The sequence below is a fragment of the Salinisphaera sp. Q1T1-3 genome (assembly GCF_003602005.1).
Taxonomy (GTDB): domain Bacteria; phylum Pseudomonadota; class Gammaproteobacteria; order Nevskiales; family Salinisphaeraceae; genus Salinisphaera.
The window spans coordinates 1-57,671 of the sequence record NZ_QZWD01000002.1 but is presented as its reverse complement, the minus strand read 5'-3'; the positions used below and the strand labels follow the sequence as shown (position 1 = coordinate 57,671).

The following is a 57,671-nucleotide window of genomic DNA, read 5'->3' as shown; positions in this document are numbered from 1 at the left end:
GGCCGAGCACTCTCCGGACACGGGTTGCCGGAGACTCAGGTAGCCGTCGATCTGAATACGACAGTCGAGGACACGTCACGCGACGCCCCCGGCCGCCAGTCTTGCGGGCCACCTGCGGCCGGACACAGCGGGACAGCGCCCGACGCAACGCGCTCAGGTCGATTCGCCGGTCACCGCGAACTTGGCCCGCAGAAACTGCTCGTGCGACAGATACAGCAGGTCGGCGAGTTCGCGCAGCAGGACTTCTTCCTGAGCATCGAGCTCGTCATCGGCATAGGCAACACGCCAGAGCATCTCCAGAACTTCGCGTTTCTCGTGCTCGTCCAGCCCTTCGTTCAGCGTCTTCAGATACTGATAGAGCGAAACCGCCGACTCGGCCTCGGGCGCGGCAGCCACGATCAGCTCCTCGACCTCACCATCGGTAAGACCGAAATGGGTCTTGAGCTGACGCCGGATTTCATCGTATTCGGCGGCGTCGTGATTGTTGTCGGCGTGTGCCATCTCCAGCAAAAGCACGGCCGCCGCGATTCGCTGTGCCCGAACCGGGTCACGCTGGCCCCCGGCGGCCGGCTGGATGGCATCCTTGAGACGATCGAAAAGGCCCATGATCTCTAGTGTCCTGTGACGTCGGTTCGTGACATGAATGTCGAGTGATTCTTTGTACCACGCAAGGCGCAGACGCTCGCCGTATCCGGTAACACGGCGTGGTGCCGCCACGCCGCCTGGCACGAAACGACACCCGACCAAGGCAACGAATCCGGGCGCCAGGACACGAAATATGTCGTCCGGGCCTGGACAGCTGCGCCCGAGGCCTTGGGGCGCGTCGTCACGAGATGAGACGTCGCACCCGCGGCCAAGCGGCAGCAATAACGAGGTATCGAGAGCATGGCGTGGCCCAGCCATGTGAGCGCGCGATAACGCCGGATTGTCGTTGCCTGGCCGCTGGCTCTTCGGGTGGCCCCTGCCTATCCAGGGTCTGTTGAGGTTTCGTGCGCGTCCGCGCCCAGTGCGCCCGGAAATTGACGATGGGCGGCGGCAAAACGAAGCGTCGTACGCGCCGTGCAGCCACTCTGCGCCGGCGTGTCAGAACGCTGGATTGCCGTCGTGTTTTTGATTTTGGGACGCCTGTCCCTTCGGGTTGGGCCGCCCATTAAAAATCGACGATGGGCGCCCGGCGGGCGTTGCGAGCCTTGATCGTGGCACGCCCCGATCGGCAACTCGCGCCTTGCCGGACACACTGCGGCCTCTCGACGAAAAGGCGCTCGTACGAAACCTAACAGGCCCTAGCACTCGGCTTGCCAGAATGTCTGCGCGTGTCGGCGCAGCTCGCTCAGACGGCCGTGCAGGAAATGACCGGCGTCTTCGAGAATCACGAGCGCCGGCGCCGGGTCGAGCGCGCGCACCGTTTTGATCGCCGTCTCCACGTCAATCACATCGTCGGCGTCGCCGAAGACGGCCAGCCAGTGGCAATCCGGGCGTGGGAGCTCGTTGTCGAAATAGGCGCTTGGCAATCCGATGGTAAGCAGCGACGGCGCCCCGTCGGCCGCGGCCACGCGCAGGGCGACCGCCGAGCCAAAGGAAAACCCCGCCAGACCGGCCAGCGAGAGCCCGGACGCCGCGAGCGCCCAGTCCCGTACGGCCCGCAGGTCGTCCTGCTCACCCCGGCCCTCGTCGTAGCGGCCCTCGCTGGCACCCGTCGCACGAAAATTGAAACGCAGCGTCGCGAACCCGGACTCACGCGCCGCCCGTGCGGTCATGTAGACGACCTTGTTGTCTTTCGTACCGCCCTGCTGCGGATGCGGATGGCATACCACGACGACTCCACGCGGCGGGTCGCCGGGCAGCTCCACATCGACTTCCAGACGCCCGTCCGGGCCATCGATGAAACCGCTGGCGCGCTTGTCCGTGCCGGTCGGCCATGTCAGATCAGTCATTGGTTCTCGCTCGTCGGGTTCTCTGTACGCGCCGGGTCCGGCAGATCCGCCGGCAACTCGCCGTTGCCACGGGTACTGGCAGCCTCGGCCCGTTCGGCCCGGGCACGACGACGGTCCTCGTCGCTGCGGCGCGGCGCATAATAGATGATCGTGTCGCCCACTTCCGGCCGGCTGCCCCCCTTGGCCGGGGACAGCAGCAGTGTCTTGTCGTCGTGCAGCACCGCGATCGGAATCGACTCCTCGGCGCGGTCGCGCTTGAGATCATCGAAACCGTAGGCCTCGGTGAGCTTGGTCTTGTAGAACTGCCAGCCCTGGTGATGACGCCGCCAGAGCTCTTCGTACTGGGCGTTGTCATGGAACGCCGGCCGACCACGCAGCGGACGCGCCACGACCTTGGAGTCGTTGTTCTCGTCGGCATCGTACATCGGCAGCTGGAAGACGCGATCATGCTCCAGGCTGTTGACGAAGTGCGAACACACGAGCGCGTTGTAGGCATCATTGCTCGTGGCCGCGATCATGCAGGCGATTTCGTTGAGTTCCAGTGATTGCTGGATCGTCTCGGACAACACCTCGCCGTAGAGCACGCGCACGCCGGCCAGCCGCGCGGTGCGCAGGCGGTGCCACGACGAATCCACGAGCAGGACCTGCACGTGCAGTTCGTTGGCCAGCGCCCGAGCCAGTTCGGTCGACCAGGGTGAGGCACCGACGATGAGCACGCCGTTGGGCTCGGCCGACAGACGCAGCCAGCGCGACAGCCGGCCAAGCGAGAAGCCGTGCAGCACGACCGTGGTAAATACCACCGCGAAGATCAGCGGCAACAGCTGCTGGGCCCCGCCGTAACCGGCCTCGACCAGCGTGGGCGCGAACACACCCGCGACGGCCGCGGCCACGATCCCGCGCGGCGCGATCCAGCCCACGAGCAGCCGATCCCGCCAATTCATGTCGGTGAACATGGTCGCCAGAAACACCGCTGCCGGCCGGGCAACGAACAGCACCACGGCCACCAGTGCAGCCGCGTGCCAGTCCAGGTGCAGCAGCACCTTCGGATCGAGATCGGCGGTGAGCACGATGAAGACGATCGAGACCAGCAGGACGGTGACGTATTCCTTGAACCGTCTCAGCTCGGCCATGCCGGCGATGGACATGTTGCCCATCACCATACCCATGACCGTCACCGCGAGCAGGCCGGCCTCGGCAAAGATCTCGCTGGCCACGCCATAGATCACGAGCACGAAGGCGATCGTCAGCGGGGCCTTGAGATATTCCGGCACCCAGATGTGGTTGAACGCCCAGCCGAGCGCCAGGGCCACGCCACCACCGAGCACCAGGGCAATGATCACCGCCAGGCCGAGCTCCAGAAAGACCTGCGTGCCGCCGCCCGGATAGGCGCCGGACAGCACGAAGTACTGGAACACCAGCACGGCCAGCAGCGCGCCGATGGGATCGTTGATGATCCCTTCCCACTTCAGATAGGAGGCAGTACGCCGGTTCAGGCCGGCCTGTCGCAGCATCGGGATGATGACTGTCGGCCCCGTGACGACCAGGATCGCGCCGAACAGCAGCGAGACCGGCAGGCTCAGCCCGCCCACGTAATAGGCTGCGATCGAATAGAGCCCCCAGGAGAGGACCGAGCCGAGCGTGACCAGACGCCGCACCCCGGATGCGGCTTCCTTGAATTCGTGGAGTCGCAGGCTCAGCCCGCCCTCGAAAAGGATCACGGCGACGGCCAGGCCAACCATCGGCGAAAGCACTGGCCCGATGTCCTCGGTGGGGTTGACGTAGCCCAGCACCGGCCCGGCGATCACGCCGGAGACAAGGAAAAGCACGATCGCCGGAATGCGCAGCAGCCAGGCGATCCATTGCGAGAACACGCCCAGGGCGAGTATCGCGATCAGAAGTAGCGAAAGATGATGTCCCATCGATGCGAAGTACCGGTAACCGCCGTGTCGGCGTGTGACTGGTCGAGACTACAACGAGTCCCAGTTGCCCTTGCGACGCCGCCGCAGCATCGGCAGAAAGAGGCCGATGAGAATGCCGCCCGTGAGGATCAGCGCCCCGACCTGCATGCCCTCACGCCGCGACTGGAGCGACTCGTTCTCGTGCTTGAGCCGGTCGACGGTCGAGCGCAATTGCATGATCTGCTGGCGATATTTCTCGTTCTCGTTGCCGATGCGGATCGCATCGGCCGAGGTCTCGCGTATTTTCTGGAGCTGTGCCTTGAGCGACTTGTTCTCGGCGACGAGATTCTTCTTCAGCTCGCCGAGCTGGTCGGAACCATGCAACGCCTCGGACAACTCTTTCTTGAGATCCTGGTTCTCGGACGACAGGTTGTCGGCCTTGTTCTTCGCGTCGGCGAGCTGACTCTCGGCGGCCGGCGAATCGGCCAGGAATCGAGTCAGCACGAAACCGACCTTGCCGTCGCGCGTCCGGACCTTGGTCCAGCCGTTGTTGGAAGACAGTGTTTCGAGCTGATCGCCGGCATCCAGCAGCCGATCGATCCGATACTGGTTGCCCGGCCCGCTGCGCATGTTGATCGACAACTGATCACTGACATAGCGGGTCGCCGCGGATGCCGTGCCGACCGAGACCAGGCACAGCCCCATCAGACACATCGCCGCAAAGCGCGTCCGCGCTCTCGTCTTTCGCATGAAAGCCCTCGAAACGGAATATCCCAAACCCACAGGTCCCCTCGCGCACGCGCGCGCCGCAAGAGGCGGAGTGTAGCAAAGCAGGCCAAACGCCCGGGCCCTGCTTGTCGGGCACGCTACACTGTCGGGCGCGATTTCTCACTGACCCGCATCATGGCCCTGATCGATATCGGCGCGAATCTCGCCCACGACGGTTTCGACGACGACCGCGAAGCCGTCATGGCACGCGCCGAGGCCGCCGGCGTCACGCACTGCGTGGTCACCGGTAGCGACCGCGAGAGCAACGCCCGCGCCAGCGCGCTGGCCGAAGCCGACCCGCAGCATCTGTCGGCCACAGCCGGGCTGCATCCGCATCACGCCGAGGACTGGAATACCGAGATCGCTGCCGAGATGCGCGACCTCGCCGCTCGAAACCGCCTGGTCGCGATCGGCGAAACCGGGCTCGACTATTTCCGCGACATCAGCCCGCGCGATGTCCAGAAGCGGGTCTTTGCCGAGCAACTGGCCATGGCCGTCGACACCGGGTTGCCGATGTTCCTGCATCAGCGCGAAGCGCACGACGATTTCCATGCCATCCTGGCCGAGCACCTGCCCGATCTGTCGCGCGCCGTGGTCCACTGTTTCACCGACAGCGCGGCCGCACTCGACGATTATCTGGCGCTTGGCTGTCATATCGGCATTACAGGCTGGATCTGCGACGAGCGACGCGGCCGGGCGTTGTTCGACGCGGTCCCCGCCATTCCCGACGATCGCCTGCTGATCGAAACGGATTGTCCTTACCTGTTGCCCCGGACTATCCGGCCGAAGCCCAGAAGCCGACGCAACGAGCCGGCGTATCTGCCCTGGGTGCGTGATCGCGTCGCCGATGCCCGGAACCAGGCGCCCGAACACGTCGAACACGTCACTCAGGCCAACGCCGCCCGCTTTTTCGCACTACCGGATCGCCTTGTGTCCTGATCCGGATTCACCCGATGGCGGTGACGCGATGTAGCCGCTATGCTGAGTTGAAACAACGATCACAGGAGCGCTTCATGAGTCAGAACACCGATACCGACGCCATCAAACGCGACGTCGAATCCCTGCGAAAGGACCTGCGAGAACTGGCCGAAGGCTTTCGCCAGAGTGGCGAGAACCAGGCACGTCGGGTCGGCAAACAGGCCCAGGACACCTACGAAACCTATGCCAAGGAAGCGCGCAAGCGCGGTAAGGAAGTTGGCGCGGAGATCGAGGCACGTCCCTTCACGAGCGTCATCGCCGCTTTTGTCATTGGCCTGATTCTGGGCAAGATTTTCCGCTAGGGCGTGTTGTCCGCCACAAAGGGCCGTCGAGATTGTCGGCCTGGCATCTCCAGGCCCTGTTCGCGGCCCTGCCGTTACATCGGCACCACGCCGGATGCGCCGGCGCGGGCCATGTCCGGTAACGCTTTCACCGATCGCCCGATGGAGTCACGCGCGTGAGCATTAAAAGCCGAGTTGCGGCCGCCATATCGCTGCATTACCTCATCTGGCTGGCCCTGTTCGTGGTCATCATCGCCATTGCCTTTGCCGCGACCGGGCTGTTTCTCTGGCTGCAGCCCACGTTCGGCCCGGCGGCTGCGGCATTCACCGTCGCCGGCAGCCTGCTGGTACTGCTCGGCCTCGGGCTGTTGACGATTTGGCTGATCTCGGCGCTGCGTCGACGTGCCAGAAAACATGGTCATCTTGTCGAAGAACCCTCGCATCCACAGTCCGAGACGTTTCTCGAGGATCAACTGCGTCCGGTGCTGGGCGACCGGGCCATGCAGTGGGCGCGTGCGAACCCGGGGTTGCTGACTGCCGGTGCCCTCTCGGCCGGCGTGTTGCTGGCCGCCAGTCCGGCGCTGCGGCGCACGCTGATGTTCACGGCCCGCCCGATTCTCGTGCGTCGCGGTCTATCCGCTCTGGTGGATCGCTTCAGCGACTGAACGAGGCCGCCGACATGGGCTTGGCCCGATTCGGGATCGCGCCCGCTTGACAGCGTGACGGGATCACGCCGGCCATCCGTATCTCGCCTAGCGCATGGCAACAGGCCGAGCCCGGCGGCTCGCAAGACGCCGGGCTCGCATGGAATCAGTCCTCCGGCGGCTGATCGGTCACCGCGCCCTTGGCGGCACTGCCGACGAGGCGCATGTATTTGGCCAGCACACCCCGGGTGGCGTTGGGTGCCCGACGCTGCCAGGCCGCGCGACGACGCGCGAACTCTGTATCGTCAACATGCAGATGCAGCTGTCGTGCGTGGGCATCGATCGTCACGGTATCGCCGTTCTCGACGAGCGCGATGCCACCGCCAACGGCGGCCTCCGGCGCGACGTGCCCCACGACCATGCCGTAGGTCCCGCCGGAGAAACGGCCGTCCGTGATCAGCCCGACCTTTTCGCCGAGCCCGCGGCCGACGATCGCCGAGGTCGGGGCCAGCATCTCACGCATGCCGGGCCCACCCTTCGGGCCTTCATAACGGATGACCACCACATCACCGGCCACGATCGACTCATCGACGATCGCCGCCATGGCCTGCTCTTCCGAATCGAAGACCTTGGCCGGGCCAGTGATCGACGGCTTCTTCAGCCCGGTGATCTTGGCCACCGCCCCTTCTTCGGCCAGATTGCCCTTCAGGATGGCCAGATGCCCGGTCTCGTAGAGCGGCTGATCGATCGGACGAATCACATCCTGCCCCGCCGGCGGGGCATCCGGGACATCGGCCAGCACCTCGGCCAGCGTCTGGCCGGTGATGGTCAGCGTGTCGCCATGGATCAGCCCGGCGTTCAGCAGAATCTTGAGCACCTGCGGAATCCCGCCGGCTGCGTGCAGCTGTGTGACGACATAACGGCCCGACGGCTTGAGATCGCAGAAGACCGGCACTTTGGCGCGAATACGTTCGAAGTCGTCCAGCGATAGATCCACATTCGCTGCCTGGGCGATGGCCAGCAGATGCAACACTGCGTTGGTGGAGCCGCCCACGGCCATCATCAGCGCGATGGCGTTCTCGAACGCCTTGAAGGTGAGCAGATCGCGCGGCTTGATGTCTTTTTCGATCGCCGTGATCAGCGCCTCGGCCGATGCCGCGGTCGAATCGGCCTTCTCGGCATCCTCGGCGGCCATCGTCGAGGAATACGGCAGGCTCATGCCCATCGCCTCGAATGCACTCGACATGGAGTTCGCGGTGAACATGCCCCCGCAGGAGCCTGCCCCGGGGCAGGCCGCGCATTCGACCCGCTTGACCTGGGCATCGTCGATGCGACCGGCCACGCGCTGGCCGACGGCCTCGAAGGCCGAAACAATCGTCAGATCCTCGCCGTCCAGATGGCCCGGCTTGATCGTGCCGCCGTAGACGAAGATGGCCGGGACGTTCATGCGGGCGATGCCGATCATCGCGCCCGGCATGTTCTTGTCACAGCCCCCGATGGCCATGACGCCGTCCATCGACTCCGCTTGAACGGCGGTCTCGACGGCATCGGCGATCACCTCGCGCGAAACCAGCGAGTACTTCATGCCCGGCGTGCCCATCGAGATACCGTCGGAAACGGTGACGGTGCCGAACGTCTGCGATTTCGCCCCGCCGTGTTCCAGAGCGGTTTCAGCGCGCGCGGTGAGCTTGTTCAAGCCCATGTTGCACGGCGTGATCGTCGAATATCCATTGGCGATGCCGACGATCGGCTTGTCGAAATCCTCGTCGGTGTAGCCCATCGCGCGCAGCATCGCGCGGTTGGGGGCCCGGGCCGTGCCCTGGGTCACGATCTGGCTGCGGCGCGGTTTGGGCGTGTCTTCGGCCATCGATGGTCTCCTTGTACGTCAGCGTCATTATGCCGAGCGCCTGTACGGCACACCAAACCGACATGAGCGCCACGCCGGGACGGGCGGCTTCATGTTGTCGGTCGCATTCCGGCATGTCGCGCAAAAAAACGCCCCGGCAGTCTCTGCCGAGGCGTGGGCGCTGCGGTGCCAGTCACCGCAGACCGGGTTCTAGGTGTCGAGTTCCGCCAACAACTGGCTTGGCGGGACTGAACACCTAGCGATTGGGCTGCTTGGTCATGCGCAGATACGGCGTCAGCGCGTTCCAGCCTTCGGGGAAGAGCTTTTCTGCATCCTGGTCCGACAGGGCCGGCGAAATGATGACGTCATCGCCGTTCTGCCAGTCGGCCGGCGTGGTCACCTTGTAATTGTCGGTCAACTGCAGCGAATCGATCACGCGCAGGATCTCGGCGAAGTTACGCCCCGCGCTCTTCGGATACGTCAGCGTCATCCGGATCTTCTTGTTCGGATCGATCACGAAGACACTGCGCACGGTCGAGGTGTCACCCTCGTTCGGGTGAATCATGTCGTAGAGTTCGGCGACCTTGCGATCCGTGTCGCCGATCAGCGGCAGGGTCAGCGGTGTCCCCTGCGTGCGCTCGATGTCCTCGCCCCACTTCTTGTGGTCCTCGACCGAATCCACGGAGACCACGATCGCTTTCGCATTACGCTTGGCGAATTCTTCGGACAGCCGCGACGTCGCCCCGATTTCCGTGGTGCAGACCGGCGTGAAATCGGCCGGATGCGACATCAGTACGCCCCAGCCGTCGCCGAGCCACTCATGAAAATCGATGTGGCCTTCCGTGGTGTCAGCAGTGAAGTTCGGTGCGGTGTCACCCAGTCTCAGGCTCATTGCGCGTTCTCCTTGGTCCGATAATGGGCTCAAGTATAACAATGCAGCCATGGTGCGACGCCGATCGTGCCCCAACCTTCAGACCTATTCTTATATGGTCTTGGGAGTCCCAAGCCTCTGGATATCGCTTCATGTCTGCCTCATCACCGGATCAAGATGCCCCTGTGGTGGTCTATGTCACCACGCCGGACCGGACCATCGCCGATTCGATCGCCGCTGCCCTGGTCGAACATCACGAGGCCGCCTGCGTGAATATCGTCGCCGGCGTGCAGTCGGTCTATCGCTGGCAGGGGCGAATCGAGCGCGACACGGAGCAGCTGCTGGTGATCAAGACGCGACAGGCCCGTCTCGCTGCCATCGACGCGCGCCTGGCAACGCTGCATCCCGACGATGTCCCCGAACGCATCGCCTTGCCGATCGTCGACGGCGCACCGGCCTACATGCAGTGGCTCGTCGAGCAGACCACACCCGAGACATGATGAACAACGCCCTGGCACGGTCATGTCTGTATCTCGCCGTGCTTCTGGTCTGCTTGAGCGCGGCCATTACCGCAACGGCGGCCGACACGAGCACGCTGCTGCCGGTCGACAAGGCCTTCGCCCCCAAGGTCTCGCGCGACGGCCCGCATACCCTGTCGGTCTCCTGGCAGATCGCCGACGGCTATTATCTATATCGCCACGCCTTCGCCTTCGCGCTCCAGGACGCCGGTGATGCGCGCCTCGGCCCGCCGACGATTCCCGAGGGCAATCGACATACGGATGAATATTTCGGCCCGGTCGAGACCTATCGCCATACGGTGCATATCCGCATCCCCGTGCAGGGCGATCTGCCGTCGACGGCCCGGCTCGCGGTTTCCTATCAAGGTTGTGCCGACGCCGGCCTGTGTTATCCCCCCCAGGAGAAAACCCGGCCGATCCCCGATGACGTCTCCGCCACCGCCACCGCCAACGCCGGCCCACCCGAGAACGCCCGAGACATAACGCAGACCGCCCGGACCGCTGCGCGGCTGGCCAGCCGCGCGGGCGGGGAGACGACCACGACGCAGCCGTCCAACGCCGATACGACGACAACGCTGGCCGAGCGGCTGGCCAACGCGCCGCATGTCGCCACGCTCGGGCTTTTTCTCCTGCTCGGGCTCGGGCTGGCATTCACGCCCTGCATCCTGCCGATGATCCCGATCGTCGCCGGGCTGATCGGCAGCCGTGACGTCTCGCGTGCCCGGGCGTTCGCGCTCGCGCTGGCCTATGTCATCGCCATGGCCGTGGCCTATGCTGTCTTCGGCGTCGTCGCCGGCTACTTCGGCGCCAATATCCAGGCCGCACTCCAACGGCCGTTGGTATTGCTGCCGTTCGCTGGCCTGTTCCTGCTTCTGGCCGGCGCGAGCTTCGGATGGTTCGACTTCCAGATGCCCGGCGCGCTGCGCGCGCGCCTTTCCGGCCCGGAGACGACCAACTCCCGAAGCCTGGCCGGCGCAGCCGGACTCGGATTCGCCGCCGCGCTCATTGCCGGACCCTGTGTCGCGCCGCCGCTGGCCGGTGCGCTGCTGTACATCTCGACCAGCGGCAACATCCTGCTGGGTGGGCTGGCGTTGTTCTGTCTCGGTCTGGGCATGGGCCTGCCCCTGATCGCCCTGGCGGTCTTCGGCGCCAGCGTGTTGCCGCGCACCGGGGCCTGGATGGCCGAGATTCGTGTCTTCTTCGGCGTCCTGCTGCTGGCGACCGGCTTCTATCTCGGGCTGCGCCTGGCGCCCGCCGCCGTAGCGCTGGCTGCCTGGGGCGGACTCGCGCTGGTCTACGGGGCGTATCTGTCGACCCGGCCAGTATCGCGAACGAGTCTGCTCGTGTCCCGTCGCGTCGCCGTCGCCCTGCTTGGCGGCTATGTCGCCCTGGCGATGGCCGGTCTGGCGATCGGCAACGGCCGCCCGACCGCCCCACTCGCCGGGCTGGCCTCGACATCCGATCCGACGGGGGCGGCCGCCTCGAAGAGTCCGTTCGAGCGCGTGACCACACAGGCCGGGCTCAAACGGGCCCTGGCACGCGCCCGTGAGACGAATCGAGCGGCCATGGTCGATGTCTATGCCGACTGGTGCGTGGAGTGCGTCCGGATGAAGCACACGGTGTTCGCACGCCCGGCGGTGCGCACAGCCCTGACCGATATCGTGGCCATCGAGTTCGACATCACCGATTACACGGCCGACCAGCGACAGGCGTTGCGCGCGATGTCCATCTTCGGCCCGCCCACACTCGTGTTCTATCGCGCCGACGGGGATACGAACCCGGATGCACGAGTCACCGGCACGATCGACGCCGAAACCCTGCTCGGCCGGCTTGGCGGCCTCGACAACACCGCACGCACGCCATGAGGCGTGCAACGGCTTACCTCATCGCCCTGCTGGCCCTGGCGGGGCTGATCGCCGGGCTGGCCTGGTTCGCGCGCATCGCCTCACAGCCGCCGGCCGCCCCGTCGTTCTCGCTGACGGATCGAGCCGGTCACCCCCATCGACTTGCCGACTATCACGGCGACATTCTGATCATGAATTTCTGGGCGCCCTGGTGTGCGCCGTGTCGCCGCGAGATGCCGATGCTGAATCGTTTTGCCCGACGGCACGCCGCGCACGGCGTGCGTGTTCTCGGCATCGCGGTCGAAACCACGCCGAACGATGTGGCGCGCGCCCTCGCAGACGCCCCGGTCGATTATCCGATCATCGCCCGGGGCGGCGCCGCACTGCAGCCGCGCTATGCAGCGACCGAACGCGCATCTCGCGTTGTGCCGCTCACGGTGATCGTGGGCCGATCGGGTCGGATCCAGTCGCAATTGATCGGCGAACTCACCGAACGTCGGCTCCGACGCGCCTTGGCACCGATATCGGGCGACTCCGGCGCCGAATGACCCTGATTTTGCCGGTTTCAAACGCTCTGCAGGCGCCGGAATGGCGGCTCATGCCTATTCGATTGCCTCGAACGTTGGCGATTGTCCGGCAATACGGCACCGAACGGCAGCGATTGCAGAATCGCAGTTGTGCCACCCGTTCGCATGCGGCAAACTTGCTCGCAGATGGACGCCGACGCACGATGCGAGGGCGCCGGTGACGCAGCCGGCCGCACGGCAGCGATCGGCCACATGCGCGACAGGAGCAGCCGACCCCATGGATATCCGCAAACTCAAGAAGCTGATCGAGCTCGTCGAAGACTCGGGCATTGCCGAACTCGAAATCACCGAGGGCGAGGAGTCCGTGCGGATCGGCCGTTATGCGCCGGCCGCCAGCCAGCCGGCGCCCGCGCCGGCTCAGTACGCGGTCGGCGCCCCGGCCGCAGCAGGTACGCCCGCACCGGCCGCCCCGAGCGATGACGCGGGTGCCGCATCCACGCCCGCGCAGGACGACACGCCCTCGGGTCACGTCGTACGCTCGCCCATGGTCGGCACGTTCTATCGGGCGCCGGCACCGGATGCGAAATCCTTCGTGGAAGTCGGTGATACGGTCGGCCCGAACGACACGCTGTGCATCATCGAAGCCATGAAGATGCTCAACCAGATCGAGGGCGAGGTCTCCGGTGAAATCGCCGAGATCCTCGTCGAGAACGGCCAGCCGGTCGAATACGATCAGCCCCTGTTCGTGGTGAAGTAATGCTCGAAAAAGTCCTGATCGCCAACCGCGGCGAGATCGCGCTGCGTATCCTGCGCGCCTGTCGCCAGCTCGACATTCCGGTCGTTGCGGCCTATTCCTCGGCCGATCGCGACCAGAAACACGTGCTGCTGGCCGAAGAAGCGGTCTGCATTGGCCCGCCCGCGGCCACGGCCAGCTATCTGAACATGGCTTCGTTGATGTCGACGGCCGAAGTCGCTGGCGCGACCGCCATCCATCCGGGCTACGGTTTTCTTTCCGAGAACGCCGATTTCGCCGAAAGCGTCGAGCAGTCGGGTTTCACGTTCATCGGCCCGAGAGCCGAGACGATCCGCTTGATGGGCGACAAGACCTCGGCCATTCAGGAGATGATGGCTGCCGGCGTGCCCTGCGTGCCCGGCTCGGGCAAGCCGTTGACCGCCGACGATGCCGAGAACCGCCAGATCGCCGAGCGCATCGGTTATCCGGTGATCATCAAGGCCGCCGGTGGCGGCGGCGGTCGCGGCATGCACGTTGTCTATGAAGCCGACGATCTGGCCGGCGCCGTGGACATGGCGCGACGCGAGGCCTCGAGCTTCTTCGGCAATTCGGCCGTCTACATGGAGAAGTATCTCGAACTGCCGCGGCATATCGAGATCCAGGTGCTGGCCGATGAACATGGCAACGTGATCCATCTCGGCGAGCGGGACTGCTCGCCGCAGCGCCGCCACCAGAAAGTCGTCGAGGAATCGCCGGCCCCGGGTATCACCGAGGCACAGCGCAACGAAATCGGCGCGCTCTGCGTCGAGGCCTGCAAGCGCATCGGCTATCGCGGTGCCGGCACCTTCGAGTTTCTCTACGAGAAGGGCGAGTTCCATTTCATCGAGATGAACACGCGCATCCAGGTGGAGCATCCGGTCACCGAAATGGTCACGGGCGTCGATCTCGTCGCCGAGCAGCTGCGCATCGCCGCGGGCGAGAAACTGCGCTACACGCAGGATGATATCCGCCTGCGTGGCCACGCCATCGAATGTCGCGTGAACGCCGAGCATCCGGAGACCTTCGTGCCCTCGCCCGGCAAGGTCGAGCAGTATCATGCGCCCGGTGGCCCCGGCATTCGCATGGACAGCCACATGTATGCCGGCTATTCGGTGCCGCCCCACTACGACTCGCTCATCGGCAAGCTGATCGCCCACGGCGACACGCGCGATGCCGCCCGGGCGCGCATGGACATGGCCCTGTCGGAAATGGTCGTGGAAGGCATTCACACCAATCTTGCGCTGCATCAGTGGATCATCAACGATCCGGAATTCGCACACGGCGGCGTTTCCATTCACTGGCTCGAGAAGAAGATCCGTCAGCGGCTCGGCAAGGACTGATGACCATCTCCTGGCTCCAGATCACGGCGACAACACATCGCACGGCACTCGCCGAGGCGGTATTCGAGCAGTTCGGCGCGGACGCGATCACCGAGCTGGACGCCGGCGACGAGCTGACGGTCGAAATGAGCCCCAACGCCATGCCCGCCTTCGCGCGGGCACGGGTGCTGGGGCTGTTCACGCAGGGCACGCTCGCCGAGCCGATCGTCGCGGCCCTGCGGGAAACACTGGGCGACGACGTGACCGTCGAGACCCAGACGCTGGAGAATCAGGACTGGGCCAGCGCCTGGCTCGCCGAGCATCCGCCGATGCAATTCGGCGACCGGCTCTGGGTGGCGCCGCATACGGCCACCGTCGAGGCCGGACCCGATGCCATCGTGATGCGGCTCGACCCGGGGCTGGCCTTTGGCACCGGCACGCACCCGACCACCCGGCTATGCCTGGCCTGGCTCGCCGAAACCGACCTGACCGGCAAGCGCGTGCTCGACTACGGCTGTGGCTCCGGGATCCTGGCGATCGCCGCTGTTCTGCTCGGTGCCGCCGAAGTCGTGGCGGTCGATATCGACGATCAGGCCGTCCAGGCCACGCGTGAGAATGCGGCCCATAACGGGGTGGCGAATCGAGTGCACACGCCACCGATCGATGCGATCGAGCACGGCCCGTTCGATATCGTGCTGGCCAATATTCTCGCGCGCCCGCTGATCGAGCTGGCACCGACACTGGCCGGCCACGCACAGGCCGAGGCCCCGATCGTTCTGGCCGGATTGTTGTCCCGCCAGATCGACGAGGTGCGTGTCGCCTATGCGTCGGACTTCGCGCTCGAGCCACCCACCCTCGAGGACGACTGGGCCCGTCTGACCGGCAAACGCCGCACGACGGCGTAGAACAAGCCTTTAGTCGTCTTTTTCTCGGATCGCGTTGCCGTTATAGTGGCGCGCTGTTTGGAAGCTCACGGTCATTTGGATGCGCGCAGACGACGCCGACGACAATGCCCAGCCCCTGAGCCACTACGTCGGTGCCAGTCTCGACCGGTACTTCGAGTCGCTCAACGGCAGCGCGCCGCCCAACGATCTCTACCGCATGATTCTCGAGCAGGTGGAAAGACCGCTGCTCGAACGCGTGCTTGCCTACAACCGGGGCAACCAGTCGCGAGCGGCGGAGATGCTCGGTATCAATCGGGGCACGCTGCGCAAGAAACTGCGGACCTACAACCTCGATCAGTAGACCAGCGCGCGCCGGCCGATACCGCGCGCTGCCTCGCCCGAATCCCCTTCACCCAGCAGGAAACGCATGTCGCAGGGACACACCATCGCCCCGATTCGTCGCGCGCTCGTGAGCGTATCGGACAAGACCGGCGTGGCCGAGTTCGCCAAACAGCTCGTCGAAGACCACGGGGTGGAGATCCTGTCGACCGGTGGCACTGCGCGCGCGCTGCGCGAGGCCGGTGTGGCGGTTACCGATGTCTCGGCCCACACCGGCGCTCCGGAAATCATGGCCGGCCGGGTCAAGACGCTGCATCCGAAGATTCACGGCGGCATTCTCGGCCGCCGTGGTACCGACGATGCCGTCATGGCCGAACATGACATCGCCCCGATCGATCTGGTCGTGGTCAATCTCTATCCCTTCGAGCAGACCATCGCCAAACCCGGAACCGACCACGCGACAGCGGTCGAGACGATCGATATCGGTGGGCCGGCCATGCTGCGGGCAGCAGCCAAGAACCACGCGGATGTCACGCTGGTCGTCGACGGGGCCGATTACGAGACAGTGCTGGCCGATCTGGGTGCCCACGGCGGCACCCAGACGGCCACGCGCCGCCGCCTGGCGGCCAAGGGCTTCGCGCATACCGCCCATTACGACAGCGCGATCGCCAGCTATCTGCGCACGGAAGCGCCGGCAGGCGAGACGTCCGATGATCTGCCGGAACGCTATGCACCGGGCTTTGCCAAGCGCGCGGACCTGCGCTACGGCGAAAACCCGCATCAGCGGGCTGCCGTCTATGCGGGTAACACCAGCAGCGGCGTGAGTCTCGTCGATGCCCGTGTCGTCCAGGGCAAGGCACTGTCCTACAACAATCTCGCCGACGCCGACGCGGCGCTGGCCTGCGTGCGGGCCTTCGACCAGTCGCCGGCCTGCGTGATCGTCAAGCATGCCAACCCCTGCGGTGTGGCGGTCGCCCCGGATCTGACCGCGGCCTACAAGCGTGCGTTCGCGACCGACCCTGTGTCTTCGTTCGGCGGCATTCTGGCCTTCAACCGACATCTGGAGGCCGACACCGCCGAGGCCATCGTCGATAACCAGTTCGCCGAGGTCATCCTGGCGCCCTCCATTGCCGAAGATGCGCTGGCCGTGTTCGCACGCAAGAAGAACCTGCGCGTGCTGGCCATCGGCGAGTGGCAAACCGCGAGCGATGCCGAGCTGACGGTCAAACCCATTGCCGGTGGCCTGCTCGTCCAGGATGCCGACACCCAGCTACTGGACCGAAGTCAGCTGCAGGTCGCCTCGGAAAACGAACCGGACGGCACACAGTTCCAGGATCTGATGTTCGCCTGGCGCGTGGCCAAATTCGTCAAGTCCAATGCGATCGTCTATGCCCGGAACGGCGCAACCGTCGGCATCGGCGCCGGCCAGATGAGCCGCGTGGACTCGGCGCGCATCGCCCAGACCAAGGCCCAGGATGCCGGCCTCGACGTCGCCGGCTCGGTCATGGCCTCCGATGCGTTCTTTCCGTTTCGCGACGGTATCGATACGGCCGCCGCGGCCGGTGTAGCCGCGGTAATCCAGCCCGGCGGATCGATCCGTGACGAGGAAGTCATCGCGGCCGCCAACGAAGCCGGCATCGCCATGCTGTTTACCGGCATGCGCCACTTCCGCCACTAGGGCGTGTTGCATACCCAGCCTGTCTTTCGACAGCCGGGCACAGCCCAAGTCGGCCACGGGCGCGACCTGAGCGCGCGCAGACATCTCACGGCGCAGTGCTGACTCTTGCGGATCGCCTCCTCGCTTTCGGGAGGCGACCTCGGCCGACGACAGCCGCGTGCATGGGCGGCTCTGTCAGGCCGCCCGGTGCGTTTAGCCGGCGCGGGTGACGGTGATCACCACACGACGTGTATGCGGCGCGCTGCGATGCTCGTAAAGATAGATGCCCTGCCAGGTGCCCAGATTCAGCCGACCGTCGCTGACCGGCACGGTGAGATCCATGCTGGTCAGAATCGAGCGGATATGGCCTGACATATCGTCCGGACCTTCCATATCGTGCGCATACATCGGATCGCCGTCGCGGACCGTCGCCGACAGCCAGCGCTCCACGTCGCCACGCACGTCCGGGTCGGCGTTTTCGCAGATCATCAGCGAAGCCGAGGTGTGCTGGATGAAGACATGAGCCAGCCCGGCCTCGATACCGGACTCGCGCACCACGGCATCGACATCGCGCGTGATGTCGTCGGTGCCACGACCGGCGGTATTGAACGTCAGGGTCTTCTGCATGAAATCCTCTCCCGGAAGAACGTGCGAATGAAGCGCGGCCGACATCGGCCACCTGGGCACGAGCCCTTGTCGACCGGGGCCATGCGCGGCAACCGATTGCCGGCCATGGTACAGACGGGCCGCAAACGCACGGTACAAGCCGCCCGCCCGGGGGCCGGCCTTGTCAGGCCATCGCGTCCAGCTTGGCCACCAGACGCTGGTTGACGTCCTTGGGGTTGGCCTTGCCCTGCGAGGCTTTCATGACCTGGCCGACCAGAAAGCCGACGATCTTGGTCTTGCCGTCCAGATACTGCTGGACCTGATCCGGATTGTTGGCGATCGCCTCGTCGACCAGCGCCTCGATGGCGTCGGTGTCGGTGATCTGTTTCAACCCGCGGGCCTCGATGACCGCATCGGCGGTCTCGCCCTCGCCGGCCACGAGCGCATCGAAGACCTGCTTGGCGATCTTGCCGGAAATGGTGTCGTCGGCGATACGCGCCAACAGCCCACCCAGCTGATCGGCGCTGATCGGCGCCTCGTCGATCGTCGTGCCCGAACGATTGAGCTCGCCGGCCAACGATGTGGTGATCCAGTTGGCGGCCGGCTTGCCCTGGGTCGCCTTCTTGCCGCCGGCGGCTGCAACCGTGGCCTCGAAGTAATCGGCCCAGGCGCGGTCGCCGGTCAGCGCTGCGGCATCGGCCTCGCCGAGCGCGTACTCGGCAACGAAACGCGCGGCCTTGGCATCCGGCAGTTCGGGCATATCGGCCCGAATCGATTCGATGAACGCGGCATCGATCTCGACCGGCAACAGATCCGGATCGGGGAAATACCGATAGTCGTGGGCCTCTTCCTTGGACCGCATCGCGCGGGTCTCGCCGGAGTCCGGGTCGAACAGGCGCGTCTCCTGCACGATCGTGCCGCCCGACTCGAGCACGTCGATCTGTCGTTCGATCTCGTACTCGATGGCGCGCTCGAGAAACCGGAACGAGTTGACGTTCTTGGTCTCGGTCCGCGTGCCGAACTCCCGGGTGCCGGCCGGGCGCACCGAGACGTTGGCATCCACACGAAAACTGCCCTCGGCCATGTTGCCGTCGCAGATACCGAGATAACGGACCAGCGAATGCAGCTTGCGCGCGTAGGCCGCGGCTTCGGCCGCACTCGTGATCTCGGGTTCGGAAACACACTCGATGAGCGGCGTACCGGCCCGGTTGAGATCAATACCGGTCTCGCGATCGAAGGCTTCGTGCAGCGATTTGCCGGCGTCTTCCTCGAGATGCGCCCGCGTGATGCCGATACGCCGCGCACCGCCGGCCTCGGTCACGATATCCAGATGACCGCCGGCCACCGTGGGCAGGTCGTACTGGCTGATCTGATAGCCCTTGGGCAGATCCGGATAGAAATAATGCTTGCGCGCGAAGACCGACCGCGGCGCGATCTCGGCATCGATCGCCAGGCCGAAACGGGTGGCCATGCGCACGATCTCGGCGTTGATCACCGGCAACACGCCCGGCAGCGCGATGTCCACCGCATTGGCCTGCGTGTTCGGCGCCGCACCGTAAGCGGTCGGCGCACTCGAAAAGATCTTGCTCTGTGTCGCGAGCTGGATATGCACTTCCAGCCCGATGACGGTTTCCCAGTTCATGGCGCGCTCGTTCCTATTCGAAGCCCGGCGGGCGACGGGTATGCCAGTCGGTGACCTGCTGATAGGCGTGGGCCGCGTTGAGCAGCCGGCCCTCGGCGAACCAGGGCGCGATCAGCTGCAGGCCGACCGGCAGGCCGTTCGAGAATCCGGCCGGTACCGACATGCCCGGCACGCCGGCCAGGCTCGCCGGCAGCGTATAGACATCGTTGAGATACATGGCAACCGGGTCATCGGCTTTCTCGCCGATGGCAAAGGCCGGCGCCTGGGTGACCGGGGCCGCGATCAGGTCGACCTCGGCAAAGGCCTTATGGAAGTCGTCGGCAATCAGCCGTCGTGTCTTCTGCGCCTTCAGATAATAGGCATCGTAATAACCGGCGGACAGCACGTAGGCACCGATCATGATGCGCCGCTGGACCTCCGCCCCGAAGCCCTCGGCCCGCGAGCGGGTGTACAGATCCTCGAGATCGACCGGGTCGGCACAGCGATGGCCATAGCGCACGCCGTCGAAACGGGCCAGGTTGGACGAGGCCTCGGCCGGTGCAATCACGTAATACGTGGAGACCGCGAGATCGGTATGCGGCATGTCGATCTCGACCACGCGTGCGCCGAGTTTCTCGTACGTCGCGATCGCGGCATCGAGCACGTCACGGCTCTCGGCCTCCAGCCCATCGGCGAAATACTGCGTCGGCAGGCCGATGGTCAGCCCCGAGACATCGCCGTCCAGTTGCCCGGCATAGTCGGGCACCTCGCGTTCCACGCTGGTGGAATCACGCTCGTCGAAACCGGCCATCGCCCCGAGCACGTGTGCACAGTCCTCGGCCGATCGGGCAAAACAGCCGCCCTGATCGAGGCTGGAGGCGAAGGCGATCATGCCGTAGCGCGACACCCGGCCATAGGTCGGTTTGATGCCGGTCACACCACATAGCGCGGCCGGTTGACGGATCGAGCCGCCGGTGTCGGTGCCGGTGGCGGCCGGGGCCAGGCCGGCCGCCACCGCGGCGGCCGAGCCGCCGGACGAGCCGCCGGGGACGTGCGCGGCGTTCCAGGGGTTGCGCACCGGGCCGTAGAAACTGTTCTCGCTGGACGAGCCCATGGCGAATTCGTCCATGTTCGTCTTGCCCAGCATGACCATGCCGGCTTCGTCGAGCCGCTCGACCACGCCGGCATCGTAGGGCGCGATGAAGTTGTCGAGCATGCGCGAAGCACAGGAAGTGCGCACGCCCCGAGTGCAGAAAATGTCCTTCTGGAGCACCGGGATACCGGACAGCGCCGCGCCGACACCGTCGTCCAGCGCCGCAGCGCGATCGCGTGCGGCCTCGTCGGTACGCGTGATCAGGCTGTTCAGGCCGTCGTCGAAACGCGCGATGCGATCGAGGTAATGCGCCGTCAGCTCGGCGGCGGAGAATTCGCCGGTCGCCCGCGCAGCGATCAGCTCGGCGATGGAACGTTCGTGGATCATTCGATCACCTTGGGCACGCGATAGACACCGTCGGCCGTATCCGGCGCGATCGCCTGGAAGGCCTCGCGATCGACCGTGGCCTGCGCCACGTCCGGACGCAGGCGCGCGCTCAGATCCAGCGGATGGGACATGGGGGCGACGTCGTCGGTCTGCGCCGTGGCCAGATGATCGACCACGTCCAGAATGCTCGACAGCTCGGTGGCGTATTCGGCGACCTGGGTCTCGTCCAGCCCCAGACGGGCCAGATGAGCGACCTTTCGCACGTCGTCAGGAGTTAGACTCACGGATCGTCTCGCTACGTGGATTCGCTTGATTTTCAACGGCGGCCGGCACCGCGCCGGAATCGATCGGCGCGTTGGCGCAGCGGCGCAGAAACTAGCATAAAACAGACCGTGACCCCACGTTTCGCGCAGGGCCCGGCCGTTTGCTCGCGCTCGTTGCCGCGGCCTGTTCCGGTTGCTAGCATTGCCGGTCTTCGAGGGCACATACCGCTGGCCGATGTCCGGCATCGCGGCGGTGCGATATCTGCTTACGCTCGGTGAGCTTCATGCTGGAAAACTTCCGTGGCCTGTTCGTGAACGATCTGTCGATCGATCTCGGCACGGCCAATACGCTTGTCTATGCGCGCGACCAGGGCATCGTGTTGAACGAGCCCTCAGTGGTTGCCGTTCGCACCGATGCCCGCGGCGGCAAGCGGATCGAGGCGGTCGGCGCCGATGCCAAGCGCATGCTCGGCCGAACCCCGGCCCAGATCAGCACGATCCGTCCGCTCAAGGATGGGGTGATCGCCGATTTCACCGTCACCGAGAAGATGCTTCAGCACTTCATTCGGAAAGTGCATCAGAAGCGTTTCCTGCGGCCGATGACGCGGGTACTGGTCTGTGTGCCCTACGGCTCGACCCAGGTCGAGCGACGCGCGATTCGCGAATCGGCCTCGAACGCCGGCGCCCGTCGGGTCTATCTCGTCGAGGAGCCGGTGGCGGCTGCCATCGGCGCCGGCATCCCGATCTCCGAAGCCCGTGGGTCGATGGTCCTGGACATCGGGGGCGGCACCTCGGAAGTGGCGGTGATCTCGCTCAACGGCATCGTCTATGCCGAATCCGTGCGCACCGGCGGTGACAAGCTCGACGAGGCGATCGTCAACTACGTACGCCGACAGTACAACATGCTGATCGGCGAGACGACGGCGGAATCGATCAAGCATCAGATCGGCACGGCCTTCCCCGGTCACGAGATCAAGGAAATCGAGGTGGTCGGCCGCCACATGTCGGCGGGCGTGCCACGCAGCTTCACGTTGAACTCCAACGAAGTGCTGGACGCGCTGGCCGAGCCGCTGTCCAACATCACGAGCGCGGTCAAGCTGGCGCTGGAATCCACGCCGCCCGAACTCGGCTCGGATGTGGCCGAGCGCGGCATCGTGCTCACCGGCGGCGGTGCCCTGCTGGCCGATCTCGACAAACTGATCTCCGAGGAAACCGGCCTGCCGGTCATCGTCGCCGACGATCCGCTGACCTGCGTGGCCCGCGGTGGCGGTATTCTGCTCGAGATGATCGATCGCAAGTCGGGCGCGCTGTTCGCGTTGGAATAGGCCCGTTCGACCGTCGGTCGGCGCGCATGACCGATGTGTATTGTGATCGCTGGTTTGTTCTCGCCTACGTGCTCGCCGTGACTGCACTGATCCGTCCATCGCTTCGACTCGGCCCGCCGCGACTTCGTATCGCGGGAGGGTATTAGTGCTCGGTCTGTCCGACGACGACAAGCCGCGCGTCCTCGGCCGGCGCGTCGCGCCGGGACTGGCCATCGTGTTGATCGCGATCGCGTCCATCGGCGTGATGATGCTGGACAACAACAGCAATCGACTCGACCGGGTACGCGATGCGCTCTCGGTGGTCGTACAGCCGGTACAGATGGCCGCGGAATGGCCCGGCCGGGCGCTCGGCTATCTCGATCGCTATTTCAATCGCGGCGCCCTGATTCGCGAGAACGACCAGCTGCGTCAGAAGAACCTGCTTCTGCAGGGTCGCCTGCAGCGTCTGGCCGCACTCGAAGCCGAGAACGAGCGCATCCGCGCATTGCTGGCCTCGGCGAGCGCGCTCGACCAGAACGTACTCATCGCGCGCATCCTGTCGGTCAGCCCGGATCCCTATCGTCAGTACGTCAAACTCAACAAGGGCAGCACCGACGGCGTATTCGTCGGCCAGGCGCTGATCGATGCCCACGGCATCATGGGCCAGGTCACCAATGTCTCGCCGCTGTCCTCACGCGCGATTCTGATCTCCGACCCCAACAACGGCGTGCCGGTGGAGATCAATCGCACCGGGCTGCAGACGATCGCGCAGGGCACCGGCCATTCCGAGGAACTCACGCTGCCGTTTCTGCCCAACAACGCCGACGTGCAGGTCGGAGACCTGCTGGTCTCCTCCGGGCTGGGCGGTCGATATCCCGCCGATTATCCGGTCGCGCGGGTCACCGCGGTCAACCACCGGCCCGGCGGCGATTTTCTGGACGTGACCGCCGCACCCACGGCCGAGCTCGATCGCGGACGTGAGGCACTGCTGGTGTGGAGCACCCACCAGCAGAGCAGCGACACCGATGGGGCTGATGGGGCTGATCCGGCCGATTCCGAGACGTCGAGCGACGCCGACGATAACGACGCCGACGACACGCAATGATCGTCAACGCCCGCGTCAGTATTGTCCTGATGCTTGCAACACTCGTGGTCTCGTTGGTGCTGATGCTCGTGCCCCTGCCCACGTTGATTGCGCCGTTCCGGCCGGCCTTCTACACCATGACGGTGCTTTTCTGGGCGGCCAATCAGCCTCAGCGCTTCGGCCTGCTCGCGGCGTGGCTGGCCGGCGTGGTGATGGATATCCTCTACACCACGCCGCTTTCCGAGCACGGCCTGGCCATGGCGGTGGCGACCTATGCTCTCATCAAGGTGCGTGGCTGGCTCTGGACCATGCCGGTCGTTCAGCAGACACTGCTCATCGCCCCGATTCTCGTGGCCTACGAGTTCGTGCTGTTCTGGGTCGACGGTGTTGCTGGCCTGGACGTGGCCCCGTCATGGCGCTGGCTGCCGGTGATTTCGTCGACGCTGCTCTGGCCGGCCTGGGCGTATCTATTGGAACGGATTGCCGAATTTGAAGTCGAATGACGATGCGCGCCGCCCGGCTCGGCCCGGTACCGCGCACGGGAGCGGGCGCCCTGCCCGAATCGAGACGACGACATGAACGTCGCACGCACGCATTCAGCACGGGGATAGCGATTCATACCCATGGCCGGCGATGATGCCATCAAGAACCACGCAGCCGAGCGGCGGCTGTTCGTCATCCGTACGGTTGTCGCCTGTGGTCTGCTGACACTACTGATCGGGCTGCTGTTCGCCCGCATCTACTATCTGCAGGTCTACAAGCACGGCTATTACGAGACCCGGTCGCAGGACAATCGCATGCGCATGGCGGTGGTCCCGCCCGTGCGCGGTCTGATCTTCGATCGCGACGGCCAGCTGCTGGCCAACAATCGGCCTGCCTATCAGCTCGAAATCGTGCCCGAGCAGGTCAAGGGGACGGTCCGCCAGACCATCGACCGTCTGGGCCGGATCGTCGATATCTCGGATGCCGACCGGGAACGCTTCTTCTCGCGGCTGAACCAGACCCCGTCATTCCGGGGCACCCCGATCAAGCTCAGTCTGACCCAGGCCGAGGTCGCACGCTTCGAGGTCAACCGCGAACAGTTTCCCGGCGTGGATATCCGGGCCGGGCTGACGCGTCACTACCCGCTCGGCAAGTACGCGGCCCACATCGTCGGTTACGTCGGCGGCATCACCGAACGCGATCTGTCCAACGTGGATAAAAAACGTTATCGCGGCTCCTCGCATATCGGCAAATCCGGCGTGGAGCTGGCCTACGAGTCGGCTCTGCACGGTTATCCGGGCTCGCGCGTGGTCGAGACCAACGCCAGCGGCCGAGCCCTGCGCCAGCTCGACGAGACCCCGGCCAAGGCTGGCGACAGCCTGATTCTCACGCTGGACTCCGGCCTGCAGAAGGCCGCCTACAACGCCCTCGGCGACAAGGACGGCGCGGTCGTCGCACTCGATCCGCAGAACGGTGGCGTGCTGGCACTGGTCAGCAAACCCGGCTACAACCCGGACCTGTTCGTCGACGGCATCAGCCATGCCAACTACGCCAAGCTGATCAGCGATCCGCACAAGCCGCTCTACAATCGGGCGTTGCAGGGTCAGTACCCACCCGGCTCGACCATCAAGCCGGTAATGGCCATCGGGGCGCTGGAGACCGGGGTGATCGACCCCGATAAGAAAGTCTGGTGTCCGGGCTACATCACGCTGCCCGGCTCGGATCACCACTATCGCGACTGGAAGCGATCCGGCCAGGGCTGGATCAATCTCACCCAGGCGATCGAGCGCAGCTCGGATGTGTATTTCTACAAGCTGGGCATGAAGCTCGGCATCGACGATATCCATCGCTACGGCTCCATGTTCGGCCTCGGCCACAAGACCGGCATCGATCTGCCGCGCGAGAACGCGGGCATCATGCCGTCGCGGGAATGGAAGCGCGGCAACCGCGGCCAGCCCTGGTATCCGGGCGAGACCCTGATCACCGTCATCGGTCAGGGCTATACGACGAGCACGCCGCTGCAGCTGGCCTCCATGGTCTCGGAGATCGCCGAGCGCGGGCATGCCTATCGCCCGCATGTCCTCAAGGCGACCAAGAACCCGCAGAGCGGCGAGGTCACGCCCTACAAGCCGGAGGCGCTGCCCCCGATCCAGCTCAAGGACGAACGCCACTGGAACACCGTGATCAACGCGATGCGCGGCGTGATCGACAATCCGCACGGGACCGCGCATCACTATGTCGGCATGAATCTCAAATACCCGATCGCCGGCAAGTCGGGCAGCGCGCAGGTGGCCGGCCTGCCACAGAATGAGGTCGCACCCGATCTGGCCAGCATTCCCTACAAGCTTCGCGAGCATGCGCTGTTCATTGCCTTCGCGCCGATCGAGCATCCGAAGATCGCGGTGGCCGTTCTGGTCGAGCACGGCGGCGGCGGCTCGAGTGTGGCGGGTCCGATCGCGCGCGAGGTGATCGATCATTATCTCGACCAGCAGTCGCAGAACGACAGCCGCCAGGCCGACAACGCATCCGCTTCGCCATCGCAACAGGATTCATGAGCACCACGACCGCCAACGACGATCCATCGACACTGTCCGAGTGGCTGGTCTACTGGCGTATCGATCTGCCCCTGGCCGCTGCGCTGATCTGCGGCGGGCTGCTCGGTCTGTTCGTGCTCTACAGCGCCTCCGGCCGCTCGGACACGATCGTGTTCGATCAGGCGGTGCGCCTGGGCGTCGGTCTCGTGGGCATGGTCGTGCTGGCTCAGGTGCCGCCGCACTGGTATCGCGCTGCCGCGCCCTGGGTCTATCTGATCGGCGTCCTGCTGCTGCTGGCAACACTGTTCATCGGTGATGCCGCCATGGGCGCCAAGCGCTGGCTCGATCTCGGCGTGGTGCGATTCCAACCGTCGGAGATCTGCAAACTGGTCGTGCCATTGACCGTGGCGGCCTACTTCCATCATCGCTCCCTGCCACCACGGCTGTCCCACGTGCTGGTGGCCGGGCTGATCATGGCCCTGCCGGTCGCGCTCGTCGTCCAGCAGCCGGACCTCGGCACGGCGCTGCTGATCATCGCCGGCGGGGGCTTCGCTCTGTTCTTCGCCGGCCTGCGGTGGCGGATCATCGTGCTGCTGCTCATCCTGGGTGCCGCCGCGCTGCCGGTCATATGGTTCAACCTGCACGACTATCAGCAGCAGCGCGTGCTGACATTCCTCAATCCGGCACGTGATCCGTTGGGAACCGGGTATCACATCACGCAGTCGAAGATCGCGATCGGATCGGGCGGCCTGTTCGGCAAGGGCTGGCTCAACGGCACCCAGGCCCATCTGGACTTCCTGCCGGAAGCCGACACCGATTTCGTGTTTGCCGTCTATGCCGAGGAAACCGGGCTTTTCGGTGTGCTCGGGCTGATCGCCATCTATCTTTTCGTCGTGGCACGGGGGCTTTTCATCGCCGTCAAGAGTCAGGACACGTTCCAGCGTTTGACCGCCGCGAGCCTGTCTCTGACATTCTTCTTCTACGCCTTCGTCAACATGGGCATGGTCGCCGGTCTGCTGCCGGTGGTCGGGGTGCCGCTGCCGCTGATCTCGTTCGGTGGCACCTCCATGGTCATGTTGCTGGCGTCGTTCGGCATTCTGATGTCCATTCATACACACCGGAAACTGCTCGCCACATGACGATTCGTGCTCGATTGCTTGCCATGGCTGCGCTGACGGCCCCCCTCGCCACCGGCACCGCCCTGGCCGCCGATACGCCCAAGGGCGACTACGCCGACAGCCAGGCCGGCAAGGCGCTGATCGAAAAACTCCACAAGGAGGGCGGTATTCCGCGGGCGACCACACGCCAGCTCCTCGCCGATGCGACGTATCAGCCCGAAATCGTGGCCAAGATGGAACGGCCGGCCGAAAAGACCATGACATGGGGCCGTTATCGGCCGATTTTCGTGCAACCGGACCGGGCCCAGCAGGGCGCGGACTATATCGCTGCCCATCGCGACCTGTTCGCCCATGCCGAGGCCAAGTACGGCGTTTCGCGCTACATCGTGGCGGCCATTCTCGGCGTCGAAACCCGATATGGCCGCTTCATCGGCAAGGATCGCGTGCTCGATGCCCTGTCCACGCTGGCCTTCGATTATCCGCCCCGCAGCCCGTTCTTCACCAAGGAACTCGGCAAGTTCATCACCCTGTGCGTGCAGGAACACCTGGACTGTCGCAATGACGTCGGCTCGTATGCCGGTGCGATGGGGCTCGGCCAGTTCATGCCCTCGAGCTACGACGCGTACGCCGTGGATGGCAACAACGACGGCAAGCGCGATCTCTGGCACGAACCGGCTGACATCATCGATTCGGTGGCCAACTATCTGGCCAAGAACGGCTGGCAGCGCAGCGGCCCGATCGCTCAGCCGGCCCAGCTGCATGCCGAAGACGACATCGACGATATCCAGCCCAGCAAGCGCAAGACGCGCTACAGCTGGCAGCAGCTCGCCGATCGCGGCGTGCAGGTACAGGATCCGCCGGCGGCGGACACACGCGTCGGGCTTCTGGCCTTCAAGGGGCCCCACGACCAGCCCGAATACTGGCTGGCCGAACATAATTTCTTCGTCATCACGACCTACAACACCAGCCCCTTGTACGCGATGGCGGTCTACCAGCTCGGCCGCATGATCGAGTCCTTCGACGAATCGGGCCGCGATTCGTGAACGGGGCCGGACCGGATCGCCTGGCCCGGCGGCTGCTCGCCGCCCTGGCGAGCACGGGCCTGCTGTTCGCGGCGGGTTGTGCCCACCACCCGGCCGGTGGCGGTGGCGGCGCGGGCGGCGGCTATTACCAGGACGACGGCCCGCCGGACGACACCAACGTCGACATCGCCGCCATTCCCGATGCCGTGCCCAAGCATGAACCGCTGTCGAAATACGGCAACCCGAAAAGCTATACCGCGCTCGGCAAACGCTATTACGTGCTCAAGAGCGCGGCCGGCTTCACGCAGACCGGCCGTGCGAGCTGGTACGGCCGACAGTTTCACGGCGAGCGCACGTCGTCGGGCGAGCCGTACAACATGTTCTCCATGACCGCGGCCCACAAACGCCTGCCGATTCCGAGCTGGGTCCAGGTGACCAATCTCAACAACGGTCGTCAGATCGTGGTCAAGGTCAATGATCGCGGCCCGTTCCATGACGGCCGCATCATCGATTTGTCGTACGTGGCCGCCCGCAAACTCGGCATCGTCTCGCACGGCAGCGCGCCGGTACGCATTCGTACAGTCACGCCGGACGATTACAACAAGCACCGGATCGCCGCCAACGACACCGATGAACCGGACGCGCCGCTACGCTCGGCGGCCAACCCGCCACCGGACGGCGCCGCTTCGACCCAGCCCGCGACCACCGCATCATCCGTCGCCGATCGCGGCGGCCCGGCCTCGCCCTCGACCGTTCATCACAGCCGTGCGAACGGCGACATGCTCCAGATCGGCGCATTCAGTGGCCGTGGCAATGCCCAGGAACTCAAGTCACGTATCGAGGGGGACGGGTTCGGTCCGGTGGTGATTCTCGCCCCCACATCCCGGCTGGCGCTGTATCGTGTGCGCGTGGGCCCCTTCTCGACGCTTGCACACCGCGACGCGGTCGCGCGTCGGCTGGTTGCCGACGGCTATGCTGTCAGACGGGTGAAACGTTAGCCGCTGCCTGCTCGAAACGCTAAACTTTTGCGGCCGACCGGCCCTCATTCATTCTTCGCCACGAGTCTTCTCTACGATGCTGCAAGCCCAACGTCTTTTTCTTGCGAGCCTGTTGATGCTGGTCAGCCTGGCCGCGACGGCTGCTGACCTGCCGATCCCGAGCGCGCCGTCGTTGGGAGCCAAGACCTATATTCTCGTCGACCAGAGTTCCGGTCAGGTCCTGGCAGCGAAGAATCCGGACAAGCGCATCGAGCCGGCCAGCGTGACCAAGCTGATGACCGCCTACATAACGTTCGATGAGATCAAGCAGGGCAACCTGTCGCCGGACGCGCTGGTCACGGTCAGCAAGAAGGCATGGGAGATGAAAGGCTCCCAGATGTTTCTCAAGGTCGGCGACAAGGTCTCGGTGGAGAAACTGCTCCACGGCCTGATCACGGCCTCGGGCAACGACGCCGCGGTGGCGCTGGCCGAACACATCGCCGGTACGACATCGACATTCGTGGATTACATGAACCAGTACGCGAAGCAGCTGGGCATGACCAACAGTCATTTCATGGACGTCAACGGCCTGCCGCACGAAGATCACTACATGAGCGCGCGCGATATCGCGACGCTGTATTCGGCGATCGTGCGCAACTATCCGAAGCTCTACGACGAATACTTCCACGAGAAGAAATTCGCCTATAACGGCATCCAGCAATACAACCGCAACACGCTGCTGTGGTCCGACGAGCGTGTCGACGGCGGCAAGACCGGGCATACGGAGACGGCCGGCTACAACCTGGTCGCCTCGGCCAAGGACAACGGCATGCGGGTCATCTCCGTGGTGACCGGCACCGACTCGGAGACCGCGCGCAAGAGCCAGTGCGAGGCCCTGATCAGCTATGCGTTCCGTTTCTATCAGCAGGCCGAGCTGTTCAAGCCGGATGCGCAGATCTCCAAGGTTCGGGTCTGGAAGGGGGAGCAGTCCGACGTGCCGGTGGTCGCCCACGGCGCGGTGACCGTGGCCTATCCGCGCGGCAAGCGCGACAAGCTGACCACCAGCGCGGAACTCCCCGGCCAGCTCACCGCCCCGGTCAAGAAAGGCGAGCGTCTGGGCACGCTGGCCGTCAAGTACAACGACAAGACACTCAAGGAAGTCCCGCTGTATGCCGGCGAGACCGTGCCCACCGGTGGCTACATCCGTCAGGCCATCGACGAAGTGTTGATGATGTTCCAGTGATCCGATGTGCCGGGGCCGGCAGACACCGACTGTCCGCCGGTCCCGCCCATCCAAAGCATTTTTATGGCCAAATCCGACGACACCCTGCTTGAATTCCCCTGCGCCTTCGATGTCAAGGCCTTCGGCCGGCACGACACCGACTTCGAACAGACGGTCTATGAGCTGGTCAAGGCGCACGCGCCGGCACTCACGCAGAACGACATCTCGGCGCGCTCTTCCAGCGGCGGCCGCTATCTCGCTGTCACGGCCTCGATCCGGGCCGAGAGCAAGGCACAGCTCGACGCGATCTATCAGGCCCTGACCGATAGCGACCAGGTGCTGATGTCGTTGTGATGACATCCCCGCTCGAGCTCGTGCATTTCGGCTGGACACCCCGGCCCTATACCCCCGTTTGGCACGCCATGCAGCGCTACACGGCCGAGCGTGACGAGACCGCGCCTGACCAGCTCTGGCTGCTCAATCACGCGCCGGTGTTCACCCAGGGCCGCAACGGACGCCCCGAACACGTGATCGCCCCTGGCGACATCCCCGTGGTGCCGATCGATCGGGGCGGTCAGGTCACCTATCACGGCCCGGGCCAGCTCATGGCCTATGTCATGCTCGATCTGAAGCGACACGGCATCGGCATTCGCAGCCTGGTCAGCATGCTGGAATCAGCCATGATCGCGACGCTGGCCGGTTACGACATCGAGGCCAGCGCGCGACGCGATGCCCCGGGTGTGTACGTCGACGGTGACAAGATCGGCTCGATCGGCCTGCGGGTGTCGCGCGGGCGTAGTTTCCACGGTCTGGCACTCAACGTGGACATGGACCTCGAGCCCTTTTCGCGCATCGATCCCTGTGGCTATCACGGACTGCGCATGACACAGATCGCCGCCTGCGGCGGGCCCGCCGAGCTGGGCGTCGTCGCGGACGACCTGGCGACACATCTGGCCACAGAACTCGGCGTCGAAACAAGGGTTTCCGAGGCCGATGCCCTGTCTCTGGTAGGCTAGCCGCCTCGACTCGATACGGATCTCGCCCATGTCCGATGCGTTCGCCTCCCGGCAAGACGAGACACCCAATCTGGTTGCGGTGCGCGACCTGTATTTTTCGTTGGGCGAACGAACGATCTACAAGGGCGTGAATATCGATATCGCCCGCGGTCGCATCACCGCCATCATGGGTCCCTCGGGCACCGGCAAGACCACACTGCTGCGCCTGATCAGCGGCCAGTGGCGTGCCGATGCCGGCGAGGTCACCTTCGACGGTCAGGCCATCGATTCATTGTCGCAGAGCCGACTGTTCGAGCTGCGCAAGCGCATGGGCATGCTGTTCCAGTCCGGGGCGCTGCTGACCGACCTGTCGGTGTTCGATAATGTCGCGTTCCCGCTGCGCGAACACACGCGCCTGCCTGAACGGCTGGTACGCGACATCGTGTTGATGAAGCTCGAGGCCGTCGGTCTGCGCGGCGCGCGCGATCTGTTCCCGGCTCAGCTGTCGGGCGGCATGGCACGCCGCGTTGCCCTGGCCCGCGCGATCGCGCTCGACCCCGAAATGATCATGTACGACGAGCCGTTCGCCGGTCAGGACCCGATCTCCATGGGCGTGCTGCTGCGTCTGATTCGGCGGCTCAACGACGTGCTCGGCCTGACGGCGATCGTGGTCAGCCACGACGTCAAGGAAACCCTGGGCATTGCCGACTATGTCTATGTCATCTCGGACGGCGAAGTGATCGATCACGGCGACCCGGAACACATCCGTCATTCCGAATCCGAATGGGTTCAGCAGTTCATCCACGCCTCGGCCGACGGCCCGGTCCCGTTTCACTACGGTGCGGCGTCCTACGGCCAGGATCTGCTCGGAGCCGGCCGGTGATGCAACGCACGAGCCGCATCTTCAACCAGACCTTCGGCTGGCTCGCGGAACTCGGGCGCAGCGCCATCTTTCTGGCGCGGGTGCTAGCTGCCATTCCGCGTCTGCTCACCAAGCCGCGGCTGCTCGTCGAGCAGATCTACTCGGTCGGCGTGCTGTCGCTGCTGATCGTGGTGGTCGCCGGCATCTTCGTCGGCATGGTCCTGGCCCTGTCCGGTTATCGGGCCCTGGCCGATTTCGGCGCCGAAAACGCACTCGGCACATCGGTCGCACTGGTCGTGGTCCGTGAACTCGGCCCCGTGGTGACGGGCCTGCTGTTCGCCGGGCGCGCCGGCAGCGCGCTGGCCGCCGAAATCGGCCTGATGAAGGCTACCGATCAGCTTTCGGGCATGGAAATGATGGCCGTGGATCCGGTCCGCCGGATCGTCGCGCCGCGTTTTCTCGCCGGGGTGATCGCGATGCCGCTGCTGACCTCGATCTTCTGCATCATGGCCATCGGTGCCGGCGGCGGCTATTTCATCGGTGTCGACATGCTCGGCGTGGATGCCAGCGCCTACTGGAACGGCATCCAGTCGAGCGTCGAGTTCGACAAGGACATCCTGAACGTCTTCATCAAGAGTGGCGTGTTCGGTGCCATCATCACCTGGGTCGCCGTCTATCAGGGTTATCATGCGCCGCCCACGTCGGAAGGCGTGTCGCGCGCGACCACCAACACCGTGGTGATCGCCTCGCTGGCGATCCTGGCCGCCAATCTCATGCTCACTGCTGTCATGTTCAGCAGTAGCTAACAGGGTAGAACGTCTATGCAATCGAGAGCCGTCGAGATGCTGGTCGGGCTGTTCGTATGCCTCGGCATCGCCGCGATCTTCATTCTCACCTACCGCGTCAGCGATCTGGCCGATCGCAGCGATGCATCGGGTTATACCGTGACCGCGGCCTTCAACGACATCGGCGGACTGAAAGTGGGCGCGCCGGTGGATCTGGCCGGCGTGCGGATCGGACGCGTGACCGACATCAAGCTCGATCAGACGACATATCGCGCCGTGGCCACCATGCGGATCGCCGACCAGTACAAGATCCCGTCGGATTCGGATGCCTCGATCCTGACCTCCGGCCTGCTCGGCGACCAGTACATCGGCGTCGGCCCCGGGGGCGCCCCGGACAACATGAAGAACGGCGACAAGTTCATGCTCACGCAGAGCGCGATCGTGCTCGAAAACCTCATCGGCCAGTTCATGACCTCTTTCGCCGGCGGCTCATCCGACGATGACGCCGGTAGCGGCCAGCATGGGAGCAGCGACAATCAGAACAGCCAGAAAAACAGCCAGAACGGCAGTGGCAACGATATGTTCGCGCCCCCCGCGAGCTCGGGCCAGGACACGGGTGGCGCTTCGTCGCGCCCCTAGGGCGGGATTTGCGGCCCAACCCTTCGGGACAAGTGCTGTCGTGCGGACGCGCACGAAACATCAACAGGCCCTGAGCCGACTGTTTCAGGGGCCATTCAGGGCATCAACGCAAACTTGCTCTCTGCGCTTATTATTTCTTCATCAGAGGCCTAGGCCATGCGCTGGACTCGTAAATTCATCCCCTTTCTGACCCTCGCCCTCATGTTGCCGGCGCTGGCCAATGCAGCGCCGACGCCGCCGGAGACACTGGCCAAGCAGACGGTTCAGAAAGTCCTGTCGGACATGAACGGCAAGCGCGATGAACTGCGCAAGAATCCGCAGGCGCTCTACGACCTGATCAATCGCGATCTGGTGCCGTTGATCGACCTGCCCTACATGTCACGCCTGGTCCTTGGCCGCTACTCTCGCGAGGCCTCGCCGGAACAGCTCAAGCGCTTCCAGACCGCCTTCAAGAACATGCTGATCCGTACGTATGGCAGTGCGCTGCTCGGCTTCAATGACAACGTCAATATCGAGTACAAGCCGGTACGGGCCGACGACGACGCCAAGAACGTCACGTTCAACGCCGTCATCCACTCGCAGAACGGCCAGGACACGCCGGTCAGTCTGCAGCTGCATCTGGTCAATGACGAGTGGAAGGTCTACGACGGCAGCGTCGGCAATCTGTCGTTCGTGACCAATTACCGCGGTCAGATCAACGCTCAGATCCGTCGCAACGGGCTCGAGAACGTGATCGAGCAGATGGAAAAACGTTACAACCCCGGTTCGTGATTCGTCGCATGTCCGATACGAGCACCGATGACGACATTCAGACCGTGCGCGTCGAGGGCGAGCTGGACAAGAACAGTGTGCCCGGCCGGCTGAAGAAATCAGCGAACTGGTTCAGCGCGGGCCACGAGACGGTCATCGATCTCGGCGGCGTCGTGCGTGCCGATAGTGCCGGCGTCGCGCTGCTGCTGGAATGGATGCGCGATGCCCGCCGGGCCGGCACGACACTGCGTTTTGCCAACGCGCCGGCTCAGATGCGTGCCATCATCGACTTCTCGGGCTTGGGGGATGTGATCGACGTCTCGGGCCGGACCTGACCGCACGACCGTAAAAAAGCGCCAGAAGACAAAGCCGCGGCATGCCGCGGCTTTTTTCATGCGTTGCCCAGTCGCGCCGCCAGGCAGGCCCGGATGGCATCGAGCGATTCCGGATTACCGATGGCCTCGGTGTTGTCGATCGGCCGACCGTCGAGCAGACGAGCCACTGCCACTTCGACCTTCTTGCCGCTACGCGTGTAGGGCAAGGCCGGTACAGCCAGAATGAGCCCCGGCACATGGCGCGGACTGGCCTGAGCGCGCAGCTGTCGCCGAATACGCTCGGCCAGCGCCTCGTCGAATGTCGCATCGTCGGCCATGACAATGAACAGCACCATGAGATCGTCGTCGCCGACGCTGCGCGCGGCCACCAGGCAATCCGCGATGCCGGCCATCGGCTCGATCTGACGATAGATTTCGGCCGTGCCGATACGCACGCCGCCGACGTTGAGCGTGGCATCCGACCGGCCGTAGATGACCGCCCCGCCGGTTTGCGTGAACCGGATATAGTCGCCGTGCGCCCACACCCCGGGGAAACGTGCAAAGTAGGCCTCGCGATAACGTGCGCCGTCCGGGTCGTTCCAGAACGCCACCGGCATCGACGGCAGCGGCTGCGTGCAGACCAGTTCCCCCTTGTCCTCGATCACGGCATCGCCATTCGGGTCGAAGGCCGCCGCCGCGACCCCGAGCAACCGGCATTGAATCTCGCCGCGGCGCACGGCGATCGTCGGGCAGCACCCGACGAACGACGAGACGATATCGGTGCCGCCGGAGATCGACCCCAGCAGGATACGGTCGGCAACTGCCTCGTAGACCCAGTCGTAGTCGGCATCGAGCAACGGCGAACCGGTGGAGAAAATCACCCGCAGCGCCGACAGATCGTGGGCCGCGCCCGGGCCGATGCCGGCGTTGCGACAGGCAGCCAGCCATTTCGCGCTGGTGCCGAAATGCGTCACGCCCTCGGCCTCGGCCATCGCCCATAGATGATCCAGATCCGGATGGCCGGGATGCCCGTCGTAAGTGACCAGCCGCGCCCCGGTCATCAGACCGGAGACGTGCCAGTTCCACATCATCCAGCCGCAGGTGGTGAAGTAGAAAAACGTATCGAGGCGACCGACATCGCCGTGCAGCGCGATCTCCTTGCCGTGCTGCAACAACACCCCGCCCGCGCCGTGCACGATGCATTTCGGAACGCCGGTCGTGCCGGAGGAAAACAGAATATAGACCGGCCGATCGAACGGCCCGCGAGCGAATGACGGCTGCGCGCCGGCATGGGCGGCCAGTGCGTCCGACCAGGCCGTGACGTGAGCCGCGTCGGGCAACGGCGCGGCCGTGCCGGTGTTGTCGATCACCAGCACATCGCGCACCGACGGCATGGCCTCGCCGAGCGCGGCGATGCGATCGCGCCGATCAAACGATCGACCACCGTAGACATAGCCGTCGACGAGCACCAGTACGGTCGGCTCGATCTGGGCGAAACGATCGATCAGGCCCGACACGCCAAAGTCTGGCGATGCCGAGGCCCAGATCGCCCCCAGGCTGGCGCAGGCGAGCATGGCGACGATCGGCTCGTGCGTGTGCGCGACCACACCGGCGACCCGGTCTCCCGGCCCGACACCGCGGGCGACGAGCCAGGCTTCGAGTGCGCCGACCTCGGCCAGCAGCTCACCATAGGTCCGGGTGCTACGCCCGCGCGATTCGGAGTGGCTGACCACCGCCGTACGCGTTGCATCGCCGTGCAGGGCTTCCGCCAGCAGGTTCTCGGCGAAATTCAAGCGTGCCCCGGGGAACCATGTCGCGCCCGGCATCCGTGCATCCGCAAGCGCCGGCCCGTCGCCGCGCTCGCCGATCACGCCCAGCCAGTCCCAGAGGCCGTTCCAGAAGGCTTCCGGCGCGCGCACCGACCAGTCATGCAGCGTTTGATAATCGCCGGGGTCGTCGGTCGGCGCCTCGCCGCGAGCCTGCAGCCAGCCCAGGTAGTCGGCCAGGCGCGAGGCCCGAATCCGGGCCTCACTCGGGCGATAGACGACGGGTGGCGTGGATTCGGGCGCGCTCATGGTCGCGTGTAGCGGGCCGTGAAATCCGTCTGCGCCATGACATGCCCCTGCATCGCCGCATCCAGTGCCGCTTTGTCGTCGGGTTGGCCGGACAGCCGTGTGTCGAGCGCATACAAGACGAACCGGTAATGGTGCGTCTGGCCGGACGGCGGACAGATTGCGCCGTACCCCGGCTTGTCGTAACCGTTGGTCACGCTGGTGGCAGGCCCGGGCAGATCATGACCGGCCGCACCGGCGGCCAGGAATGCCGTATTGGTGGCCAGATTGTAGAGCCCCCAGTGCAAGAAATCGCCGTGCGGCGCGTCCGGATCGATCACCTCGACCACCAGCGAGGCGGCACCGCTCGGCACGCCCTGGATCATCAGCGTCGGGGACTGTCCGGCGCCGTCGCAGGTAAACGAGGCCGGGATAGCCGCGTTCGGCTTGATTTGCGGAGACGATAGAGACAGGCCCGCCGCCATCACAGGTGTTGCCACGGCCACAGCCGCCGCGCCGGCCACACCGATGAGCCACGGAGGTATTCGACTTTGCATAGGCCACTTTCCAATGCACGAACAGGCAGGACGACAGGATAGCAGTTGTCCGGCCATCGCCTGGGCCGCGGGCCTCGCGAGCCGGGCCGCCCACCTCGCAAGGCGGATGCATCGCGGCCGAACGATTGGACCGGGCCAGGCGCACATGGCCATCGTGCGGCTTGCGTCCGGGTCGAGCCTGCGCCGATACTCGGTCTCAACTCGCCTCGCGGCCCGGAAACATCGATGATGCGACAACGAACCGGCGCCGTTCTGGCGTTGGCACTGGCGGCCTGTCTCGGCGTAGCCGGCAATGCCCTGGCCGCGGATCGGTCGGCCACCTCGTCTCTCGTGTTCGACCCGCGCCTGCTCTGGCCGGATCGCCCCACACCACCGAACAAGATGCTCTACCAGACGCTGACCTGGCTTCTGGCGCACGACGACGACCCGCGGGCCCGTGCCCGCATCCTGACCCAGAACAACGGGCCCGCCGACGAGGGGGATCTGATCGCAGCCACGCTGGGCGATTTGCTCGACCTGCGCGCGATCGGCCGCCAAATCGCACCTCGGGCATGGCCGCGCGCCGATGCGCAGACACAGGAAAGGTTCACCTGGCTGCTTCAGGCCCGACTCGCCGAGGACGCACGGGCGCCGCTCGCGGAAGTGGCCCAGGATTTCGAGGATATCCTGCTCACCACCGGTCACTTCGGCCCATCGCACGAGACCGCACTGACGAACTGCGTCATCCGTCTGGCCAACGGCGATGACATGCCGCTGACGCTGCACTGGCATCTCGTGCGTCATGCAATCGACAAATCTCCGGCGGCCGGCATGGCTCGCTGGCAGGTCGACGACATCGTCTATCGCGGTCGGTCGTTGTTCGACGCGTATCGCCAGCCCATGGCGACCGAGCTGGCCACGATCAATCGGGGCCTGTCCCGGTCACTCGGCCAGCCCGTGGTGCCCGATGATCCGGCGCGTATTCCCTGGGCGAGCCTGGCGATTCGACCCGCTCACGCGGCCCATGACCCGGGCGCCGTGCGCATACAGCGCTCCAGCGGCTACGAGAATTTGGATGATTTCGCGATCCGGATGATCCGGGATCGGGCCCGCCGGGCGGAATCGGCGGGCCATGACATGGCCGCGACCGGCCCGATATTCCAGATCATCCGTTTTTCGACACCCGCGATCCCGGACTGACGGCGCGCCGGGCCACCGCCGCGCCCGGGACCGAGTGCTCAGCCGACGAAACGTCTTGCGTTGGCGAACAGACGCGCCCAGGGGCTGGCCTCGCCCCAGCTCGACGGCGCCCACGAGAGGTTGACGCTGCGCGTGACGCGCTCCGGATGCGGCATGCAGATGAACACGCGGCCATCGGCATTGCACAGACCGGTCACGCCTGCCGGCGACCCATTGGGGTTGGCCGGGTACGTCGTTGCCGGCCCGCCGGCGTTCGCGGTGTAACGCATGCCGATCTGGCCGGCCTCAGCCAGCCGGTCCGGGGCGGCTGCGCTGGCAAACTCGGCCCGTCCCTCGCCATGCGCTACGGCAACCGGCACTCGGCTGCCGGCCATGCCCTCGAGGAGCACCGCGCGGGATTCGAGAATCTCGACCGCACTGGTGCGCCCTTCGAACTGTCGTGATGCATTGGCCACGAAGCGCGGCCAGCCGTCCGTGCCCGGAATCAGCTCGGCCAGCGCAGAGAGCATCTGGCAGCCGTTGCAGACACCGAGCGCGAACGTGTCCTCGCGCGCGAAGAAATCGGCAAAGGCCGCCCGCGCTCGTCGGTTGAACAGGATCGAACGAGCCCAGCCCTGCCCGGCGCCCAGCACATCGCCGTAGGAGAACCCGCCACAGGCAGCCAGACCCTGCATCTCGGCCAGATTCACGCGTCCGGCGAGCACTTCGGACATGTGGACATCGATGGCATCGAAACCGGCCTGGGTGAAGGCGAACCCCATTTCGTTGTGGCCGTTGACGCCCTGCTCGCGCAGGATGGCCACACGCGGGCGCGTGGTGTTGATGTAGGGCGCGATGACATCGGCATCCGGATCGAAGGACACTTCGGCCGGCAGCCCCGGATCGGCCGTATCCAGAAGCGCATCGTATTCGGCATCCGCCGAGGCCGGCTCATCGCGACGCGTGGCCATGGCATGGCTCAGGCTGGCCCAGCGACGGTGCAGATCCACGCGCGGCGCGGCGAACACAACCGCCCCGTCGTGCCGGAAGGTCAGGCGATCATCATCGGTGATGGTGCCGATATCGCTCGCGGCGACACCGGCATCGCGCAGCGTGGCCAGCGTGGTTTCGACGTCGTCGGCAGCCACCTGCAGCACGGCGCCGAGTTCCTCGGCGAACAACGCGGCGACCGCACTGGCATCCAGAGCGTCCAGCGTGACATCGACGCCGAGATGGCCGGCGAAACTCATTTCGGCGAGGCAGGCCGCAAGCCCGCCGTCGCTACGATCGTGATAGGCCAGGATGCGCCCGGCCGCCGCGAGCTTCTGGATGGCATCGAAGAAACCGGCCAGCGCGGCATGTCGATCCAGATCCGGCGCCTGGTCGCCGAGCGCACCGTAGGCCTGGGCCAGCGCACTGCCCCCGAGGCGGTTCCGCCCCTGCCCGAGATCGGCCAGGATCAGACGCGTCGCCCCGGCCTCGGCGGGCTGAAGCTGGGGGGTGAGCGTACCGCGGGCCGAGACGGTCGGCGCAAAGGCCGAGACGACCAGCGAAACCGGCGCGCTCATGGTGCGTTCGCGGTCTTCGGCATCGGTCCAGCGGGCGCGCATGGACAACGAATCCTTGCCCACCGGAATGGCCAGACCGAGCTCGGCGCAGAGCTCCGCGCCGACCGCGCGCACGGTGTCATAGAGACGTGCGTCCTCGACGGCATCGCCACAGGCGGCCATCCAGTTGGCCGACAGGCGGACATCGGTCAGTCGCTCGATGCGGGCCGCGGCGATGTTGGTGATCGCCTCGGCCACGGCCATGCGGCCCGAGGCCGGCGCATCGATCAGGGCGACCGGCGCGCGTTCGCCCATGGCCATGGCTTCGCCGGTGTCGCCGGTGAAGGCGGTCGTGGTGACCGCGACGTCGGCCACCGGCACCTGCCACGGTCCGACCATCTGGTCGCGCGCGGTCATGCCGCCGATACTGCGATCGCCGATGGTGATCAGAAACGATTTGCTCGCGACACTCGGCACGCCCAGCACGCGATCGAATGCCTCGGCGATGTCGATATCGCGATGTCCGAACGCCGCCGGCCGCAGCGATTCGCGCGTGGCCTCGCGGGTCATGCGTGGCGTGCGGCCCAGCAGGACCGACATCGGCATGTCGACCGGGCGCGCATCCTCCGCACTGCGCGCCGCGCTGTCCTCGACCACGAGCTGGCTTTCCGCGGTGGCCCGGCCGACAACCGCGTACGGACAGCGCTCGCGCGCGGCCAATGCCTCGAAATCACCGAGCCGATCGGCGGCGATCGCCAGCACGTAGCGTTCCTGCGATTCGTTGCACCAGATCTCCATCGGCGACAGGCCGGGATCCGCCGAATGAATATCGCGCAGCCGGATCGACCCGCCCCGGTCATCGGCGTCGATGATCTCGGGCAGCGCGTTGGACAGGCCGCCGGCGCCGACGTCGTGGATGGAGGCGACGGGATTGTCGTCACCGAAAGCGATACAGCCCTCGATGACTTCCTGCGCGCGCCGCTCCATTTCCGGGTTGGCGCGCTGGACCGAGGCGAAATCCAGTTCCGCGGAGTCCGCGCCGCTGGCCATCGACGAGGCCGCCCCGCCGCCCAGGCCGATCAGCATCGCCGGCCCGCCGAGCACCACGAGACAGGCCTCGACCGGCACCGCCTGCTTCTCCACGTGGCCGGGGCGCACATTGCCCATGCCGCCTGCAATCATGATCGGCTTGTGGTAACCGCGCAGGCCGGTGGCCGCCGATTCATGCTGGTAGGCCCGGAAATAGCCGCCGAGCGCCGGCCGGCCGAATTCGTTGTTGTAGCGTGCCGCCCCGATCGGCGCGGCCAGCATGATATCCAGCGCGCTCGCCAGATGCGTCGGCCGATCGCGATCGGTTTCCCAGGGCTGCTCGTGGCCCGGGATGCACAGATCGGCGACCGAAAAACCGGTCAGGCCGGCCTTCGGCTTGCCACCGCGGCCGGTGGCGGCTTCGTCGCGGATTTCGCCGCCGGCGCCGGTCGCCGCGCCGGGCGATGGCGCAATGGCCGTCGGGTGGTTGTGGGTTTCGACCTTCATCAACAGATGCACCGGCTCTTCAACCAGCCGATAGGTCCGTTCACCGTCGACCGTCAGCCGGGTAGCCATCGGGCCTTCGACAACCGCCGCGTTGTCTCGATACGCCGACAGCACCCCGTCCGGCGCCGCCTTGTAGGACGCCCGGATCATGTCGAACAACGAATCGGCCTGGGGCTGGCCGTCGATGACGAATGCCGCGTTGAAGATCTTGTGCCGACAGTGCTCGGAATTGATCTGGCCGAACATCATCAGCTCGACGTCGGTCGGATCCCGTTCGAGGGCCGTGTATTGCTCGGCCAGATACGTGATTTCGGCCTCGTCGAGCGCCAGGCCCCAGTCGCGATTGGCCTCGTGCAGGGCCGTCTCGCCCCGGGCGGCCAGCGGCACACGTCGCAGGCGGCGCGGCCTGGGCTGGGAGAACAGGGTTTCGAGCAGCGACCAGTCGTCGGTCATCGACTCGGTCATCGGATCGTGCAGCACGCCTGACGCCGCCAGATCGGCGAGCGCCGGGGCCGCATCATCGAACCGATAGACCAGTGCACGATCGAGGCGCATGAGCCCCGTCACGCCCGCGTTCTGCGCGATATCCGCGGCTTTCGTGGACCAGGCAGACACCGTGCCGAGCCGCGGCAGCACGAGCACGCCGTGCGGCTCCGGTGCGCTGCCGTCGACCTCGAGCACCTGCTTCAGCCGCGTGGTGGCCGCCTCGTCGGCATGCGCGGCGAACGCCGCGATATAGACGACCTGGGCCCGCAGGCCGGCGCTGTCCAGCCCGGCCTGCGCCAGGCCGACGGCCAGCCGATCGCGTTCGAATTCGGCCAGTGCCGGTGCGCCGGCATAGATGGCGATATGTTCTATCGGTTGCTCAGACTGCGCCACGAGAGCCCCTCGCGTTGATGTGCCACATGCACCCAGTCGGGGCTGCAGGCCAGCGCTTCGGCGAGCGCGGCCCGGGCCAGTTCCGGGCGATTGTTGGATTCGGAAAGATGGGCGACCACGACATGCTGAAGCGCGCGCGTGTCGATATCGGACAGGAGTTCGGCCGCCTGCTGATTGCTCAAGTGCCCGAGCCGACCGGCCACGCGGGCCTTGAGTGCGGGCGGGTACGGGCCGCCGGCCAGCAGGGCCGGGTCATGATTGGATTCGATGACGAGCGCATCGCAGGCATCGACCATGCCGCGCACGTGCGGCGTCACGACGCCGATATCCGACAGGATGCCCAGCCGCTTGTCCCCGTTGCCGATCACCAGCTGCGCCGGTTCGCGCGCATCATGGGGAACAGGATAGGGAAACAGCTCGATATCCCCGACCGCGAACGGCTCGTGCGGCGAATAGAGCTCGGTGGCGGCGAGCGCATCGGCATTCTTGGCCGCCCGCGTACCCGGCGTCAGCCACACCGGCAGATCGTGCGCGCGCGAAAACCGCGATACGCCCTTCCAGTGATCGTCGTGCTCGTGGGTGATGACGATCGCATCGATATCGGCCGGGGTGAGCGACAACCGCGCCAGACGGCGTTCGATCTCGCGCGCGGAGAAGCCGCAATCGACGAGCAGCCGGGTGCTGCCGCATTCGACGACCAGTGCATTGCCTTTACTGCCGCTGCCGAGCAGCGCGAAACGCAGCTCCGACGAACTCACGACCCCGGGCCGGATCGCGTATAGATCGGAAACGGGCGCACCTTGCCGGCCTCGCCGCTTTCCGCCGGCTTGACCTTCGCCGGACCGCGCCGATCGACTTCATCGATACGGATGATGGAATGCATCGGGATATAACTGCGACGCACGTCGGCGAATTCGTCCGCCAGCTTCTCCTCGGCCGGGTCGATCACCACCGTGGTGCGCTCACGAAAGACGAGCTGCTCGATCTCGACGAAGCCGAACAGGCTGCCCTGCGCGATCTCGCGCGCATAGACTTCGTAGACCTCGCCCTGATTGTAGAACGCCACGCGATATAGACGATGCTTGGAATCGGCGTCGGCCATGAGGCGTCGGGTACGAGGACCGGGGAGATGGGGTAATGGCGGAGAGGGTGGGATTCGAACCCACGTGGGGCTACAAACCCCCAACCGATTTCGAGTCGGTGCCGTTATGACCGCTTCGGTACCTCTCCATTGTCGCTCGCTGCCGGCTGCCTGGCGGCTCCCGATCAGCGAAGTCGCGTATGGTAAACGATCCGATCGGCTTTCCCAATAGGTAGCGACAAGAAAATCCGTCGTCGTCACCTCGCACGGCCACACCGGCCCGCCACGACAGGCCCGAGCGGGCATTGCCCGTCGGTGGCATCCGCTGCAGGCAACGCCAATGATACAACCGCGTCACCCATTCACATCGGCGAGCGGACCACCGGCCTGCGGTCTGGCCCGACCGCAGTCGTGACCGGCCCGGGCTCGCACGCCCCGGCCGCGGTGAGAGCGACATCCAGGGCCGCCGTCACCCGGCGCCGGACAAGGCAAACCACACAGGCCCAGCCGGCTCGTATCGGCAGGACAAAAAAAGCGCGCGGTCGGCAACCGCGCGCTTTTCGTACCGCCTACGAAACGTTGATCAGGCGCTGAAGCGGTTGTGCAGGCCGCATTCGCGGTTGCCCAGCACCTTCGTCGGATCGTAGTAATTCTTCTCGTTCGGCAGATCGTGCTCGGTCAGATAGCGCTCCATGTCGAGCTCCGTCCATTCCAGCACCGGCGCCACCTTGACCACGCCGCCCGGCTTGTCCTGCGAGACGATATCCATGCCTTGACGGAACGCGGTCTGGTCACGACGTACCGCCGTCAGCCAGACGTCCGGCGCCATTTCGCGCATGGCCCGGCCAAACGGCTCGAGCTTGACCTGATTCGTGAACTCTTCGTGCTGCGGGTCATCCACGTCCGGAATACCCATCAGCGCATCGCGTCGCGCCGCCGAGGACAACGGATTGAACACGTGGATGTTCAGGTTCAGGTCCGCGATCAGCTTCTCGGCGAACAGATACGTCTTGCGCGTGGCATAGCCCGAATCGATCCAGACGACATCGATGTCCGGCTTGGCCTGCACCGCCAAGTGCAGAATGACCGCTTCATACGGCCCGAAGTTCGTCGTCACGATCGTCTTGCCGCCCAGGCTCGCAGCCCAGTTCACGATCTGCTGCGGGTGCTGGCCGGCGAGTTCAGCGTTGGCTTTCGCGGTATCGATATTCATGGCGTTTACCTCATCACAAACGTCGGCCGGCGTTTCGGCCTTTCTTGTGCGGCATGGTAAACGCTTTCTGGTTATTTAAAACCCCGGCATAGATATTATGTGGTTATATCCATAGCATTCTCACGTCGTCGAGCGGGCAGAACAAGCTGCCCGGAGCCGAGCACGCTTGGCGCGGGCTCGCACGAAACCGCAACAGGCCCTAGAATTGCGGCCCGGCTTGATCACGCACGCGCATCGTTATGGCTCAATACATCTTTACCATGAACGGCGTGGGCAAGGTTGTCCCGCCGAAGAAACATATCCTGCGGGATATCAACCTGTCCTTTTTCCCGGGCGCCAAGATCGGCGTGCTCGGCTACAACGGCGCCGGCAAATCCACCCTGCTGCGCATCATGGCCGGCATCGACACCGAGTACGAAGGCGAAGCCCGGCCGATGCCCGGTATCAACATCGGCTATCTGCCGCAGGAACCGGAACTCGACGACGCCAAGGACGTTCGGGCCAACGTCATGGACGGCCTCGGCGAGCTCGCCGACAAGCTCGCCCGCTTCAACGCGATCAGCGAAGCGTTTGCCGAGCCGGATGCCGACTTCGAAGCCCTGCTCGCCGAACAGGCCGAGCTGCAGGAAGCCATCGACGCGGCCGACGGCTGGGACATCAACAACACGCTGGACCGCGCCGGCGAAGCCCTGAACCTGCCAGCCTGGGACGCCGACGTCGCCAGGCTGTCCGGCGGCGAGCGTCGTCGTGTCGCCCTGTGCCGGTTGCTGCTGTCCAAACCGGACATGCTCCTGCTCGACGAGCCCACCAACCATCTCGATGCCGAGTCGGTGGCCTGGCTGGAGCGCTTCCTGAGCGATTTCCCGGGCACGGTCGTCGCCGTGACCCATGATCGCTACTTCCTCGACAACGTCGCCGGCTGGATCCTCGAACTGGACCGCGGTCACGGTATTCCCTGGCAAGGCAACTATTCCTCCTGGCTGGAACAGAAGGAAAAACGCCTCGAACAGGAAGCCAAGTCCGAGGCCGCGCACAAGAAAGCCGTCTCCGCCGAGCTGGAATGGGTGCGCTCGAACGCCAAGGGCCGGCAGGCCAAATCCAAGGCGCGTCTGCGTCAGTTCGAGGAACTGCAATCGCGCGAATACCAGAAACGCTCCGAGACGAACGAAATCTATATCCCGCCGGGCCCGCGCCTGGGCGATCTGGTCTTCGAGCTGCACGATGTCTCCAAGGCCTACGGCGAGCACACGCTCTACGACGATGTCTCGCTCAAGGTGCCCCAGGGTGCGATCGTGGGCATCATCGGGCCCAACGGCGCCGGCAAGACCACCCTGTTCCGCATGCTCACCGGCGAGGAAACACCGGATTCCGGCGAAATCCGCGTCGGCGACACGGTCGAGCTGGCCTACGTGACCCAGTCGCGCGAGGAACTGGATTCCGAAAAGACCGTCTGGGAAGAAGTCTCCAACGGCCAGGACATCCTGACCATCGGCACCTATGAAGTGCCTTCGCGAGCCTATCTCGGGCGCTTCAACTTCAAGGGCGCCGACCAGCAGAAACTGGTCTCGGAACTCTCGGGCGGTGAGCGCAATCGGCTACAGCTGGCCAAGCTGCTGCAGAAAGGCGGCAACGTCCTGCTGCTCGACGAACCGACCAACGACCTCGACGTCGAAACCCTGCGTGCTCTGGAACAGGCCCTGCTCGAATTCCCGGGCTGCGTCATGGTCATCTCGCACGATCGCTGGTTCCTCGACCGGATTGCCACCCACATCCTGTCGTTCGAAGACGACGACGTCGTCTTCCTGGAAGGCAACTACCAGGATTACGAAACCGACCGCAAACGCCGCCTCGGCAGCGCGGCCGAAGGCTCGGGCAAGGCCAAGCACCGCAAGCTGGCCTGATTGCCACACGGCATCGCGACCCAATCAAGCCCCGATCTGTTGATCGGGGCTTTTTTGTGTGGGGCGGCTGCTTTCGACCCAAAGCGGACTTCATCTATCGATTTGGCCGGCCACTTCTCGCACTTGCGTTGCCCACATTCGCCGGGGTAGCCAATTCGAAGCTAAGAACCAAAGCAGTGCGGTCGCTTCGCCACCAATCAGCAGACCGAACGCCCAGCGCTGGGCATTAGGCTCTGATCCAGAAACGATCGAAAACAAGTCGATCAACCCACCCACGGCATACTGAAGCAAAAACCCGGCGAGCGTCGCACAGAGATTGATTAGGCTGACGACACGCCCCGCCCAGGCGTGCGGCAACTCCGTCGTAAGCCACGCGTACGCCAAGATCGGCCCCGCAGTCAGTAGGCCCAACGAGGTCCAGGACGCGGTTGGCATAGCGCGCGGGAAAAATGCAATGAAGCATTGAGTTGCAATGAAACCGCCGGTAATTCCGGCCATCATCCATTCCAGGCGCGCACCACGTTTGACCAACCATCCGGTCAATCCGCTCAACACGATCTGACCGACAACGATTGCCAGCGCAAAAGCAAATAAAACGTTCGCGGCCGCAGTCGAGTCGAGATCGCTGACTTGGCGTAACCACACGCCGCCCCACAGACCTTGATACGCGAGCCACGTCCCTTCGCACATAAATGTGAGCGGCCAAACCCGTCGGAACAGCGGGTGCCCTACGACTTTTCGGAACCCGTGCAACACTTCTGCCAGCGTCTCTGATCCCGAGGCATCGATGTCCTCGGATTCGGAAGGAACAACAGCAAAAATCAGAATAGCAAGCAACGTCGTGATAGCAGCAAGGCCAAGAAAAAACGACTGCCACGAGATGAGGCTTAATACAGCTTCGACCGGGCGCGTTGCAGCCAGTGCTCCTAACCCGGAGAGTCCAAGCAAGGCGCCGTTGACCAGCGGGAGCCGTTCTCGAGGCCACGATAAGACATTGGCGCGATAGGCACCGGCCCAGCAGGCGCCAAGCCCGAGACCGAGCAACAGTCTTCCACCCACCGCAGCTGGGTAACTAGGCATTGTGAACAGCACGGCGCCGGCAGCGGCGAGCAGCAACATCGGAGCTACAACCCGTCGCGAGCCATAGCGATCAAGCAGGACACCGACCGGTATTTGTGCCGCAGCGATCGCGATCAAGAAGACACTGGATAGAAAGCCGAGTCCGACGGGGCCGATATCGAACGTTTGGCGAAGCTCCGGCGCGATGACGCCGTTGACGTTGCGATACAACTCGGAGATCAAATACGCGGCGGTGAAAGGCAGAAAAATCGTCAGAACAATTTGCCGCGATGATCTGCGGAATATTGGCCAAGGCATCACTGCTCCGTTCGATCAAAACCGGACCAATCGAAAGCATTCAAGCGTGCTCGGAACGCTGATTGGCAAAGGATGCACTATATTCCGGTGGCCGTAGCGTGCTGTCTGCTGAATAATGAGCCGAGGTTACTTGCAATAATTTCATGTGTGATGGACAGCCTTCCGCCTTATCACGGCCTTCGCGTGCTACTAGAGGTTGCGAAAACCCAAAGCATTCGGGAGGCAGCGCGCGGGCTGAAACGCTCGGAATCCTCGATTAGCCATCAAATACGTAGCCTGGAGCGCAGACTCGGTGAGACGCTGTTAGAAAAACACGGCCGAGGGATTCAGTTGACGCCGATCGCCCTTAGCTACGCTCGGTTACTCGCACCGTCTTTCAACTCGATCGATGAAGCGGCTGCCAGACTGAATCGCACGCCCAATGCATCGTCGGGTGTCAGCCTCACACTCTCGCCATCATTGGCGACGCTATGGCTTATACCTCGGCTTGGCGAGATTGAAGCACTCGAGCCCGATATCTCGCTGCGCTTGGCGACGACTATGCGTATCTTGAATCTGGAGAGAGATGAAATCGACATTGCGATTCGGTATCGCTCGAATAGCGATAGCGCGGAGAGGCATCCAGCGGGATTTTCCGAACACGCGTTTCCCGTTTGTGCGCCGGCTGTCGCGCAGTCGCCGAGCGAATTCTGGGCATATATGAAATCGGGACGCGTCATCGGTAATGAAGCCCACCCAGATGACTGGTCACGCTGGCAAAGCAAAGAACATGATGGAACAGCTCGCATCGAGCCAACAACGCGCATGGCCGATTCGACGATGACGCTTGAAGCCGCAGCTCAAGGGCATGGCGTGGCAATCGGGCGCCTTCCGCTCGTCAGCCGAATGCTCCGTGACGGGCGATTGGTCGCGCCCATAGGAACGAACGCAACCTCGGGCGGCCGATATGTGGTTGCAACGCGTAGCTCAGCCACCGACGTATCTGTATTTCGCGTAGCTGACCTGCTTGAAAGATTTCTGAAAGAGGACTGCGAAATCTGAGTCTGATCCTCTCTTCCAACAAGAAGCGACCCGAAGCGGACATTTACACTTCGGTCTGCTCCGCCATCTCGAGAGCGTCATCGACCTCGATCCCGAGATACCGCACGGTGCTCTCGAGCTTCGAATGGCCGAGAAGAAGTTGAATCGCTCGCAGGTTTCGGATGCGTCGGTAAATCAATGTCGCCTTCGTGCGACGACGCGAATGCGTCCCATACTCGAGCGGATCGAGTCCAATGCTTTCAACCCAGGATTTCACGATCCTGGCGTACTGTCGTGTAGACAAATGTGACTCTGGGTTCGATCGACTTGGGAAGAGATACATATGCTTTCGCAGTTGAGCTACAGCGACCCAAGCAGCGATGGCAACACGGGTTTGTTCGGTCAACTCAAATTGAACAGGCCGTTTCGTTTTCTGTTGAACAATTGCAGCGCGGGGTAACACCCGACCACCATGGGAGATGTCGATCGTCCTTAGCGTAACGAGATCGCAGCCTCTAAGCTTGCTGTCTATTGCAAGATTAAAGAGAGCCAAGTCTCGCGTATGCTGCGCAAGCTGCAATCGAACCCGAATACCCCATATCTCGGGAAGCTTAAGCGGCGGCTTGGGACCGACGAGCCGCCCTTTATTCCATGGCAAACGTACTGTGGCCGAAATCGAGTCGATCGCGTCTATTTCTTGATCAACCATCAGCGATGCCTCCTCTCGTAGATAATCGTCGCTAAAGTTTCGGCATCGCCGCTACCAGCAAACGCCCATCGATGGTTAAAAGCCCAACCCCGATCATGGCTACACCTGCATAATCCGCTGCATCAAGAGACTCTCCGAGCACTGCTACCCCCAAGCCCGTGGCGACCGACGGTATCAACAACGTCACGAGTAGCAAATTCGTGGCACCAGCACTTTCCAGCAGTCGGAAATACAGGATGTAAGCGAGCGCCGTAGAAAAGAGCCCCAGACCCACGAGTGCTAGCCAGACCGTCAACCCGGTGTTCGGCAATGGCAACACGGAACCAGAAACGAGCATCAATACTAGGAGCACAAGGCTGGACATCGTGACCTGACCGGTCGCAACCGCGATTGGATCGACTTGCATTTGTTTGAACCGTCGGCCGTACACGCCTAGCGCAGGCGTAAGAAAAAGCGGCGCCGATAATCGTGAGCTGAGCTATCAGGTTTTGGCCGATGTGAATCACGCTGCTGAAGCCAACGACCATCGCGACACCAAAGAAGCCGATGATCACACCGATCAGCTTGTTCGGCGTCATCCGCTCGTCCGGCAGGCACGCTCCGGCGACTAGTACGGTCAGAAATGGAGTGGCCGCGTTCAGTATCGAAGCCAGTGCCGATCCGATATCTCGCTGCCCCCAGACGATCAGCGAAAACGGGATCACGTTGTTCAGTGCAGCCATTACTGCAAACGCCATCCAAATGCGGCGATCGCGCGGGATCGAGAGGCCGATAAACAGCGAAAAGCACCAAAGTGCTATGGCCGCAAGTGCAATCCGCAGGAACACGATCGCCAATGGCGAGACCGCGTCGATCGCGATTTCAACAAAGAAGAATGATCCACCCCAGAGAAGCGCGAGCCCCAAAAGCATGGCCCACTCGCGCGCTCCCATCTGTTGATTGATTGAACTCATCGCCGAAGACCTCGCGTGGTACAGGACACGCGATAGTTCTAACGACCGACAGATCGCGGCACAGTCTAATTCTTGCCCTTTCGTTCATCCGATTAATCGGCGGCCGTGGTTTGCTCACGGCTGCTAACCGCCGATTTCGCTTCGCGGTCAAGCAAATCGCGCTTTCGAGCGATACCCCACCGGTATCCCGATAGCTCTCCGTCACTTCGCACGACACGATGGCAGGGAATCGCTATTGCTAAGAGATTGGACGCACATGACCGCGCGACCGCCCGTGCTGCTTTCGGTGCACCGATTCGCTCCGCGATCTCGGTGTAACTCGCCGTCTCGCCACAGGGAATTTGTTGAAGTGCTCGCCAGACGCGCTGCTGAAAAACCGTGCCTTGGATATCCAGCGGCAGATCGAGACCGTTCGCGGGCCTTTCGACAAACCCCACGACCGCCGCGACATGCGCTTCGAACTCTGGGTCTCCGCCGATTAGTTCAGCGCAGGCGAAGCTATCCTGTAACTGCTTGATCAGCACATCCGGATCGTCGCACATCGTGATGGCGCAGATTCCACGCGTCGTCCCGGCGACCAAGATGGCACCGAGCCTGGTTTCACCAATTGCAAACCGAATGACGTGATCGGCGCCCTGGCTGCGATATGACTCCGGTGCCATACCGAGCGAGCGGCTACCTACTGCATAGAAATGCCCGCTTGATTCGTAACCGGCGCCGAATACTGCGTCGGTTACTCGCTGACCATCGGCAAGCGCGGCTCTGACGCGCTCGTCACGACACGCGATTGCATACTGACGCGGCGTCATTCCGACCGCTTGTTTGAATAGACGATGGAAATGGAATCGACTCATGCCAGCCTGCTCGGCAAGCACGGAAAGCTGTGGTGCCTTTTCGCTTTCCTGAATGAGCCGACAGGCGCGGGCAATGCGATCGGCTTTATCTGCTGAACGTGGCAGCCCATCCGGCCTGCATCGCTTGCAGGGCCGAAAGCCCGCGTGCTTAGCTTCCTCCACGCTCGCGAAAAAGACGACGTTCTCGCGCCGCGGTGGTCGCGATCGACAACTGGGTCGACAATAGATACCCGTTGTTTTGACTGCGTAGAGGAACTTACCGTCCGCTTGGGCGTCGTTGCCAAGTACCGACGCCCACCGGTCTACATCTTGCTGCTCGCTCATATCGGGCTGGCTCGATATTCAGTACTCCGAGCCAATTTACATCCGCAGCCGCTATAGCACGTCCTGAAAGTTGCTTTGTAATTCGTTGGGCACGTTGATATTGCGGTAAGGGCGATTGCTTCCGACCCATAGCGGTCATCAGAGCGGGCTGGAAACCGTAGTCTCTCCCGGCCTGCTTTCGATATCGTCCGGACCGTAATAAGTGTAATTCAGGTGCGCGCCATCCGGTGCGACCACGGTATGGAACAGACCAGAGGGCGCGGTTTCCGTAGTGACATCCAAGCGTCCCAGCAGGTGAAATCCGGCTGACATGACAACGGGACTTCCGTCATCAAGGAATTGAAGCGCCAGGATAGTGCCTGGTGCTGGCCTCGCGATGCCGTCATACCAAGAAACCGAGAACTGACCCGTGCGGATGGACCATATCTGCTCTTCTGGAGGTGCGTAACTCTCTTTGAATTCGTTCCAAAGCACGTGGCTATCCGGTGTCGGCCAATCCGGGGACTCGCTCTGAGCTATTACCTCATCTGAGTTCAGCCAAGCGTTGAGCTCAAATGGATTGGCAAATTCAGCGCCTGTATCGCTCACAGCTTTTATGGCTGCGAGCCTTGAGCCAAAACCTGCTTGCATAAGCATGGCGGCGCGTCGGTCTAGGGTGCCTGTCTCTACGGCGGGAACGGCGAGGCCAACTTCAAAGTCTTCAATAGTCATTTCGCCGAGCTCACCGCCGACGTTATCGGCATTGGCCTGCGCCCTAACTCGGACGGCCTCCATTCCCCAAGAGAGTTTGTAGATCAAGCCGTTTTCAATAAACCGGAGGACATCGGAATCAACCTCAATTCCGGCTCCAGCGATGGGTGCGCCTCTCAGCCAGACGGCGAGAATATCGCGCCAATTTCCAGGGAAAGGAGCGGGAATGAACGGCGCAATGACAAATATTATCTCGGCAAGCGCCACTATCGACGCTACCGCTTGCTCGACGTCTCCGGCCAGAATTGCCCCATTCGCTTGAATAAGAAGCTGGTTTGCTGCGACAGAAGCGGCATCAAGCTGTTGGCCGGTAGTAAGGCCGACACCTGCGAGAAAATAACCTCTTCTTTGTGAGACCGTGCTGTTCGCCCAAATCGTGCTTGCGCGTGAGATTAGTGCCGATCGCAACAGGTTTTGAATCGGTTGATTACGATGCGCGATCCGTCTTTGCCAGAGTGATGATGCGAGAACGTCATCAAGGCCCGCAGCAATTTCGTCGGCCGTCAGGGCCTGATCTCCAAGCAGACCGAGGATTGCGGTATCCAGAACCGCTAGATATTTGCGCCAGTCGCCTTCTGCTTGCTGGCGATCATCGGCATTTTCAGTACCAATCTCAGGAAAGTCCCAGGTGGCGTTGTTGAGCACATACTCCTGCAACTCGACAATGCCTGGATTGCCAAGGGCTACGTTGAGTCGGACTAGAAATGTGAGGACAAGCCGGACAAGCCCGCTTTCCATTTCGTGACCTCTCGCTGCGCCTATCAACTCGTGCCATTGATTACGCCGATACTCGTGGTTGCTGAAGATCGGTAAAAGAACCAATCCCTCAACGTCTACGAAAGCGCGTCCTGCTCTGCCTATGACGTTCTTGAACTCTGAGGCGGGTATGATTTTACGAACGCGGTGCAAGGAATGTATTACTACGGCAGTTGCCGACAAATTCAGCCCTTGTGCCAAGGTAGGCGACGATACTGTGATCTTGAGGACGCCGTCTCGCAACAGACGTTCCATTTCCTTTCGGAAAGGTGCGGGAAGAGCACCATGGTGCACGGCCACGCCGATTTGAAGACACGCTAGTATGGGATGCGTTTCGCCTAACCACTCGCGTCCGATAGCTAGAACGCTCGCCAGTTTGTGTTGATCGACTTCAAGCACGGAATCGAGGATTCCGCGCGAAACGAGATCGACGATAGCTTTCGCAAAAGGCTCGACAGACCTACGAATTGGGCAGTAAATCAGGACCGATTGGCCATCCTCGACGAGGCGCCAAGCTGTCGCGAGCACGAGTTCTCTTTGGTCACGTGGAAACAGCGCCGTTCGTCGCCCGGATGTAGGAGCTCTTTGGCCGAAGAAATTGGGAACCCAAGGCGATTCATCGCCGATACGCAGGTCTAGTCGAGCATGATTTCCACGCCACAGAACTTCACCGAAGCGAATGCGGGTAGGCCGCCAATCGGAAGTGACAGCACCGCCTTCTTTGTCACGCCTGACCCAAGACGCAAAGTCGTCGAATTGGTCACCGTCAGGGAGGATGGCTGACAAGCACACGATACGTCGTTGGTGGGCGTCCGGTCTTCTTAGCAGCCGTTGTATCTGCACTTCATAGCGTACTTCCCTCTCCCCCAGTCCAATCATGTGTCCTTCATCGAGAACGACAAGTCCGACATCATCGATGATGGTCGGATCATTTCTAAGGGCGAAGTCGAGCTTTTCTGGGGTCGCGACAACAATATCTCGCGCTTTTAGAACATCTCCCTCGAAGTTGCTTGTCCCGATGCTGCCATATAGAGAGGAAATGCTTTTACCCAACGGGCCGAAGGTCCGTTGCAAACTCATCTCAGTCTGCGCAGACAAAGCTCGCAGGGGGGTAATAAACACAACGCGCTTTCCTTCGGAAAGACAACGCAAGATGCAAAGTTCTGCAACACGAGTCTTTCCGGCGCTAGTGGGAAGCGAGACAACGAGGTCATCACTAACATCAACCGCGCGCCGGGCGGCATCGATCTGTGATGGCCAGAGGTCAATCTCCGCTCTGCGGCGTTTTAACAGAGAAGCGATGAATAGGCCTCGTAGTGATTGCCAGTTCGCTTCGTCACCTTCGGGCGGATCAGATGGCAATACGCTGTGGAAGCTTGAACGCCACAAATCTTCAATAAGGTGAATTGCAAGACGAAAACACCACCACTGCGGTACCAAGTTCAGCGCGCCGCATTGTTCAAGGCCAACCGCGAGTTCGGCCCGTGCACGCTCAACCAGATCCTGCTCGCCTGTTTGAAGAGCAACAATGAACGTCCCTAAACCACTATAGAAAACATCCGTAAGAGCAGTGTCCAAGGCGTCCATTACTGGCTCGGACGATTCAGCGTCCCCGAGATTTTCGAGTTCGCTATCAAGTTGTTCTGCCAGCCGGCTATCTGCTGCAACGCCCTCAATGCGCCAAGCGGTTATTTCGGATTCGATTTCATCAAGTGAGCGCAGAATAAGCAGTGCTAGCGCACGCTCGATTCTAGAAAGATTGGCGCTCTGTACCGAAGCTGAGAGCATGGAAAACGCGCGCGCCGAAAGATGACCTAGGTGAAATGCCGAGGCTGCTAGGAGCTTGAGAAAACCACGTTGAGGGCTTGCGGGATTTCCCCTCGAGACGACTGCCTCGATAGCTTCGCCGGCATGCTCGAACGCGGAGCGCGCGAGTGCTTCATTGCCCTTTTCCTTACAGAGCCGCATAGCCAGCGACAACAGCGAATCCCCATAGGAGGCGAGATCATATGAGAGAGTGCCCGCAAACGGGGGCGCATCCTCCGGCAAAACGCCGTCGCGCCAGATCATTGCGCGGGCCTGTCCTCGTGCAAGAAGTCGCCGTCTGAAAGCCGGCTCAATCGCGGATTCTACGGCGCTTTGGAGTTCTTCAAGATTCATCGCCGTTCAAAACCTTTTCGTAGACACTCGCGATGAATGCCTGATGCTGGATGATCCTGAGCCCCACGGAAAGCTGTGAAACTTGGCCACCATAGCTCTCCAAATCGGTTTTGAGAAAGCCTTCTGGATCATTTCCCGAGAACGAGAAGATCATCTGCGTTACCTGCGCAGCGGAGATACCGTCGCGCAATTGCGCCATGTCGATTGCATCGGCTAAATCTTCCTTCCCAAGCTCGAGTAGGCGCTCGGACAAAAACGTCAACGTGTGGCTGGAAGGAAGGCCACTGTCGCCATCCAAAGCCTCACGTGCGTTTTCTATCGTGCGCGCACCAAGAGCTGCTGCGCTCTTGGCTTCCACCTTTAGGAAACCGATTCTTTCATCACCCGGTAGCAGGCGAATGCCAATCACATCGTCGCCACGCATCGACATTTCTCGATGGTCCTTCCATCGAAGTCGTTTGATCGGCGTGGAGAAGCCCGTGCGCTCGTCTATGTATTCAGTTGCGAGTATCTCGCCAAGATCACCGGACTGCTTTGTCTTTTCTGTTGGCAACTTCGTTCGCAGTAGGCCGGCGACACCCGGCTTGCCGAGGTTCTCAAACACTCTGGCGAAGTGTTCCGGGGAAGTATAGTGTTCGGGAACAACGGCGGCAGCGCGCTCGCAAGCTTTATCTAGCTTCGGATCAGCTACCGTGAGCAGGCGAATATTGTTTGCGCCTACATCTTGGTCTTCTTCAACGCTCCATTCTGGAAATAGAAGCATGGGGCCACACCATCCGGTCTCGTCGCACTAAAGCGCATCCTGGCTAAAAACCTGGGCTTGTCTTGTCGTTCGCCCAGCTGCAACTGGTATAATCAGCAATACAGGCCAACACTGCCATATGACTGGCCTTGGCCGATACGTGTAGGCGCCGAACGAGCCGCGCAGTTGGCTCGTTCGGCAGCAACGTCATACCTCTGTCTGTTCCGACATCTCGAGCGCGTCATCGACCTCGATGCCGAGATAGCGCACCGTGCTTTCCAGCTTCGTATGTCCCAGCAAGAGCTGCACGGCGCGTAAATTGCGCGTTCGCCTATATATCAGCGTGGCTTTCGTGCGACGCATCGAGTGCGTGCCGTAGTCAAACGGATCCAGGCCGATGCTCTTAACCCACGATTTAACGATTCGGGCGTATTGCCGCGTGGATAGATGTAGAGAATCCGACACCCGGCTCGGAAACAAATAATCATTGGCTCGCAGCGCGACGGCGCTTATCCATACTTCAATCGAGGTACGCGTTTGCTCTGTCAGTTCGAACTGTACCGGTCGGCCCGTCTTCTGCTGAACAATCGCGGTGCGGGACAGTACGCGACCACCGTGCGCGACGTCTTAAACCTTCAGCCTAACCAGATCACACCCGCGTAGCTTGCTGTCGATCGCAAGGTTGAACAGGGCGAGATCCCTTGTCCGGGTCGCTAGCTGTAGTCGTACTCTAATACCCCATATCTCCTTGAGCTTTAGCGGCGGTTTCGGTCCTACTAAGCGGCCCTTGTTCCACGGAATGATGGGGCCTTTAGAATGAGCGCCTTCCAATTGGTCGATATACTCCATGACGATTCCTTTTGTTGAACGGAACCGTCAATATCCGACCGATCACTCGTGATCAGTTAGCGACCAAAAGCGGTCGAGTAGGCTCGGGTGGCTCCACTCCCCTGGCTGCCCGCCTGCAGCCTCGATCAACCAATCCAGCCCTTCGTTAGCAATACGGCTCATTACCTCCTCGAGCTTGGCAGAATCCGGGTTATCGAAGGCCCGCAACATCATCGTATAAAGTTGGGCCGAGCATAGGAGGCACATTCGGCTCATCGCTTCTGCTTTTTGGATGTTCTGCCGCGTATGTTCTCCGAGGGAAAATTCACCATGCACTACGCCTGAACGTGCGCGGTAAATAGAAATGGCATTTTCATACGCTTTATCCGGGTTAGCACCCGTTTACACGGACGGTTCGAAACGGGTTGAGAGCCGCTGTTTCTCGGCTTCCAGCCTACGTCGTATCCGGTGATTGTGAAATCGCTCGATGTAGTCGAAGACATCTGATCCGGCCTCGGAGCGGGTTCGATAACGACGCCGTCTGACGCGCTCACGTTTGAGCATGCCGAAGAAGCCCTCGCATGCGGCGTTGTCACCGCAATGCCCGACCGCACTCATGCTGCTGATCAGATTCTGA

The 57,671-nt window shown here is 63.4% G+C and carries 52 protein-coding genes, 1 tRNA gene and 2 pseudogenes; 29 read left to right on the top strand and 26 right to left on the bottom strand.

Features of this window, described 5'->3' with window-relative positions:
- Nucleotides 1-153: 153 nt before the first annotated feature.
- From D3260_RS17410 to D3260_RS02485, 4 genes are all read right to left on the bottom strand, one after another.
- Nucleotides 154-606, bottom strand: coding sequence for a TerB family tellurite resistance protein (locus tag D3260_RS17410; RefSeq protein ID WP_158583357.1), 453 nt, complete (start codon nt 604-606; stop codon nt 154-156).
- Nucleotides 607-1,283: 677 nt separating this feature from the next.
- The gene (locus D3260_RS02495) at nt 1,284-1,934 is read right to left on the bottom strand and encodes an alpha/beta hydrolase (RefSeq protein ID WP_120096988.1); all 651 of its coding nucleotides are present in this window, start codon (nt 1,932-1,934) and stop codon (nt 1,284-1,286) included.
- The gene (locus D3260_RS02490) at nt 1,931-3,853 is read right to left on the bottom strand and encodes a sodium:proton antiporter (protein WP_120096987.1); all 1,923 of its coding nucleotides are present in this window, start codon (nt 3,851-3,853) and stop codon (nt 1,931-1,933) included. Before D3260_RS02490 ends, D3260_RS02495 begins: the two co-directional genes overlap by 4 nt.
- 48 nt (nt 3,854-3,901) lie before the next feature.
- Nucleotides 3,902-4,582, bottom strand: coding sequence for a TIGR04211 family SH3 domain-containing protein (locus D3260_RS02485; protein ID WP_120096986.1), 681 nt, complete (start codon nt 4,580-4,582; stop codon nt 3,902-3,904).
- A gap of 153 nt (nt 4,583-4,735) precedes the next feature.
- Between D3260_RS02485 and D3260_RS02480 the strand changes: the two genes are divergently transcribed.
- The 3 genes from D3260_RS02480 to D3260_RS02470 all read left to right on the top strand — a co-directional run bounded on the left by D3260_RS02480 (nt 4,736) and on the right by D3260_RS02470 (nt 6,524).
- The gene (locus D3260_RS02480; RefSeq protein WP_120096985.1) at nt 4,736-5,539 is read left to right on the top strand and encodes a TatD family hydrolase; all 804 of its coding nucleotides are present in this window, start codon (nt 4,736-4,738) and stop codon (nt 5,537-5,539) included.
- A gap of 74 nt (nt 5,540-5,613) precedes the next feature.
- The gene (locus tag D3260_RS02475; protein ID WP_120096984.1) at nt 5,614-5,880 is read left to right on the top strand and encodes a hypothetical protein; all 267 of its coding nucleotides are present in this window, start codon (nt 5,614-5,616) and stop codon (nt 5,878-5,880) included.
- A 155-nt stretch (nt 5,881-6,035) separates the two neighbouring features.
- Complete coding sequence (locus D3260_RS02470; RefSeq protein WP_120096983.1) at nt 6,036-6,524, top strand: hypothetical protein; 489 nt, start codon at nt 6,036-6,038, stop codon at nt 6,522-6,524.
- A 145-nt stretch (nt 6,525-6,669) separates the two neighbouring features.
- Here D3260_RS02470 and ilvD read toward each other — a convergent pair whose 3' ends face one another.
- Together ilvD and D3260_RS02460 are read right to left on the bottom strand one after the other, a co-directional pair.
- Complete coding sequence (gene ilvD / locus D3260_RS02465) at nt 6,670-8,370, bottom strand: dihydroxy-acid dehydratase (protein WP_120096982.1); 1,701 nt, start codon at nt 8,368-8,370, stop codon at nt 6,670-6,672.
- 235 nt (nt 8,371-8,605) lie between these two features.
- Nucleotides 8,606-9,241 carry a peroxiredoxin gene (locus tag D3260_RS02460; RefSeq protein WP_120096981.1) on the bottom strand — a complete coding sequence of 212 codons (636 nt, stop codon included), beginning with the start codon at nt 9,239-9,241 and terminating at the stop codon, nt 8,606-8,608.
- Nucleotides 9,242-9,372: 131 nt separating this feature from the next.
- Between D3260_RS02460 and cutA the strand changes: the two genes are divergently transcribed.
- The 8 genes from cutA to purH all read left to right on the top strand — a co-directional run bounded on the left by cutA (nt 9,373) and on the right by purH (nt 17,101).
- On the top strand, nt 9,373-9,720 hold the full coding sequence (cutA, locus tag D3260_RS02455) for a divalent-cation tolerance protein CutA (RefSeq protein ID WP_120096980.1): 348 nt from the start codon (nt 9,373-9,375) through the stop codon (nt 9,718-9,720).
- A complete protein-coding gene (gene dsbD, locus D3260_RS02450; RefSeq protein ID WP_158583356.1) occupies nt 9,720-11,603 on the top strand; it encodes a protein-disulfide reductase DsbD in 1,884 nt (627 codons plus the stop codon). Before cutA ends, dsbD begins: the two co-directional genes overlap by 1 nt.
- Nucleotides 11,600-12,130: a TlpA disulfide reductase family protein gene (locus tag D3260_RS02445; RefSeq protein WP_120096978.1), complete on the top strand. Its 531-nt coding sequence runs from the start codon at nt 11,600-11,602 to the stop codon at nt 12,128-12,130. The genes dsbD and D3260_RS02445 overlap by 4 nt, the downstream gene beginning before the upstream one ends.
- A gap of 256 nt (nt 12,131-12,386) precedes the next feature.
- On the top strand, nt 12,387-12,866 hold the full coding sequence (gene accB, locus D3260_RS02440; RefSeq protein WP_120096977.1) for an acetyl-CoA carboxylase biotin carboxyl carrier protein: 480 nt from the start codon (nt 12,387-12,389) through the stop codon (nt 12,864-12,866).
- The gene (gene accC, locus D3260_RS02435; RefSeq protein WP_120096976.1) at nt 12,866-14,221 is read left to right on the top strand and encodes an acetyl-CoA carboxylase biotin carboxylase subunit; all 1,356 of its coding nucleotides are present in this window, start codon (nt 12,866-12,868) and stop codon (nt 14,219-14,221) included. Before accB ends, accC begins: the two co-directional genes overlap by 1 nt.
- On the top strand, nt 14,221-15,105 hold the full coding sequence (gene prmA, locus D3260_RS02430; protein WP_120096975.1) for a 50S ribosomal protein L11 methyltransferase: 885 nt from the start codon (nt 14,221-14,223) through the stop codon (nt 15,103-15,105). The genes accC and prmA overlap by 1 nt, the downstream gene beginning before the upstream one ends.
- A 79-nt stretch (nt 15,106-15,184) precedes the next feature.
- The gene (gene fis / locus D3260_RS02425; protein ID WP_120096974.1) at nt 15,185-15,445 is read left to right on the top strand and encodes a DNA-binding transcriptional regulator Fis; all 261 of its coding nucleotides are present in this window, start codon (nt 15,185-15,187) and stop codon (nt 15,443-15,445) included.
- Between the two features lie 66 nt (nt 15,446-15,511).
- Entirely contained in the window at nt 15,512-17,101 is a 1,590-nt protein-coding gene (purH, locus tag D3260_RS02420) for a bifunctional phosphoribosylaminoimidazolecarboxamide formyltransferase/IMP cyclohydrolase (protein WP_233543923.1), read from the top strand.
- 192 nt (nt 17,102-17,293) lie between these two features.
- Here purH and D3260_RS02415 read toward each other — a convergent pair whose 3' ends face one another.
- The 4 genes from D3260_RS02415 to gatC all read right to left on the bottom strand — a co-directional run bounded on the left by D3260_RS02415 (nt 17,294) and on the right by gatC (nt 21,071).
- Nucleotides 17,294-17,707: a secondary thiamine-phosphate synthase enzyme YjbQ gene (locus tag D3260_RS02415; protein WP_120097225.1), complete on the bottom strand. Its 414-nt coding sequence runs from the start codon at nt 17,705-17,707 to the stop codon at nt 17,294-17,296.
- Nucleotides 17,708-17,870: 163 nt separating this feature from the next.
- Nucleotides 17,871-19,328 carry an Asp-tRNA(Asn)/Glu-tRNA(Gln) amidotransferase subunit GatB gene (gatB, locus tag D3260_RS02410; protein ID WP_120096973.1) on the bottom strand — a complete coding sequence of 486 codons (1,458 nt, stop codon included), beginning with the start codon at nt 19,326-19,328 and terminating at the stop codon, nt 17,871-17,873.
- Between the two features lie 13 nt (nt 19,329-19,341).
- Entirely contained in the window at nt 19,342-20,784 is a 1,443-nt protein-coding gene (gene gatA / locus D3260_RS02405; protein WP_120097224.1) for an Asp-tRNA(Asn)/Glu-tRNA(Gln) amidotransferase subunit GatA, read from the bottom strand.
- Nucleotides 20,784-21,071, bottom strand: a complete 288-nt coding sequence (gatC, locus tag D3260_RS02400) for an Asp-tRNA(Asn)/Glu-tRNA(Gln) amidotransferase subunit GatC (protein WP_120096972.1) — start codon at nt 21,069-21,071, stop codon at nt 20,784-20,786. The genes gatA and gatC overlap by 1 nt, the downstream gene beginning before the upstream one ends.
- A gap of 263 nt (nt 21,072-21,334) precedes the next feature.
- On the opposite strand from gatC, the gene D3260_RS02395 reads away from it, so the two are divergent.
- The 15 genes from D3260_RS02395 to D3260_RS02325 all read left to right on the top strand — a co-directional run bounded on the left by D3260_RS02395 (nt 21,335) and on the right by D3260_RS02325 (nt 34,659).
- Nucleotides 21,335-22,375, top strand: coding sequence for a rod shape-determining protein (locus D3260_RS02395; RefSeq protein WP_120096971.1), 1,041 nt, complete (start codon nt 21,335-21,337; stop codon nt 22,373-22,375).
- Between the two features lie 145 nt (nt 22,376-22,520).
- Nucleotides 22,521-23,459, top strand: a complete 939-nt coding sequence (gene mreC, locus D3260_RS02390) for a rod shape-determining protein MreC (protein WP_120096970.1) — start codon at nt 22,521-22,523, stop codon at nt 23,457-23,459.
- Nucleotides 23,456-23,941 (top strand): rod shape-determining protein MreD, encoded by a 486-nt coding sequence (mreD, locus tag D3260_RS02385; RefSeq protein WP_120096969.1) that lies wholly within the window; start codon nt 23,456-23,458, stop codon nt 23,939-23,941. Before mreC ends, mreD begins: the two co-directional genes overlap by 4 nt.
- A gap of 120 nt (nt 23,942-24,061) precedes the next feature.
- A complete protein-coding gene (gene mrdA / locus D3260_RS02380; RefSeq protein ID WP_120096968.1) occupies nt 24,062-25,975 on the top strand; it encodes a penicillin-binding protein 2 in 1,914 nt (637 codons plus the stop codon).
- Nucleotides 25,972-27,093: a rod shape-determining protein RodA gene (rodA, locus tag D3260_RS02375; protein WP_120096967.1), complete on the top strand. Its 1,122-nt coding sequence runs from the start codon at nt 25,972-25,974 to the stop codon at nt 27,091-27,093. Before mrdA ends, rodA begins: the two co-directional genes overlap by 4 nt.
- Nucleotides 27,090-28,115 carry a lytic murein transglycosylase B gene (gene mltB, locus D3260_RS02370; protein WP_120096966.1) on the top strand — a complete coding sequence of 342 codons (1,026 nt, stop codon included), beginning with the start codon at nt 27,090-27,092 and terminating at the stop codon, nt 28,113-28,115. The genes rodA and mltB overlap by 4 nt, the downstream gene beginning before the upstream one ends.
- Nucleotides 28,112-29,092 carry a septal ring lytic transglycosylase RlpA family protein gene (locus D3260_RS02365; RefSeq protein ID WP_120096965.1) on the top strand — a complete coding sequence of 327 codons (981 nt, stop codon included), beginning with the start codon at nt 28,112-28,114 and terminating at the stop codon, nt 29,090-29,092. The genes mltB and D3260_RS02365 overlap by 4 nt, the downstream gene beginning before the upstream one ends.
- A 76-nt stretch (nt 29,093-29,168) precedes the next feature.
- Nucleotides 29,169-30,314, top strand: coding sequence for a D-alanyl-D-alanine carboxypeptidase family protein (locus D3260_RS02360; RefSeq protein ID WP_120096964.1), 1,146 nt, complete (start codon nt 29,169-29,171; stop codon nt 30,312-30,314).
- Between the two features lie 63 nt (nt 30,315-30,377).
- The gene (locus D3260_RS02355; RefSeq protein ID WP_120097223.1) at nt 30,378-30,647 is read left to right on the top strand and encodes a YbeD family protein; all 270 of its coding nucleotides are present in this window, start codon (nt 30,378-30,380) and stop codon (nt 30,645-30,647) included.
- Nucleotides 30,647-31,309, top strand: coding sequence for a lipoyl(octanoyl) transferase LipB (gene lipB, locus D3260_RS02350; RefSeq protein ID WP_120096963.1), 663 nt, complete (start codon nt 30,647-30,649; stop codon nt 31,307-31,309). The genes D3260_RS02355 and lipB overlap by 1 nt, the downstream gene beginning before the upstream one ends.
- A gap of 28 nt (nt 31,310-31,337) precedes the next feature.
- Nucleotides 31,338-32,171: an ABC transporter ATP-binding protein gene (locus D3260_RS02345; protein ID WP_120096962.1), complete on the top strand. Its 834-nt coding sequence runs from the start codon at nt 31,338-31,340 to the stop codon at nt 32,169-32,171.
- On the top strand, nt 32,171-32,956 hold the full coding sequence (mlaE, locus tag D3260_RS02340; protein ID WP_120096961.1) for a lipid asymmetry maintenance ABC transporter permease subunit MlaE: 786 nt from the start codon (nt 32,171-32,173) through the stop codon (nt 32,954-32,956). Before D3260_RS02345 ends, mlaE begins: the two co-directional genes overlap by 1 nt.
- A gap of 15 nt (nt 32,957-32,971) precedes the next feature.
- Entirely contained in the window at nt 32,972-33,574 is a 603-nt protein-coding gene (mlaD, locus tag D3260_RS02335; RefSeq protein ID WP_120096960.1) for an outer membrane lipid asymmetry maintenance protein MlaD, read from the top strand.
- 156 nt (nt 33,575-33,730) lie between these two features.
- Nucleotides 33,731-34,345 (top strand): phospholipid-binding protein MlaC, encoded by a 615-nt coding sequence (locus tag D3260_RS02330; RefSeq protein WP_120096959.1) that lies wholly within the window; start codon nt 33,731-33,733, stop codon nt 34,343-34,345.
- An 8-nt stretch (nt 34,346-34,353) separates the two neighbouring features.
- On the top strand, nt 34,354-34,659 hold the full coding sequence (locus tag D3260_RS02325) for a lipid asymmetry maintenance protein MlaB (RefSeq protein ID WP_147418082.1): 306 nt from the start codon (nt 34,354-34,356) through the stop codon (nt 34,657-34,659).
- A 56-nt stretch (nt 34,660-34,715) separates the two neighbouring features.
- Here the strand turns inward: D3260_RS02325 and D3260_RS02320 are convergent, their stop codons facing one another.
- Nucleotides 34,716-36,713, bottom strand: coding sequence for an acetoacetate--CoA ligase (locus D3260_RS02320; RefSeq protein ID WP_120096957.1), 1,998 nt, complete (start codon nt 36,711-36,713; stop codon nt 34,716-34,718).
- Nucleotides 36,710-37,174: a YbhB/YbcL family Raf kinase inhibitor-like protein gene (locus D3260_RS17405; RefSeq protein ID WP_255415804.1), complete on the bottom strand. Its 465-nt coding sequence runs from the start codon at nt 37,172-37,174 to the stop codon at nt 36,710-36,712. Before D3260_RS17405 ends, D3260_RS02320 begins: the two co-directional genes overlap by 4 nt.
- Before the next feature lie 297 nt (nt 37,175-37,471).
- Here D3260_RS17405 and D3260_RS17400 point away from each other — a divergent pair, with 297 nt between their 5' ends.
- On the top strand, nt 37,472-38,425 hold the full coding sequence (locus tag D3260_RS17400) for a hypothetical protein (RefSeq protein ID WP_158583354.1): 954 nt from the start codon (nt 37,472-37,474) through the stop codon (nt 38,423-38,425).
- Nucleotides 38,426-38,463: 38 nt separating this feature from the next.
- Here the strand turns inward: D3260_RS17400 and purL are convergent, their stop codons facing one another.
- The 5 genes from purL to D3260_RS02285 form a co-directional block, all read right to left on the bottom strand.
- Nucleotides 38,464-42,366, bottom strand: coding sequence for a phosphoribosylformylglycinamidine synthase (gene purL, locus D3260_RS02305; RefSeq protein ID WP_120096954.1), 3,903 nt, complete (start codon nt 42,364-42,366; stop codon nt 38,464-38,466).
- A complete protein-coding gene (locus D3260_RS02300) occupies nt 42,342-43,124 on the bottom strand; it encodes an MBL fold metallo-hydrolase (protein ID WP_199671324.1) in 783 nt (260 codons plus the stop codon). Before D3260_RS02300 ends, purL begins: the two co-directional genes overlap by 25 nt.
- Nucleotides 43,121-43,468, bottom strand: a complete 348-nt coding sequence (locus D3260_RS02295; RefSeq protein ID WP_120096953.1) for a DUF1820 family protein — start codon at nt 43,466-43,468, stop codon at nt 43,121-43,123. Before D3260_RS02295 ends, D3260_RS02300 begins: the two co-directional genes overlap by 4 nt.
- A 36-nt stretch (nt 43,469-43,504) precedes the next feature.
- Nucleotides 43,505-43,596: transfer RNA gene (locus D3260_RS02290), tRNA-Ser, on the bottom strand.
- Between the two features lie 434 nt (nt 43,597-44,030).
- Nucleotides 44,031-44,660 (bottom strand): phosphoadenosine phosphosulfate reductase family protein, encoded by a 630-nt coding sequence (locus tag D3260_RS02285; RefSeq protein ID WP_120096952.1) that lies wholly within the window; start codon nt 44,658-44,660, stop codon nt 44,031-44,033.
- Between the two features lie 239 nt (nt 44,661-44,899).
- On the opposite strand from D3260_RS02285, the gene ettA reads away from it, so the two are divergent.
- Complete coding sequence (gene ettA, locus D3260_RS02280; protein ID WP_120096951.1) at nt 44,900-46,561, top strand: energy-dependent translational throttle protein EttA; 1,662 nt, start codon at nt 44,900-44,902, stop codon at nt 46,559-46,561.
- Nucleotides 46,562-46,651: 90 nt separating this feature from the next.
- Here ettA and D3260_RS02275 read toward each other — a convergent pair whose 3' ends face one another.
- Nucleotides 46,652-47,938 (bottom strand): MFS transporter, encoded by a 1,287-nt coding sequence (locus D3260_RS02275; protein WP_120096950.1) that lies wholly within the window; start codon nt 47,936-47,938, stop codon nt 46,652-46,654.
- Between the two features lie 72 nt (nt 47,939-48,010).
- Here D3260_RS02275 and D3260_RS02270 point away from each other — a divergent pair, with 72 nt between their 5' ends.
- Nucleotides 48,011-48,979, top strand: a complete 969-nt coding sequence (locus D3260_RS02270) for a LysR substrate-binding domain-containing protein (RefSeq protein WP_120096949.1) — start codon at nt 48,011-48,013, stop codon at nt 48,977-48,979.
- A gap of 43 nt (nt 48,980-49,022) precedes the next feature.
- On the opposite strand, the gene D3260_RS02265 is transcribed toward D3260_RS02270, so the two are convergent.
- The 8 genes and pseudogenes from D3260_RS02265 to D3260_RS02230 all read right to left on the bottom strand — a co-directional run.
- Entirely contained in the window at nt 49,023-49,667 is a 645-nt protein-coding gene (locus tag D3260_RS02265) for a tyrosine-type recombinase/integrase (RefSeq protein WP_120096948.1), read from the bottom strand.
- A 31-nt stretch (nt 49,668-49,698) separates the two neighbouring features.
- Nucleotides 49,699-50,031, bottom strand: coding sequence for an EamA family transporter (locus D3260_RS18040; RefSeq protein WP_370456275.1), 333 nt, complete (start codon nt 50,029-50,031; stop codon nt 49,699-49,701).
- A 214-nt stretch (nt 50,032-50,245) separates the two neighbouring features.
- Nucleotides 50,246-50,578 (bottom strand): annotated as a pseudogene (locus tag D3260_RS18035) (EamA family transporter); the annotation flags it as partial.
- Nucleotides 50,579-50,712: 134 nt separating this feature from the next.
- A complete protein-coding gene (gene ada / locus D3260_RS02255; protein WP_120096947.1) occupies nt 50,713-51,798 on the bottom strand; it encodes a bifunctional DNA-binding transcriptional regulator/O6-methylguanine-DNA methyltransferase Ada in 1,086 nt (361 codons plus the stop codon).
- Nucleotides 51,799-51,936: 138 nt separating this feature from the next.
- Complete coding sequence (locus D3260_RS02250; protein ID WP_120096946.1) at nt 51,937-55,464, bottom strand: DEAD/DEAH box helicase; 3,528 nt, start codon at nt 55,462-55,464, stop codon at nt 51,937-51,939.
- Nucleotides 55,454-56,227: a Hachiman antiphage defense system protein HamA gene (locus D3260_RS02245; protein ID WP_120096945.1), complete on the bottom strand. Its 774-nt coding sequence runs from the start codon at nt 56,225-56,227 to the stop codon at nt 55,454-55,456. The genes D3260_RS02250 and D3260_RS02245 overlap by 11 nt, the downstream gene beginning before the upstream one ends.
- 186 nt (nt 56,228-56,413) lie before the next feature.
- Nucleotides 56,414-57,055, bottom strand: a pseudogene (locus D3260_RS18030) (tyrosine-type recombinase/integrase).
- A 381-nt stretch (nt 57,056-57,436) separates the two neighbouring features.
- Nucleotides 57,437-57,671, bottom strand: a 235-nt coding sequence (locus D3260_RS02230) for an IS3 family transposase (protein ID WP_147418080.1), incomplete at its 5' end; no start/stop codon positions are given.

Bases quoted from the DNA above. Each gene is read 5' to 3' on its own strand.
- D3260_RS17410 (WP_158583357.1), bottom strand. From the start codon at position 606: ATGGGCCTTTTCGATCGTCTCAAGGATGCCATCCAGCCGGCCGCCGGG.
- D3260_RS02495 (WP_120096988.1), bottom strand. From the start codon at position 1,934: ATGACTGATCTGACATGGCCGACCGGCACGGACAAGCGCGCCAGCGGT.
- D3260_RS02490 (WP_120096987.1), bottom strand. From the start codon at position 3,853: ATGGGACATCATCTTTCGCTACTTCTGATCGCGATACTCGCCCTGGGC.
- D3260_RS02485 (WP_120096986.1), bottom strand. From the start codon at position 4,582: ATGCGAAAGACGAGAGCGCGGACGCGCTTTGCGGCGATGTGTCTGATG.
- D3260_RS02480 (WP_120096985.1), top strand. From the start codon at position 4,736: ATGGCCCTGATCGATATCGGCGCGAATCTCGCCCACGACGGTTTCGAC.
- D3260_RS02475 (WP_120096984.1), top strand. From the start codon at position 5,614: ATGAGTCAGAACACCGATACCGACGCCATCAAACGCGACGTCGAATCC.
- ilvD (WP_120096982.1), bottom strand. From the start codon at position 8,370: ATGGCCGAAGACACGCCCAAACCGCGCCGCAGCCAGATCGTGACCCAG.
- D3260_RS02460 (WP_120096981.1), bottom strand. From the start codon at position 9,241: ATGAGCCTGAGACTGGGTGACACCGCACCGAACTTCACTGCTGACACC.
- cutA (WP_120096980.1), top strand. From the start codon at position 9,373: ATGTCTGCCTCATCACCGGATCAAGATGCCCCTGTGGTGGTCTATGTC.
- dsbD (WP_158583356.1), top strand. From the start codon at position 9,720: ATGAACAACGCCCTGGCACGGTCATGTCTGTATCTCGCCGTGCTTCTG.
- D3260_RS02445 (WP_120096978.1), top strand. From the start codon at position 11,600: ATGAGGCGTGCAACGGCTTACCTCATCGCCCTGCTGGCCCTGGCGGGG.
- accB (WP_120096977.1), top strand. From the start codon at position 12,387: ATGGATATCCGCAAACTCAAGAAGCTGATCGAGCTCGTCGAAGACTCG.
- accC (WP_120096976.1), top strand. From the start codon at position 12,866: ATGCTCGAAAAAGTCCTGATCGCCAACCGCGGCGAGATCGCGCTGCGT.
- prmA (WP_120096975.1), top strand. From the start codon at position 14,221: ATGACCATCTCCTGGCTCCAGATCACGGCGACAACACATCGCACGGCA.
- fis (WP_120096974.1), top strand. From the start codon at position 15,185: ATGCGCGCAGACGACGCCGACGACAATGCCCAGCCCCTGAGCCACTAC.
- purH (WP_233543923.1), top strand. From the start codon at position 15,512: ATGTCGCAGGGACACACCATCGCCCCGATTCGTCGCGCGCTCGTGAGC.
- D3260_RS02415 (WP_120097225.1), bottom strand. From the start codon at position 17,707: ATGCAGAAGACCCTGACGTTCAATACCGCCGGTCGTGGCACCGACGAC.
- gatB (WP_120096973.1), bottom strand. From the start codon at position 19,328: ATGAACTGGGAAACCGTCATCGGGCTGGAAGTGCATATCCAGCTCGCG.
- D3260_RS02395 (WP_120096971.1), top strand. From the start codon at position 21,335: ATGCTGGAAAACTTCCGTGGCCTGTTCGTGAACGATCTGTCGATCGAT.
- mreD (WP_120096969.1), top strand. From the start codon at position 23,456: ATGATCGTCAACGCCCGCGTCAGTATTGTCCTGATGCTTGCAACACTC.
- mrdA (WP_120096968.1), top strand. From the start codon at position 24,062: ATGGCCGGCGATGATGCCATCAAGAACCACGCAGCCGAGCGGCGGCTG.
- rodA (WP_120096967.1), top strand. From the start codon at position 25,972: ATGAGCACCACGACCGCCAACGACGATCCATCGACACTGTCCGAGTGG.
- mltB (WP_120096966.1), top strand. From the start codon at position 27,090: ATGACGATTCGTGCTCGATTGCTTGCCATGGCTGCGCTGACGGCCCCC.
- D3260_RS02360 (WP_120096964.1), top strand. From the start codon at position 29,169: ATGCTGCAAGCCCAACGTCTTTTTCTTGCGAGCCTGTTGATGCTGGTC.
- D3260_RS02355 (WP_120097223.1), top strand. From the start codon at position 30,378: ATGGCCAAATCCGACGACACCCTGCTTGAATTCCCCTGCGCCTTCGAT.
- lipB (WP_120096963.1), top strand. From the start codon at position 30,647: ATGACATCCCCGCTCGAGCTCGTGCATTTCGGCTGGACACCCCGGCCC.
- D3260_RS02345 (WP_120096962.1), top strand. From the start codon at position 31,338: ATGTCCGATGCGTTCGCCTCCCGGCAAGACGAGACACCCAATCTGGTT.
- mlaE (WP_120096961.1), top strand. From the start codon at position 32,171: ATGCAACGCACGAGCCGCATCTTCAACCAGACCTTCGGCTGGCTCGCG.
- mlaD (WP_120096960.1), top strand. From the start codon at position 32,972: ATGCAATCGAGAGCCGTCGAGATGCTGGTCGGGCTGTTCGTATGCCTC.
- D3260_RS02330 (WP_120096959.1), top strand. From the start codon at position 33,731: ATGCGCTGGACTCGTAAATTCATCCCCTTTCTGACCCTCGCCCTCATG.
- D3260_RS02325 (WP_147418082.1), top strand. From the start codon at position 34,354: ATGTCCGATACGAGCACCGATGACGACATTCAGACCGTGCGCGTCGAG.
- D3260_RS02320 (WP_120096957.1), bottom strand. From the start codon at position 36,713: ATGAGCGCGCCCGAATCCACGCCACCCGTCGTCTATCGCCCGAGTGAG.
- D3260_RS17405 (WP_255415804.1), bottom strand. From the start codon at position 37,174: ATGGCGGCGGGCCTGTCTCTATCGTCTCCGCAAATCAAGCCGAACGCG.
- D3260_RS17400 (WP_158583354.1), top strand. From the start codon at position 37,472: ATGATGCGACAACGAACCGGCGCCGTTCTGGCGTTGGCACTGGCGGCC.
- D3260_RS02295 (WP_120096953.1), bottom strand. From the start codon at position 43,468: ATGGCCGACGCCGATTCCAAGCATCGTCTATATCGCGTGGCGTTCTAC.
- D3260_RS02285 (WP_120096952.1), bottom strand. From the start codon at position 44,660: ATGAATATCGATACCGCGAAAGCCAACGCTGAACTCGCCGGCCAGCAC.
- ettA (WP_120096951.1), top strand. From the start codon at position 44,900: ATGGCTCAATACATCTTTACCATGAACGGCGTGGGCAAGGTTGTCCCG.
- D3260_RS02275 (WP_120096950.1), bottom strand. From the start codon at position 47,938: ATGCCTTGGCCAATATTCCGCAGATCATCGCGGCAAATTGTTCTGACG.
- D3260_RS02270 (WP_120096949.1), top strand. From the start codon at position 48,011: ATGCACTATATTCCGGTGGCCGTAGCGTGCTGTCTGCTGAATAATGAG.
- D3260_RS02265 (WP_120096948.1), bottom strand. From the start codon at position 49,667: ATGGTTGATCAAGAAATAGACGCGATCGACTCGATTTCGGCCACAGTA.
- D3260_RS18040 (WP_370456275.1), bottom strand. From the start codon at position 50,031: ATGTCCAGCCTTGTGCTCCTAGTATTGATGCTCGTTTCTGGTTCCGTG.
- ada (WP_120096947.1), bottom strand. From the start codon at position 51,798: ATGAGCGAGCAGCAAGATGTAGACCGGTGGGCGTCGGTACTTGGCAAC.
- D3260_RS02250 (WP_120096946.1), bottom strand. From the start codon at position 55,464: ATGAATCTTGAAGAACTCCAAAGCGCCGTAGAATCCGCGATTGAGCCG.
- D3260_RS02245 (WP_120096945.1), bottom strand. From the start codon at position 56,227: ATGCTTCTATTTCCAGAATGGAGCGTTGAAGAAGACCAAGATGTAGGC.